The sequence below is a fragment of the Clostridium sp. CX1 genome, from assembly GCF_025398335.1.
GTDB lineage: Bacteria > Bacillota > Clostridia > Clostridiales > Clostridiaceae > Clostridium_AM > Clostridium_AM tanneri.
In genome coordinates, this window is record NZ_JAODOO010000003.1 from 230,686 (window position 1) to 288,356 (window position 57,671).

Annotated in this window: 44 protein-coding genes, 1 other RNA gene, 1 pseudogene and 2 riboswitches (1 of these 48 running past the window's edge); of the genes and pseudogenes, 38 read left to right on the top strand and 8 right to left on the bottom strand. The window is 33.2% G+C overall.

Going from position 1 to position 57,671, the window contains the following annotated elements:
- Positions 1–35: 35 nt before the first annotated feature.
- From tpiA to ssrA, 9 genes and pseudogenes are all read left to right on the top strand, one after another.
- Positions 36–782: a triose-phosphate isomerase gene (gene tpiA / locus N4T77_RS04745; RefSeq protein ID WP_261670593.1), complete on the top strand. Its 747-nt coding sequence runs from the start codon at positions 36–38 to the stop codon at positions 780–782.
- A gap of 84 nt (positions 783–866) precedes the next feature.
- Entirely contained in the window at positions 867–2,396 is a 1,530-nt protein-coding gene (gene gpmI, locus N4T77_RS04750) for a 2,3-bisphosphoglycerate-independent phosphoglycerate mutase (protein WP_261670594.1), read from the top strand.
- Positions 2,397–2,522: 126 nt separating this feature from the next.
- Entirely contained in the window at positions 2,523–3,818 is a 1,296-nt protein-coding gene (gene eno, locus N4T77_RS04755; RefSeq protein ID WP_261670595.1) for a phosphopyruvate hydratase, read from the top strand.
- Positions 3,819–3,948: 130 nt separating this feature from the next.
- Positions 3,949–4,182, top strand: a complete 234-nt coding sequence (secG, locus tag N4T77_RS04760) for a preprotein translocase subunit SecG (RefSeq protein WP_261670596.1) — start codon at positions 3,949–3,951, stop codon at positions 4,180–4,182.
- Between the two features lie 340 nt (positions 4,183–4,522).
- Positions 4,523–6,655 (top strand): annotated as a pseudogene (gene rnr / locus N4T77_RS04765) (ribonuclease R); the annotation flags it as partial.
- Between the two features lie 513 nt (positions 6,656–7,168).
- A complete protein-coding gene (locus N4T77_RS04770) occupies positions 7,169–8,140 on the top strand; it encodes an ROK family protein (RefSeq protein ID WP_261670597.1) in 972 nt (323 codons plus the stop codon).
- A gap of 69 nt (positions 8,141–8,209) precedes the next feature.
- Complete coding sequence (smpB, locus tag N4T77_RS04775) at positions 8,210–8,677, top strand: SsrA-binding protein SmpB (RefSeq protein WP_261670598.1); 468 nt, start codon at positions 8,210–8,212, stop codon at positions 8,675–8,677.
- Positions 8,678–8,897: 220 nt separating this feature from the next.
- On the top strand, positions 8,898–10,292 hold the full coding sequence (locus N4T77_RS04780; protein WP_261670599.1) for a hypothetical protein: 1,395 nt from the start codon (positions 8,898–8,900) through the stop codon (positions 10,290–10,292).
- Between the two features lie 256 nt (positions 10,293–10,548).
- Positions 10,549–10,879: a transfer-messenger RNA gene (gene ssrA / locus N4T77_RS04785) on the top strand.
- 311 nt (positions 10,880–11,190) lie between these two features.
- Here the strand turns inward: ssrA and N4T77_RS04790 are convergent.
- A complete protein-coding gene (locus tag N4T77_RS04790) occupies positions 11,191–11,601 on the bottom strand; it encodes a hypothetical protein (RefSeq protein ID WP_261670600.1) in 411 nt (136 codons plus the stop codon).
- Between the two features lie 196 nt (positions 11,602–11,797).
- Between N4T77_RS04790 and N4T77_RS04795 the strand changes: the two genes are divergently transcribed.
- The 16 genes from N4T77_RS04795 (at position 11,798) to idi (ending at position 34,035) form a co-directional block, all read left to right on the top strand.
- Positions 11,798–12,802, top strand: a complete 1,005-nt coding sequence (locus tag N4T77_RS04795; RefSeq protein WP_261670601.1) for a DUF2220 domain-containing protein — start codon at positions 11,798–11,800, stop codon at positions 12,800–12,802.
- 12 nt (positions 12,803–12,814) lie between these two features.
- Positions 12,815–14,440 carry a hypothetical protein gene (locus N4T77_RS04800; protein ID WP_261670602.1) on the top strand — a complete coding sequence of 542 codons (1,626 nt, stop codon included), beginning with the start codon at positions 12,815–12,817 and terminating at the stop codon, positions 14,438–14,440.
- Positions 14,440–15,147 carry a DUF6063 family protein gene (locus N4T77_RS04805; RefSeq protein ID WP_261670603.1) on the top strand — a complete coding sequence of 236 codons (708 nt, stop codon included), beginning with the start codon at positions 14,440–14,442 and terminating at the stop codon, positions 15,145–15,147. The genes N4T77_RS04800 and N4T77_RS04805 overlap by 1 nt, the downstream gene beginning before the upstream one ends.
- Positions 15,140–19,525 carry a hypothetical protein gene (locus N4T77_RS04810; protein ID WP_261670604.1) on the top strand — a complete coding sequence of 1,462 codons (4,386 nt, stop codon included), beginning with the start codon at positions 15,140–15,142 and terminating at the stop codon, positions 19,523–19,525. Before N4T77_RS04805 ends, N4T77_RS04810 begins: the two co-directional genes overlap by 8 nt.
- A gap of 119 nt (positions 19,526–19,644) precedes the next feature.
- Complete coding sequence (locus tag N4T77_RS04815; RefSeq protein WP_261670605.1) at positions 19,645–20,400, top strand: AIM24 family protein; 756 nt, start codon at positions 19,645–19,647, stop codon at positions 20,398–20,400.
- 292 nt (positions 20,401–20,692) lie between these two features.
- Positions 20,693–22,081, top strand: coding sequence for a L,D-transpeptidase family protein (locus N4T77_RS04820; RefSeq protein WP_261670606.1), 1,389 nt, complete (start codon positions 20,693–20,695; stop codon positions 22,079–22,081).
- A 95-nt stretch (positions 22,082–22,176) separates the two neighbouring features.
- Positions 22,177–22,349, top strand: a riboswitch (cobalamin riboswitch).
- 109 nt (positions 22,350–22,458) lie between these two features.
- Positions 22,459–23,319 (top strand): radical SAM protein, encoded by an 861-nt coding sequence (locus tag N4T77_RS04825; RefSeq protein WP_261670607.1) that lies wholly within the window; start codon positions 22,459–22,461, stop codon positions 23,317–23,319.
- A 113-nt stretch (positions 23,320–23,432) separates the two neighbouring features.
- Positions 23,433–24,197, top strand: a complete 765-nt coding sequence (locus N4T77_RS04830) for a MurR/RpiR family transcriptional regulator (RefSeq protein ID WP_261670608.1) — start codon at positions 23,433–23,435, stop codon at positions 24,195–24,197.
- A 156-nt stretch (positions 24,198–24,353) separates the two neighbouring features.
- On the top strand, positions 24,354–25,943 hold the full coding sequence (locus tag N4T77_RS04835) for a PTS transporter subunit EIIC (protein WP_261670609.1): 1,590 nt from the start codon (positions 24,354–24,356) through the stop codon (positions 25,941–25,943).
- A 67-nt stretch (positions 25,944–26,010) separates the two neighbouring features.
- On the top strand, positions 26,011–27,336 hold the full coding sequence (locus N4T77_RS04840) for a 6-phospho-alpha-glucosidase (RefSeq protein WP_261670610.1): 1,326 nt from the start codon (positions 26,011–26,013) through the stop codon (positions 27,334–27,336).
- A 9-nt stretch (positions 27,337–27,345) separates the two neighbouring features.
- Positions 27,346–27,831 (top strand): PTS glucose transporter subunit IIA, encoded by a 486-nt coding sequence (locus N4T77_RS04845; protein ID WP_261670611.1) that lies wholly within the window; start codon positions 27,346–27,348, stop codon positions 27,829–27,831.
- Between the two features lie 57 nt (positions 27,832–27,888).
- Positions 27,889–28,509 carry a bifunctional 2-keto-4-hydroxyglutarate aldolase/2-keto-3-deoxy-6-phosphogluconate aldolase gene (locus N4T77_RS04850; protein ID WP_261670612.1) on the top strand — a complete coding sequence of 207 codons (621 nt, stop codon included), beginning with the start codon at positions 27,889–27,891 and terminating at the stop codon, positions 28,507–28,509.
- Complete coding sequence (locus N4T77_RS04855; RefSeq protein WP_261670613.1) at positions 28,509–29,510, top strand: sugar kinase; 1,002 nt, start codon at positions 28,509–28,511, stop codon at positions 29,508–29,510. Before N4T77_RS04850 ends, N4T77_RS04855 begins: the two co-directional genes overlap by 1 nt.
- A 9-nt stretch (positions 29,511–29,519) precedes the next feature.
- Complete coding sequence (gene ilvD, locus N4T77_RS04860; RefSeq protein ID WP_261670614.1) at positions 29,520–31,235, top strand: dihydroxy-acid dehydratase; 1,716 nt, start codon at positions 29,520–29,522, stop codon at positions 31,233–31,235.
- Positions 31,236–31,417: 182 nt separating this feature from the next.
- Positions 31,418–33,451 carry a Na+/H+ antiporter gene (locus N4T77_RS04865; protein WP_261670615.1) on the top strand — a complete coding sequence of 678 codons (2,034 nt, stop codon included), beginning with the start codon at positions 31,418–31,420 and terminating at the stop codon, positions 33,449–33,451.
- Between the two features lie 59 nt (positions 33,452–33,510).
- Positions 33,511–34,035 (top strand): isopentenyl-diphosphate Delta-isomerase, encoded by a 525-nt coding sequence (gene idi, locus N4T77_RS04870; RefSeq protein ID WP_261670616.1) that lies wholly within the window; start codon positions 33,511–33,513, stop codon positions 34,033–34,035.
- Here idi and N4T77_RS04875 read toward each other — a convergent pair.
- From N4T77_RS04875 to N4T77_RS04890, 4 genes are all read right to left on the bottom strand, one after another.
- Positions 34,017–35,651: a M20/M25/M40 family metallo-hydrolase gene (locus N4T77_RS04875; protein ID WP_261670617.1), complete on the bottom strand. Its 1,635-nt coding sequence runs from the start codon at positions 35,649–35,651 to the stop codon at positions 34,017–34,019. The two genes, idi and N4T77_RS04875, sit on opposite strands and share 19 nt — an antisense overlap.
- A gap of 34 nt (positions 35,652–35,685) precedes the next feature.
- On the bottom strand, positions 35,686–36,120 hold the full coding sequence (locus tag N4T77_RS04880) for a YsnF/AvaK domain-containing protein (protein ID WP_261670618.1): 435 nt from the start codon (positions 36,118–36,120) through the stop codon (positions 35,686–35,688).
- Between the two features lie 72 nt (positions 36,121–36,192).
- Positions 36,193–36,654 (bottom strand): YsnF/AvaK domain-containing protein, encoded by a 462-nt coding sequence (locus tag N4T77_RS04885; RefSeq protein ID WP_261670619.1) that lies wholly within the window; start codon positions 36,652–36,654, stop codon positions 36,193–36,195.
- 146 nt (positions 36,655–36,800) lie between these two features.
- A complete protein-coding gene (locus N4T77_RS04890; protein WP_261670620.1) occupies positions 36,801–37,703 on the bottom strand; it encodes a LysR family transcriptional regulator in 903 nt (300 codons plus the stop codon).
- A 265-nt stretch (positions 37,704–37,968) separates the two neighbouring features.
- On the opposite strand from N4T77_RS04890, the gene N4T77_RS04895 reads away from it, so the two are divergent.
- From N4T77_RS04895 to N4T77_RS04930, 8 genes are all read left to right on the top strand, one after another.
- Positions 37,969–38,787, top strand: a complete 819-nt coding sequence (locus tag N4T77_RS04895; RefSeq protein WP_261670621.1) for a nitroreductase family protein — start codon at positions 37,969–37,971, stop codon at positions 38,785–38,787.
- 265 nt (positions 38,788–39,052) lie between these two features.
- Complete coding sequence (locus N4T77_RS04900; protein ID WP_261670622.1) at positions 39,053–39,745, top strand: response regulator transcription factor; 693 nt, start codon at positions 39,053–39,055, stop codon at positions 39,743–39,745.
- A 6-nt stretch (positions 39,746–39,751) separates the two neighbouring features.
- On the top strand, positions 39,752–40,720 hold the full coding sequence (locus N4T77_RS04905; protein WP_261670623.1) for a sensor histidine kinase: 969 nt from the start codon (positions 39,752–39,754) through the stop codon (positions 40,718–40,720).
- Between the two features lie 142 nt (positions 40,721–40,862).
- Positions 40,863–41,711, top strand: coding sequence for an undecaprenyl-diphosphate phosphatase (locus N4T77_RS04910; protein ID WP_261670624.1), 849 nt, complete (start codon positions 40,863–40,865; stop codon positions 41,709–41,711).
- A 13-nt stretch (positions 41,712–41,724) separates the two neighbouring features.
- Complete coding sequence (locus N4T77_RS04915) at positions 41,725–42,471, top strand: ABC transporter ATP-binding protein (RefSeq protein WP_261670625.1); 747 nt, start codon at positions 41,725–41,727, stop codon at positions 42,469–42,471.
- Positions 42,471–44,327, top strand: a complete 1,857-nt coding sequence (locus tag N4T77_RS04920; RefSeq protein WP_261670626.1) for an FtsX-like permease family protein — start codon at positions 42,471–42,473, stop codon at positions 44,325–44,327. Before N4T77_RS04915 ends, N4T77_RS04920 begins: the two co-directional genes overlap by 1 nt.
- Before the next feature lie 78 nt (positions 44,328–44,405).
- Positions 44,406–45,449, top strand: coding sequence for a hypothetical protein (locus N4T77_RS04925; protein ID WP_261670627.1), 1,044 nt, complete (start codon positions 44,406–44,408; stop codon positions 45,447–45,449).
- A gap of 216 nt (positions 45,450–45,665) precedes the next feature.
- Positions 45,666–48,788 carry a DEAD/DEAH box helicase gene (locus N4T77_RS04930; protein WP_261670628.1) on the top strand — a complete coding sequence of 1,041 codons (3,123 nt, stop codon included), beginning with the start codon at positions 45,666–45,668 and terminating at the stop codon, positions 48,786–48,788.
- An 87-nt stretch (positions 48,789–48,875) separates the two neighbouring features.
- Here the strand turns inward: N4T77_RS04930 and N4T77_RS04935 are convergent, their stop codons facing one another.
- Positions 48,876–49,709: a sulfurtransferase gene (locus tag N4T77_RS04935; protein ID WP_261670629.1), complete on the bottom strand. Its 834-nt coding sequence runs from the start codon at positions 49,707–49,709 to the stop codon at positions 48,876–48,878.
- Positions 49,710–49,818: 109 nt separating this feature from the next.
- A riboswitch (purine riboswitch) is annotated at positions 49,819–49,920 on the top strand.
- A 198-nt stretch (positions 49,921–50,118) separates the two neighbouring features.
- Between N4T77_RS04935 and N4T77_RS04940 the strand changes: the two genes are divergently transcribed.
- The 3 genes from N4T77_RS04940 (at position 50,119) to N4T77_RS04950 (ending at position 53,419) form a co-directional block, all read left to right on the top strand.
- Positions 50,119–51,462 (top strand): nucleobase:cation symporter-2 family protein, encoded by a 1,344-nt coding sequence (locus N4T77_RS04940; protein WP_261670630.1) that lies wholly within the window; start codon positions 50,119–50,121, stop codon positions 51,460–51,462.
- Positions 51,446–52,018, top strand: a complete 573-nt coding sequence (locus N4T77_RS04945) for a xanthine phosphoribosyltransferase (protein ID WP_261670631.1) — start codon at positions 51,446–51,448, stop codon at positions 52,016–52,018. Before N4T77_RS04940 ends, N4T77_RS04945 begins: the two co-directional genes overlap by 17 nt.
- A gap of 156 nt (positions 52,019–52,174) precedes the next feature.
- Positions 52,175–53,419: a GGDEF domain-containing protein gene (locus tag N4T77_RS04950; protein ID WP_261670632.1), complete on the top strand. Its 1,245-nt coding sequence runs from the start codon at positions 52,175–52,177 to the stop codon at positions 53,417–53,419.
- 51 nt (positions 53,420–53,470) lie between these two features.
- Here N4T77_RS04950 and N4T77_RS04955 read toward each other — a convergent pair whose 3' ends face one another.
- Positions 53,471–54,679 carry a DEAD/DEAH box helicase gene (locus N4T77_RS04955; RefSeq protein ID WP_261670633.1) on the bottom strand — a complete coding sequence of 403 codons (1,209 nt, stop codon included), beginning with the start codon at positions 54,677–54,679 and terminating at the stop codon, positions 53,471–53,473.
- Between the two features lie 166 nt (positions 54,680–54,845).
- On the opposite strand from N4T77_RS04955, the gene N4T77_RS04960 reads away from it, so the two are divergent.
- Entirely contained in the window at positions 54,846–55,826 is a 981-nt protein-coding gene (locus N4T77_RS04960) for a type I phosphomannose isomerase catalytic subunit (protein ID WP_261670634.1), read from the top strand.
- 110 nt (positions 55,827–55,936) lie between these two features.
- Here the strand turns inward: N4T77_RS04960 and N4T77_RS04965 are convergent, their stop codons facing one another.
- Positions 55,937–57,214 carry an FAD-dependent oxidoreductase gene (locus N4T77_RS04965; protein ID WP_261670635.1) on the bottom strand — a complete coding sequence of 426 codons (1,278 nt, stop codon included), beginning with the start codon at positions 57,212–57,214 and terminating at the stop codon, positions 55,937–55,939.
- 247 nt (positions 57,215–57,461) lie between these two features.
- Here N4T77_RS04965 and N4T77_RS04970 point away from each other — a divergent pair, with 247 nt between their 5' ends.
- Positions 57,462–57,671: the start of a DEAD/DEAH box helicase gene (locus tag N4T77_RS04970; protein WP_261670636.1), read on the top strand. The gene runs 1,236 nt beyond the window's last position; the window shows 210 of its 1,446 coding nt (coding positions 1–210); the start codon lies at positions 57,462–57,464; the stop codon falls past the right edge of the window.

The following is a 57,671-nucleotide window of genomic DNA, read 5'->3' on the forward strand; positions in this document are numbered from 1 at the left end:
CTCTAAAATAAATAAAGGGATCGAGGTAGATAATAATGAGAAAATCTATAATAGCTGGAAACTGGAAAATGAACAATACTATAGAAGAAGGATTAAAGTTAGTTGAGGGATTAATACCTGCAGTAAAGGATGCAAAAGGTGATGTAGTAGTTTGTCCACCATTTATTGCATTAGATGCAGTTTTAAAAGCGGTAAAGGGAACTAACATAAAAGTTGGAGCACAAAATATGCATTTTGAAGAAAGTGGAGCATATACTGGAGAGGTAGCACCAGCAATGCTTGCACAAATGGGAGTGGAATATGTAATAATTGGACATAGTGAGAGAAGACAATATTTCAATGAGACAGATGAAACTGTAAACAAAAAGACTAAGAAGGCATTAGAGCATAACTTAGTACCTATAGTTTGCTGCGGTGAGTCCTTAGAAGAAAGAGAAGCAAATGTAACTGAAGAAGTTTTAGGAAGACAAATAAAACTAGATTTAGCAGGACTTAAAACTGAGCAAGTTGAAAAAGTAGTTATAGCTTATGAGCCAATTTGGGCTATAGGAACAGGAAAAACAGCTACAGATGAACAAGCAAACGAAACTATAGCATATATAAGAAGTGTAATAACTTCAATGTACGGAAAAGACGCAGCTGACAAAGTAAGAATTCAATACGGCGGTTCTGTAAAGCCATCTACAATAAAAGCTCAAATGGCTCAATCAGACATAGATGGAGCATTAGTGGGCGGAGCTAGTTTAAAGGCAGAAGATTTCGCAGCAATAGTTAACTATTAATTCAGTGAACAGTTGAAAGTTAAGAATTGATAGGTGCCTAAACTATTAGCTTTTAACTTTCAACTTACAAATTTGGAGGTAGAAATGAGTAAGAAACCAGTAGCATTAATCATACTTGACGGATTCGGAATTTCAGACAAAGTAGAAGGAAACGCAGTTAAGGCAGCATATAAGCCAAATTATGATAGATATTTGGCCAACTACCCTAATACAGAAATAGGGGCTAGCGGCATGAGTGTTGGACTACCTGAAGGACAAATGGGTAACTCAGAAGTTGGACACTTAAATATAGGTGCAGGAAGAGTAGTATATCAAATGTTGACTAGGATAACTAAGTCAATAAAGGATGGAGACTTTTTTGAAAATGAAGCTCTAAATAAGGCTATAAAAAACGCTAAAGAAAACAATTCAACACTTCATATAATGGGACTTTTATCCCCAGGAGGAGTCCATTCACACACAGATCATCTTAAAGGCATTCTAAAATTAGCAAAAGGAAAAGGTGTTCAAAAGGTATATCTTCACGGATTTCTTGATGGAAGAGATGTTCCTCCAGCTTCAGCTAAAGAGTATATATCAGATATAGAAAGTTTTATGAAAGAGCTTGGAACTGGAGAAATAGCAACAGTATCAGGAAGATACTATGCTATGGATAGAGACAAGAGATGGGAAAGAGTTCAGCTTGCATACAATGCAATGGTTCTTGGTAAAGGTGAGGAAGCAGCAAGTGCTATAGAAGCTGTTGATAAATCATATAATGATAACAAAACAGACGAATTTGTACTTCCATCAATAATAGTGGAAGGCGGAAAGCCAAAGGCCACTATAAAGAATAAGGACTCTGTAATATTCTTTAACTTTAGACCAGACAGAGCTAGGGAAATAACAAGAGCTATAAATGATAAGGTATTTGATGGTTTTGAGAGAGAAACTCTAGATCTTACCTTTATATCCTTAACTGAGTATGATGTAACTTTAGAAGGTGTAGATGTAGCCTTTGGAAATGAAAGTTACGCAAATACTTTAGGAGAGTATGTAAGTAAACTAGGAAAAAATCAATTGAGAATAGCTGAAACAGAGAAATATGCTCATGTAACTTTCTTCTTTAATGGAGGAGTTGAAGAGCCAAATACAAATGAAGATAGAGCTCTTATACCATCCCCAAAGGTTGCTACTTACGATATGAAGCCTGAAATGAGTGCCTATGAGCTTACAGAGGAATTATTAAGTAGACTTGATGAAGATAAATACGACATGATTATATGTAACTATGCAAATCCAGATATGGTAGGACATACAGGGGTAATTGAAGCAGCTAAAAAAGCTGTAGAAGCTGTAGATGTATGTTTAGGAAAAGTAGTGGATAAAATATTAGAGAAGGGCGGAACTGCATTTATAACTGCAGATCATGGTAATGCAGAGCAAATGATAGATTACTCTACAGGTAAGCCAATGACAGCTCATACAACAGATCCAGTTCCATTCCTATATGTAGCAGCAGAAGCTAAACCATTAAGAGATGGCGGTATACTAGCAGATATAGCCCCAACAATGCTTCAAGTTATGGGATTAGATAAGCCTACAGAAATGACTGGGAAAAGCCTTATAAAATAATCTTAAATTGGGAATAGGAACTTTCCTGCTCCCAATTTAAAAATTTTTACCTCAAATTGACGAAAAATTTATAATATTAGCGTAAATTTTCATTTATGCTGATAAAAAACAGGAGGAATGTATAACATGAAAAATTATGTAGAAATTGTTGACGTATTAGCTAGACAAATTCTTGACTCAAGAGCATTTCCAACAGTAGAGGTTGAAGTTGTTTTAGAAGATGGGACTATAGGAATGGCAGCAGTACCATCAGGAGCATCTACTGGAATGTTTGAAGCAGTAGAGTTAAGAGATGATGATAAGACTAAATACAACGGAAAAGGTGTACTAAAAGCTGTAGATAACGTAAATAACTACATAGCTGAAGAACTTATAGGAATGAATGTATTTGATCAAGTTGCAATAGACAAAACTATGATAGAACTTGATGGAACAGATAACAAAGGGAAGTTTGGAGCTAATGCTATGCTTGGAGTGTCCTTAGCTTGTGCTCGTGCAGCTGCTAATTATTTAGGACTTCCTTTATACCAATATATTGGAGGAGTAAATGCAAAGGTTCTTCCAGTACCGATGATGAATATAATTAATGGTGGAAAGCATGCTGATAATAATGTAGATCTACAAGAATTTATGATAATGCCTGCAGGTGCACCAAGCTTTAGTGAAGCTTTGAGAATGTGTGCAGAAGTTTATCATGCATTAAAATCCCTATTAAAGTCAAAGGGATATGACACTGGTGTTGGTGATGAAGGAGGATTTGCTCCAAACTTAAAGTCAAATGAAGAAGCAATTCAAGTTATAGTTGAAGCAATAGAAAAAGCTGGCTATACTCCAGGAAAAGAAATATTCATAGCTCTAGACCCAGCTTCATCAGAAATATTTGAAGGTGGAAAATATAATTTAGCTGGTGAAGGTAAAGTTTTAACTCCTGAAGAAATGGCCAATTACTATGTAGATTTAGTAAATAAGTATCCAATAATCTCAATAGAAGATGGTATGGCAGAAGAGGACTGGGAAGGCTGGAAGATAATAACCGAAAAATTAGGTGATAAGGTTCAGTTAGTAGGAGATGACCTATTTGTAACTAACACAAGTAGATTAAAAACCGGTATAGAAAAGGGAGTTGCAAATTCTATACTTATAAAATTAAACCAAATAGGAACACTTACAGAAACATTAAATGCTATAGAAATGGCAGAAAGAGCAGGCTATACTGCTGTTGTTTCTCACAGATCTGGTGAAACTGAAGACACAACTATAGCTGATCTAGTTGTTGCAGTAAACGCAGGACAAATAAAGACTGGTGCTCCAGCAAGATCAGAAAGAGTTGCTAAGTACAACCAACTTCTTAGAATAGAAGAAGAATTAGATGAGATGGGTGAATACAGAGGTTTAAAAGCCTTCTATAATATTAAAAGATAGTTAGTGTAAATTAAGCACTGCAGCTTTACATACAGTAAGGCTGCAGTATTTTAGTATGTTAATTATGTCATTGTAATGACCCGGTTAATATGTTAAAATGAAATTTGTGAAAGTGCCAGGAGGTGAATGCATGCGTACTGTTTTAATGGTTATTCAGACTATAGTAGCTATTATATTAATAGCGGTTGTATTAGCACAACCAAGCAAGACTAATGGATTAAGTGGATTAGTCTCCGGAGGAACAAGTGAATCCTTCTATTCAAAAAATAAGTCAAGAACTTCAGAGGCAATGCTATCAAGGGTTACAGTTATATGTGGAATAATATTCGCTATTTTATGCATGGTGCAGAATATAATACAATAGGTTGATTTACATAAATAGAGCGGTCTTGTACCGCTCTATTTATTTTATAAAATTAATAATTGAGTTTAAATACATCTGTTTCAAATAATATATACCGATTTGACTGATGGATAATTTTGCTATATTATTAAGATTACAATATAAAAACAATTACCTTTCAAAAATACCATATAAGGCTATAAAAATATTCTAATATGAATATTTTTAAGGTAATAGTACAAAGATAATAATAAATAATTCTACAGGTAAAAGCGTAAGAATTTACATATATTTAAATAGACGTATTTGGAATGTGTAGGAAGGATGAATTATAACATTAAAATACTACGAGGTGAGAAATATGAATATTAGAGAAACCCTTATAAGCTTTATGAGAGAACAAGCATATAAACCAATGGATTTAAGAGAATTAGAAAGAGTTTTTAGTATAAGAAAAGCAGACAGAAAAGATTTTGAGAAGATATTGAATGACATGGAAAAGGACGGAGAAATAGTAAAAACCCGTACTGAACATTACGGAGTTCCAGAAAGAATGGGTCTTGCTGTTGGAAAGCTTCAAGGTCATCAAAAGGGTTTTGGCTTTGTAATACCGCATGACCAGACACCAGATGTGTTTGTACCATCCTCATACATGAATGGAGCAATGAATGGTGACAAAGTAGTGGTTAAAGTAACAAGAGAAGAAAATAGAGGAAAGAAAAGAGAAGGAGAAATAATAAGAATACTGGAGAGGTCCAATAAAACTGTTATAGGTACCTATGAAGACAGTAAAAACTTTGGCTTTGTAGTACCGGAAGAAAAAAGAATATATCAAGACATATTTATACCTAAGGAATCTAGAAAAGGAGCTAAAACTGGAGAAATTGTTATAGCAGAAATAACTTCTTGGCCGGACAAAAGAAGAAATCCTGAGGGAAAAGTGGTAGAGATATTAGGTAAGAAAGGCGAAAAAGGAATAGATATACTTACTATAATTAAGAAATACGGTCTGCCTGAAGAGTTTCCGCCAAAGGTAGACTCCTTTGCAGACGGAATACCAGAAGAAATACCAGAAGAAGAGTACTCAAGAAGAAAAGATTTAAGAGACTTAACCATAGTTACAATAGATGGAGAGGATGCAAAGGATTTAGACGATGCTATATCCATAGAAAAATTAGAAAATGGAAACTACTATCTAGGGGTACATATAGCAGATGTATCTCACTATGTAAGAGAAAAAAATCCATTAGACAAAGAGGCGTTAAACAGAGGAACATCTGTATATTTAATAGACAGAGTTATACCAATGCTTCCTAAGAAACTTTCAAATGGTATATGCAGCTTAAATCCACAGATTGATAGGCTTACACTAAGCTGTTTTATGGAAATTGATAAGTCTGGTAAAGTAGTTGATCATGAAATAATGGAAAGTATCATAAAAACTAATGAGAGAATGACTTATACTAATGTTACAAAGATACTTAGAGACAAAGATCCAGAGGTCATGGAAAGATATGATTATCTAGTTGATACCTTTAAGCTTATGGAAGAACTTTGTGGTGTATTAAACAAAAGAAGGCTTAACCGTGGTGCTATAGATTTTGACTTTGAAGAATGCAAAATAATTCTTGATGAATTAGGAAAACCTATAGAAATAAAGCCTTATGAGAGAGCAATAGCCAATAGAATAATTGAGGAATTTATGCTGGTATGTAATGAAACTATAGCTGAGCATATGTTCTGGGCTAATATGCCATTTGTATATAGAATACACGAAGATCCAGATGAAGAAAAACTTCAACACTTTGGAGAATTTATTCATAATTTGGGATATGTAATAAAGTGGGGACAGGAACTACATCCTAAAGCACTGCAGGACGTAATTGAAAAGATCAAGGGTAAGAAGGAAGAAACAGTTGTTAGTACACTTTTACTTCGCTCCATGAAGCAAGCTAGATATTCACCAGAGTGCGTAGGACACTTTGGATTAGCGGCAAAATACTACTGCCACTTTACATCACCTATCAGAAGATACCCAGACCTTATTATTCACAGAATAATAAAGGAATTTATAAATGGTAAAATAGATGATAAGAGAACAAAAAAATTAACAGCAGAAGTAGAAGCTGCATCAAAGCAATCTTCAGATATGGAAAGATTGGCTCAAGATGCGGAAAGAGAAGTAGATGATTTAAAGAAAGCTGAATATATGAGTGAAAAAATTGGAGAAGAGTATGATGGTATAATATCTTCCGTTACTAACTTTGGAATGTTTGTAGAACTCCCAAATACTATAGAAGGTCTTGTGCATATGAGTACTATGGATGATGACTATTATGTTTATGATGAAAGGCATCTAAGTCTCATAGGAGAAAGAACTAAGAATATATACAGACTAGGCGATGATGTAAGAATTAGAGTTTTAAAGGTTGATATGTTCTCTCATGAGATTTACTTTGAATTAGTAAAAGGAGATGAGGAAGATATGGCTGAAAGTGGAGAAAAAAGAGATTTTACAACAGATGGAATAGGTAATGGTGACTTAAACAGTGAAAATGCCAGAATAGAAGAAGCTTATGGAGAGCTGCCACAACCAACAATGGCTTCAGAGGAAGTAAGCATACCTAGAAATCTTGAGGAAAACTCTAGCGAATTATCTATAGCACCAGTTGAAGATTACACTACCGATGGGATTGGAAATAGGGATTTAAACAGAAATGATTTAAAGATGAAAAGTGACTCTAAAACTTCAGAGATAGTTCTTGCAGAGAATTTTCAAAGAAAGCTTAGATAGGGTTAGAGGAATAGAAATCAATTAATGATAAACAAAAAAGATGAGGATGCAAGCTTTGCAATCTCGTCTTTTTAATTTTTTAAGATGTTCTTGAAATACTTACAGCTTAGTTAATAAAAATTCAGCTGCTTTAGAAGATATAAATGAGTATTTGTGGTAGCTATGGTATATAGTGTATAATTAAATAGAGTATTATGCAAAGGAGGAGTTACCATGGAAGGTAAGTTTGTAGTAGGAATCGACCTAGGTGGAACTAAGATAAGTGGAGCTGTTGCAAGCTTTAATGGAGATATATTTTCTAAGTACACTCTTGCTACGAAAGCAGAAGAGGGGGAAATGGCAGTACTACAAAGAATAATATCTGTAATAGAAAAAGTAATACTAGATTCTAAAGTAGATATAGATAAAATAGCAGCTATAGGTATAGGTTCTCCAGGACCTCTAGACGCAAAGGAGGGAAAAATCATAACTACTCCTAATCTTCCTTTTAAGAATTTCAATGTGGTTAACCCTTTAAGGGATAAGTTTAACATTCCTGTCTACCTAGATAATGATGCCAATGCGGCGGCAATAGGTGAATATGTATTTGGAGCAGGTAAAGGAACAAATAACATGGTATTTATAACAGTTTCTACTGGAATAGGTGGAGGAGCTGTATTAAACGGAAAAATCTATAGAGGGAATACTTCAAACGCTTTAGAAATAGGACATACAACCTTAGAAAAGGAGGGGCCTCTTTGTAACTGCGGCAACTATGGCTGTGCAGAAGCATTAGCATCAGGTACTGCAATAGGAAGAGCAGCAAGAGAAGAGGTTGCAAAGGGAGTAGATACGTCTTTAGTAGCATATGAAGATATAACAGCCTATGAGGTATTTAAAGAAGCAGAAAAAGGTGACAAAATAGCTAAAAAAGTTCTTGATAAAGCATTAAACTATCTTGGGATATGTGTAGCTAATGTAATTGCTTCCTTTGATCCAGAGATGGTGATAATCGGAGGGGGAGTTTCAAAGGGTGGAAACATAGTATTTGAAAGAGTAAAAGAAGTAGTTAACGAGAGATGTTTTAAAGCTATGGCGGAAAGTACTAAGATAGTACCAGCAGCCTTAGGAATAGATGCAGGTGTTATAGGTGCTGTTGCCCTTGCTATAATGGAAAGTAACTATTTCTCCCAGAGCAGCTCTTAGAAATATTGACTTTTGGATATATCTGTAATATAATAAAATATCTTATATAAAGAAAAAGTAGGTGTTGATATGAAGAAACAGACTGGAAATAAAACACTAGCTGAAAATAGAAAAGCAAGACATGATTATTTTATAGAAGAAAGTATGGAGGCAGGCATAGAGCTTGTAGGAACAGAGGTAAAGTCTATTAGAGCTGGTAAGGCAAATTTAAGAGACAGCTATGCAGATATTTTAAATGGAGAGATATTTATTCGTAATATGCACGTTAGTCCTTATGAGCAAGGTAATATATTTAATAGAGATCCTTTGAGAGACAGAAAGCTGCTGCTTCACAAGAGCGAAATATCTAGATTATTAGGATATACAACTCAAAAGGGATATACACTTATACCGCTATCACTTTATCTTAAAAATGGTAGAGTAAAAGTAAATTTAGCGGTGGCTAGAGGTAAAAAGGATTACGATAAGAGAGACGCAATGCTTGAAAAAGCAGCAAAAAGAGATATTGATAGACAAATGAAAGAAAGATTAAGATAAGGCTGTAACTTTGCAGCCTTTTTTGTTTTTTAGTGACTTTCAATCATGCTGTGAAGATAGATGCAGAATGAAATTATATTTAATTTGATAAGGTGAAAGCAATTTTTCTAATAAAACATGCTTTTATGGAATAACTATTATTAAACAACCAATAAACTATCACCATAGCCACCTATGCTGCATAATCTATTATCATAATAATTTTATAGGGAGGCAAAAAATGAGCATTACATTAACTTCTCTACATTACATTTATTTAATTTTTATATTAATAATTATTGCAGCTATGGTTAGAAAAAAAGATATAACCCTCATATGTATAGTAGGTATATTCTTGCTTGGTCTCATAGGGACAGGCTCCATATATAAGTCTACCATGGGAGTATTTAACAGCTTTGTTTATGCAACAAAAGAACTAATGCCTACCATATTTATCATTTCTATCATAACTGCTATGAGTAACGTTTTAATAGCAGCAGGAATCAATGAAGAACTAATATCTCCTTTTAAACCGATTATTAAGAACTATTGGATTGCATACTGGGTTATAGGTATAGTAATGATGATACTATCCTGGTTTTTCTGGCCATCGCCAGCGGTAGCACTTATAGGTGCGTTATTTCTACCTATAGCTAAAAAGGCAGGACTTCCAGCTATAGGGGTGGCTATATCTATGAACTTGTTCGGACATGGTATAGCATTGTCCAGTGATTATATAATACAAGCAGCACCTAAGCTTACAGCAGATGCAGCAGGAATAGAAGTAGCCAGTGTTATTTCTGCCAGTGTACCTCTAACAATAACTATGGGTTTAGTAACTACAGCAGCAGCATTTTACTTACTTAGGAAAGATATTAAGAATGGAAAGCTTACCGTAGACTATAATGGAGAAGAGGAAATTGCGGCGGAAAAGGCTCCTGTTTTAATCCCATCAAGTAAAGCTAGAAAGTTTTTGGGCGTACTTACTCTAGGATTATTTGCAGTAGATATATTTATAATGTATATTGCCAAGCTACAGGGGGGAGATGCAACAGCTTTAATAGGAGGAACTGCAGTGTTTATACTAAGCTTAATATCTGTAATTTCCTATAAAAAAGAGTCATTAGAAAAGATAACTAGTGATCTTATTAAGGGATTACAATTTGGATTTAAGATATTTGGAGTAGTTATTCCTATAGCAGCTTTCTTTTACCTTGGAGATTCAGCATTCACAGAGATATTCGGAAAGATACTTCCATCTGGTTCCCATGGTATAGTTAACGACCTTGGAGTAGCTCTCGCTAATTCAGTACCGCTAAATTCAGTTGTAGCATCTGGAACACTTACTGCAGTAGGAGCCATTACCGGTTTAGATGGTTCTGGTTTCTCGGGAATATCTCTAGTAGGTTCTATAGCAAACCTATTTTCAACAGCCTTAGGTGGCGGCGTAGAAACATTGACTGCACTAGGACAGATAGCTGGAATATGGGTTGGTGGAGGAACTATAATTCCTTGGGCAGTAATACCTGTAGCAGCTATATGCGGAGTTGATGCCTTTGAATTAGCTAAGAGGAACATTAAACCAGTTGTCATTGGCTTAGTTGTTACTACTATAGTAGCAATGTTTCTAATCTAAAATAAAGACCTTGTTCTATATTTAAGAGCAAGGTCATGACTTTTAGGAAATAAGTTACTCAGTTGGAGTTAATAATACTATTGATAACTCGCAACTTATGGTGTATTATAATAACTGTCAGGTGGTTAAAAGTCCTTGACGATGAGAGTTTTAAATGGTACAATTTAATAACAAAATTTAATATAAAAATGCGTTTATATATTTTAGGAGATACACTTACTAACCGAAGTGTTATATTCAATAACATGGGGGTGTACTTGGTTTCGACGGGGGTTTGTTGTATCTAGGAAGCGAGTCGAGGGAACCTGTGGGCCCGCGTTAAAAAACTATGGGATTAAAGATAAACGCAAACGATAATTTTGCATTAGCAGCTTAGTCTGCTACGTTCTACCTTTGAGTACCGCGGCTTAGGATAGGGCGTCGACAGCGGTGAAACGAGTCTAGGAAAGCTTTGACCTAGAAACGGGATTTATGAAGCTACTGAAACCAGAAGCCTGTCCTTGGGCGGCTGGCAGAGGGAATGTTAAAATAAGGACTGCACTCGGAGATGCCTAGGTATTACTGCTTTCGGACAGGGGTTCGATTCATAAGAGTCGCCTTATGAAGTAATTCATAAGTGAAAATCTGGCTTTATCGGTGAAACCGTAACGTGTGACGACGACGGCAATACCGAGTGGTATGTGAGGAAACTCAACAGCCATGTATCGACTCATAGGCTTCTAAATCCTTATGGGTATGAAGTACTAGGATAGAGGTTGATTAAAAATTTATGACCTCTATAATACGCCAGGGGCCTTGGGAATAAGGTCAAGATATAGTCAGTGCCATTGGAGACAATGGAAAGGCATGTCCCCTCACCTCCACCATACATATAAAATAAGCTCGGCATAGGCCGGGCTTATTTTATTGCTATAAATTCTTCATAAAACTTTTCCTTTAAGGCTAGCAATTCCGATGAATACCGTCCATTACGAGGTGTAACATCCTTGTATTCATTGATGATCATTTGAGCTCTTTTCTTTTTTGTCTTAATTACAAGGTAAGATTCAATTTCTTTAAGCAATTCAATAGCATCATTATATTTTAAGTAATAGGTATAGGAGTTTTTATGTCTTTCGGTATTATAGTTTTTCTTGTTTATAATGGTACCTTTTCCTACAGTTGATTTTATCCATTCTAATAATTCCATAGTTGTTGAACTTATGCTTATCATAGGGGAAGGGTATTGATTTTTGTGAAGGCTAATAAGCATAATGCTTCCCTCTCCATCTATTATTCCTGCAATGTATGCTTTTTCTTCTGCGGTCATGATATCACCACCCTTAGTAAATATGGTTATATTTTATGGATAATGGTAAAATAATAATCAGGGAATAAGTAAAACCTAGAAAACATAGTCAATTAATTAGTAGTTATGTAACATATAGCTAATAGCATTAATACTTCTCATTAATAAATCCATTCGCTTTATTTATAGCAATTCTGACGTTAACTTGAGGTGGAATATGAATTTAAATAACTATAACAAAAAAGTAATAGAATTAGACCAACTAGAAAAAATGTATAAAACAGAAACCTATAATGACTTATGTAAATTAATAACTAACCTAATAAAAGATGAAAAACTTTCTCCAGTAAAAAGCAGTGGGGGAAATGGCAAAAGACCGACACTATACAAAAAGTACAGAATATTGCAAAAAGGTGAAGATAATAGTGAGTTTCTCGAAGAAATAAATTACAAGCTCTCACCTAAGTTAAGTATCGGGTATTACAAGAGTCATATAGACAAGTATAAAGAACATAGAGAGTATATTCTTAAACTAAGTGATTTTATTACAAATAAGCAGCAGTTATTAAAAGAGCCTGTTTCCATGAATGAAAGGTCTTTTCAGATATGGGGAAGAGAAAAGTTCTTACAAAAAGAAGGCGGAAAAACCATCGTAAAAAACTTAGGATTGGAACTAGAAGAATTAAATTATTATGACACCTCTGAACCTCTAGCCTATTATTCAAAATCCACGAAAGCGCCACAGAAAGTTTTAATAATAGAAAATAAGGATACTTACTACACGATGAGAAGACACTTGATAAGTGGAGGAGAAAGTATATTAGAGGAAGATATAAGCACTTTAATATATGGAGGTGGAAAAAATGTCAGCAAGGCCTTTAAGGATTATAAAATATCCGTGGAAGACTACGTTTCTGATAGCGGAAATACCATATTATATTTTGGTGACTTGGATTATGAAGGAATAGTTATATACGAAGGGCTGTACGAATTATTTAGTAAGGAATATAACATAGCACCATTTATAAAGGGATATAAGAAAATGATTGATAAGGCAAAAGCTGACAAGATCTGTTTGCCAAAAACTAAAGAAGGACAGAATAGAAATATTAGCCAAGTATTTTTAAGAGAATTTGATAGGGAATATAGAGATGAAATAGAAAAGATATTAAAAGATGATTTATATATACCGCAGGAAATAGTTAATATTACAGATTTGTAGTTGGAGGATAAAATGGATTTAATCTTTTTAGATGTACAGCATATTAGAATGAAAAAAATCGGTGCCTATGCCTTGCTTTTTAGGAATAGTATAGCTAAAGGCACCTGGAAAAGGTATGGTTTTGAAGAAGGCTATGAACAAGATAACCTAATATTTTCGGTATTACTTTACATAATGGAGCAATCTCTAAAGGAAGAGCTATGTACTATTGATCATATAGCTGTTTTTATTGATGAGGTTAATAATCTTCACTTTAAAAAGGGAATTTCCTATGAGGAGTGCAGGGAGCTAAGTGAGTTTATAGTTAACACAATCTTGTGTGATGAAGGAAATGCTATGTACTTCAAAGCTTATAATTTTAAAGAGGGACAATATAAGGATATAAATATAAGTTTTATCAGAAACAAAATGGAATATATTGAAGGGGTGAGAAGGGTTTCCTATTCATTGACTGATGATGGCTATTCTCTTCTTTTATCTACTTTGGAAATAGAGGAGAATTTAAAAATTACCATCCATGAAATTGTATTTAAAATGCATCTAGAAAAAGCCTCCTATGATAAGGCAGTAGATGATATTAAAAATATATTCAACATGCTCAGAATAAGGGTGCAAAGTATGGAAGATGCCATAAGAAAGATAAGGGAAAATCCCCTTGCCTATTCAACAGAAGAATATAAGGCTATGATGTCAGGAAACTTAGAACTTTTAAGTAGTACTAAAAAGCAGTTCATTATACATAGAGAGACGGTAAATGAGAAAATTAATGAGTTTATTGAACATGATATACATATTAAAGAGCTAACTAAAGAGGAAGAAGAAAATCTTAATAATTTAAAAATAATTGAAAAATACCTAAGTAGAACCATTGACGAAGATCAAAGAGTTTTAAAAAAGCACTTTGATTTGAAGGAGGTTTATGGTAAAGAACTGGAGAACATTTCAAAAATGTCATTAATCGAAAGATTTAATTTTAGAACAGAGGTCTATGATAAAATACTAGACAACCCAAATAAATTAGAGGATATTGATATATTTTTAAGGCCATTATTTAGAATGCAGCAGAGAAAGTTCTATAACATTAACAAAGCTTTAGAATATCAAAAGGTAATTAGAAAAGTTGAAATAGAAGAAGATGAGGAACTCTCCTTTGATGAAAAGGCACTTACTGAAGCTGAAAATAAGAAAAAGTTAGAAAGGCTAGAAAAGTATAAAGGGGTAATAGAGGTAGTTTTGGAACTGGCAATTACCCGAGGGAAAATTACTTTAGGTGAAATTAACTCTTTAATAAAGGAAAGCCAAGTATTAATGAATACTTTGATACCAACAGTAGAAATATTTAGAGAAGTAATTATTGAACTGCTTAAAAACAGAACTATAGATATAGCTGAAATAAGAGAAGAAAGAAAAAATTCTGTTGAATCTGGAGAAATAGAATTTCAACTTAACAAAAGTATATTAGAAATCATTGATGCAAACAGCAGTTTTAAAAAAATAGCAAAGATAACCGTTGAAAAAGCATTGGACAACGAAGATGTCAAGTTAGAAGGTTTGCTAAATGAAAATGGAGATATAAAGAATTTCATATGCTCGGATATCTCTATTGAGATTAAAAAGTCAGGAGGATTAACTTTGTAATGGCATATACTACTGAAGAAATCAGGATTAGCAATAAGATATTTTATTATTTACTAAAGAATGGTGAACTAAAAGAAGGTGAGGAAGAGCTCTATAAAGGCTATTCGGAAAATCAAAATATAACTGAGCTTGTAAAGGAACTTGGAGAAGCTTCAGAATGTTATGTTAAAAAATACGGTGGAATTGTGTATTTAATACCAAAGGAAGATAACGATTTCATAGGGTATTCAAAAGGTGAACTTAAAAGAGCATTGTGTAAATCTGGGGCAAATGATAAGGATTATTATCTATCTCAATTTGTAATATTGACCCTCTTGGTAGAGTTTTATGGATCTCAAAGTATTACCAGCAAGTCCAGAGAGTATATTAAGGTTGGAGAGTTTCTGAATATTATTACTGATAGATTAAAGGCTGGCATTGACAGGTCATTAGATAATGGAGATAGGGGAATTGCCTTTGAAAATATACTTGAGCGGTTTGAAGCCTTAAAGAGCAGTGATAATAAAAGCACCTCCAAGACCACTAAAGAAGGTTTTATAAATACGATTTTAGATTTTTTAGATACCCAAGGTTTAATTTATTATATTAAAGGTGATGATATGATTAAAACCACTAAAAAGCTGGATAATTTTATGGATTGGAACCTTTTAAATAAAAATAATTACAATAGGGTTCTAAAAGCCTTAGGAGAAGAGATAAATGAGTAAGATAAACAAAATCAGATTTGTAAACTTAAGCTATAATTATAATACTATGAAAATAGATGATGAGACCTTTTATTTAGATGGCGAAAATACTATGCTTAATTTAAGAAACGGAGGAGGAAAATCTGTACTTGTACAGATGGTTACGGCACCTTTTGTTAATAGAAGATACAGAAATACAACAAATAGAGCCTTTGAAGGTTATTTTACCTCTCCTACGCCTACATACATATTGGTAGAATGGAAACTTGATGATGGAGCAGGTTATTTACTCACAGGTATGATGGTGAGAAAAAAAGAAGCTGCTTCTGATGAAAATTCTAAGGAGAAACTTGACATTATAAACTTTATCCATGAGTACAAGGTAAAAAATCACTATGATATTGACAGCATACCTATAATTGAAGAGAAAAGTGATAGAAGAGTAGTAAAGAGCTTTACCAACTGTAAAAGTTTGTTTGAGAATTTAAAAAAGGATAAAAACCTAAAGTTTAATTATTATGATATGAATAATTCTATAACCACAAAAAATTACTTTAGCAAATTAGAAGAATATAAGATAAATCATAGGGAATGGGAAACTATAATTAAACAAATAAATATTAAAGAATCTGGCCTGTCAGAACTTTTTACTAAGGCAAAGGACAGCAGCGGATTAGTTAAAGAATGGTTTTTGCCAGCTATTGAAAATAAACTAAGAACTGATGAAGATAGAATTGGTAACTATAGACAGCTGCTAGATAGATACATTAAGCAGTATAAACAAAATAAAGCAAATATAGATAAGAAAGCAAAGTTAGAACTCTTTAGTGAATTATCTAAGGATATATTTTCATGTTGTGATGAATTCATAGGAACCACTCTAAAGAGAGAAGAGATTAAAAATTATATAGCAAATGTAATGGAATATTTAAGAGAAAGTTTTAAAGATAAAGAAAAGGAAGATGAAGCATTAGAAGTACTAGCTAAAGAGCTTAATGATAAAATTCAAGAGCTTCAGTATGAAGAGGAATCTATAAAAATTTATAAAAAACAAGATGAAATACATAATCTAGAAGCTTCTATCAAAAATCAAGAAGAGTTAGTCAATGAAAGTGAACATAGAAAGAATTGTTTAGTAAAAAAACAAAATATTTTAGAATGTGCAAAGATACATAGGAGTTACCAAAACACTTCAAAAGAACTTCAGGAACAAGAAACTAAATTATATGTTTTAAATAAGAAAAATAAGGACAATGCCCCTCGTATTAATAATTTAGGTTTTACAATAAAAGAAATTATAGAAAAAGAGTTAGAAGCTGCAAAAACAGAAAAATTACATAAAATTAAACTGAAAGAAAGCTTAGCAAGGGAAAAGGATACTATTATTGATAAACTGAAGGTTAATCGAAGGGAACTAAACAATCTTAATGACAGAAAAGGAAGTCTATCATCTGAAATAGGATTCTTTGATAAGTTAGAAGAAAGCTTTAATAGCAGTTATGATTTAAATTTATTTAGAAATATTGAAGGATATTTCGATGAGGACAAATTACTGGTTATTGGTAAGCAAATTAATGACGAAGAGTTTGTTCTAAATAAAGAAAAAAAGATCATTACTGAAAAAATATTGGATAACGAAGGAAAACTAAAAAGTAATGAGAGTAAAAGAATTAAAAATGTAAAGGAAATATCTAATGTTGAAAATAAATTAGGTAATAAAAAGTTAGAGCTTGAAAAAGTCGAGGAAGAATTAGAGAGAAGAAAAGAAATAATTAAGTTTATTGATTTTGAAGCAGGCAAGGCTTTTGACAATGACAGCATAATTAATGCTTTCGATAGAAAGATAGATCTATTAAAAGAGGATGAATTAAAGTTTAAAAAACTATTTGATAGCATAAGCAGCGAACTAATAAAGCTTAAAACTGGAAAGGTTTTAGAGCTATCTAAGGACATCGAGGAAAAACTTAGGGAGAAGGATATCAGTATAACTTATGGAATGGAATGGCTAAAGAAAAATGGATATCCATTGGAGAAGAACGAAGAGCTTATAGAGAATAATCCCTTTATTCCCTATTCCTTGATAATGGATGATAAGGAAATTGAGCTTTTAGAAAAAGAATGTTTAGATATATTTACCTCTTTGCCAATATCAATAATTAATAGAAAAGATATTGAAAAGAGTTTTGGAAGCATAAGCGAAGGTATTGTTAACCTAGATGGAGTAAACTTCTTTATATCCTTTAATGATAAGCTGCTAAATGAAAGAGAGCTTTTAAAACTAATAAATAGTAGAGAAGCAGAAATAAAAGCTTTGGAAACAAAGATAAACGACAAGCGACAAAATATTGGCTTTTATGAAGAAAAAAGAAATCTGATTAAGTATTCACCTTTAACACTTGAACTATACGAGGGATTAAAAAAAGAAATTAAATTGTTAGGAGATCAACTTCTAAGTTTAAGGCGAGTAGAACTTGATTTAGAGAAAAATATATTAAATATTAAAGGTGAGATAAAAAGTTATGAACAAAGAGGAAAGCTTTTAGAGAGGGGTATTGAAAAAAATAGTAATAAAGCAAAAGCTTTTAAAGAACTCATAGAAGCCTATGAAAAATATAAGAAAAATAAGAATTCCCTTAAAAGAGTTATGGAAGAATTGAGCGTATTGCAAAATCAAATTGATACAGCAGAAGGTCGAAGGGACGACATAGAAAAAGAAATAACTGAGTGCAATAGTGCAATTAATAGTTATGAGAATATGGAAGGGAAACATTCAAGAGAACTTTCAAATTTTAGCATTTATAAATCGGGAACTATAGTTGAAAAGGATAAAGAAGACTTAATATCTGAATATAATGCTCTGACAAAGGATATTACAAGTACAGAACAGGAATTAAAAGATAAAATAAAGGAGCTTTCTGATAAGTTTAGAGAGGTTGAAAAAGAGCTTAACTTAAAAGTTAATAAATATGAGATAAAAGAAGCTGAGTATATTAATGAAATTTACGATATACAGAAGGAGCTGCAATTAAAAGACGAACTTCACAAAGAGAATATAAGCTATGATAATTTAAAGGATAAATACAACAGGTTTATTAATGCTGCTGCTGTTGCAAAAAGCAAGTTAGATGACTTGTATATTAGCTTGAAAGATAAATTTAGTATAGAAGAACCAAAAGCTAAGAGTTTATTAATAGATAAGGATTTTAGACTGGAAATAGAAAAATTAAAATTGGAAATTAATGAAGCTAATAAGAAAAGGTCAGGGGTTAATAAATTAAAGTTAAAGATTGAAAATAATTTAAGTAGTTTAAATGAGTTTAACGATCTAAATATTTTAGCTAAGGTGGAGGTAGATATAGATTTAAAAGACTTAGATACTGCAGTTGGAAAGCTTAAAAGAGATTTAAATATTATAAGAGAGCAGGAGCTTCAGAAGGAAAAAAAGCTTACTGATTTAGTGGTTGATCTTGAAATAAAGGATGAATTTAAATATGAAAGCCTATTTAAAGAGCCAATCCAAACACTGAAAGACCTAAAAGGAAGGCCAAAAGAGTTTAAGGAGCAGTTAAGTCTTATTGTAAATTCCTATGAAAGTCTTATAGAAAAATTAATGGCAGATATTGAACTTATAGAAAAAGAAGAAGGAAAAATATTAGAGAGCTTGCTAGAATATATAAAAGATGTCCATGAAAATATTGAAAAAATAGATGATAACTCATCAATAACCATTGGAAGTAAGAGACTTAAGATGCTGAATATAAGTGTATCTGATTGGGAAGAAAACAAGGAAGTTTATAAGGTTAGACTAAAAGATTATATTGAACAAGTGAGAAATCAAAGTATAAATGCCTTAGAGCAAAATGAGGATATAGAAGATATTATTAGTAATAATATCAATATAAATAAGTTATATGATGAAGTGGTTGGAATAGGAACAGTAAATATTAAATTATACAAAATAGAAGAGGATAAGCAAAAACAAATCAGCTGGGATGAGGTTTCAAAAAACTCAGGTGGAGAGGGTTTCCTTTCAGCTTTTATAATATTATCAAGTCTATTATCTTATATGAGAAAAGATGAAAGTGATGTATTTAGCAGAAAAGAAAGTGGAAAGGTACTTATAATGGATAATCCTTTTGCTCAAACAAGTTCAGCTCACCTTTTAAAACCACTAATAGATATTGCCAAAAAGAGCAATACTCAGCTTATATGTTTAACAGGACTTGGTGGAGATTCTATATATAATAGATTTGACAATATTTATGTTTTAAATCTTATATCATCTAAGCTTAAAAGTGGAGTTAAGTATTTGAGAAGTGAACATATAAAAGGAGAAGAAGAAAGAGAAGTAATTGTTGCATCAAGATTTAAAATAGAGGAACAAATTAAGTTGTTTTAGGAGGCTTTCTTATTGATTGGATTTTCATAATACTTATCATATAATTACCTTACTATAAGTGCATAAAATTGTATTATGGTAATAAATAATAGTAACTTATAAGAGGAGGAGAAATTAAAATGGTAACATGTAAAAATCTCTATGAAAATAAAAACATAGAAATAGTAGAGACTAGAGGAAATGTAAAGGTTCTCGAGTATAAGAAAGATTTAAGTGTAAGTGCTACAAATGCTGTGGCTGCATATTTTGCTTCAGAAATGAATGTTAGAAAGAGACAGGTTTTGATTGAATTAAAAGATAGTGCTTATACAATTAGTGCAGGAGCAATGCAGTGGACTTCAGGGGCTGTTAGTATGGCTGCAGATGTTAAGGGGATTGGTGACTTATTTGGTAAAGCTTTATCTTCTAAGGTAACAAAAGAATCTGCAATCAAGCCTAAATATCAAGGAAATGGTTTATTAATGTTAGAGCCTACATATAAACACATTTTACTTGAAGAGGTTTCAGAATGGGGTGGAATAGTACTAGATGATGGACTTTTTCTTGCCTGTGAATCCAAGGTTCAACAAAAGGTAGTAGCTAGAACTAATCTTTCTTCGGCAATGATGGGAAAGGAAGGATTATTCAATTTATCTCTTAGAGGTGAAGGAATCGCTGTATTAGAGAGTCCTGTACCTAGAGATGAACTTATAGAATTCGTACTTGAAAATGATGAAGTTAGAATTGATGGAAATTATGCCATTGCATGGTCTGATTCGCTAGATTTTAGAGTTGAAAAGTCCAGTAAAAGTTTGATTGGTTCTGCGGTTTCAGGTGAAGGTTTAGTTAATGTGTACCGTGGAACTGGAAGAATACTTATGGCACCTATAGAGTAAGATATGTTGCAGGGGAAGGCATGTAAAATTTAATTGGTCTAAAAAAATATAAATACTACTAAATAAGGTAGCTCAGCTGAGCTACCTTATTTAGTTTGGTAAATTAACAATTCAGTAGACGCCCTTATATTTACTATCATCACGAAAAATATATTTCTCTACTAAAAATTAATAATAATTGTCTTAAGTATAAATATCACAACATAAAATAAAATGTATGTGTTATTAACACAAAATTCATTAATCTTAAAAACAAATATCCATTTAAATCTTTATTTTAATTATAAAGGGGATGAGTATCACGGAAACGGAAAAAGGAAATAGAATAATCATGGGTATCATGATTATTCTTTGGGTTTTACTTATCACGTATATGGGGACGGTGGCATATTTTACAAATCGCTTTTACTTTGGCTCTGAAATTAATGGAATCAATGTTTCTGGTAAAACTGTAGAGGAGACAAAGGAACAAATGGCTTCTAAACTACAGTCATATAGATTAAATCTAAAGGAGAGAGGTGGTAAAGAGGAAGAAATTAGAGGACCTGATATTAATTTAAAGTATAATCCGAGTAGGAGTTATAAAGAGTTCAAAGATAAACAAAATCCTTACAGGTGGGTTTTAGCACCTTTTGATAAAGAAGAATCCAAAATGGCAGAGGAACTTTCTTATGATAACAGACTATTAAAAGAAAAAATAGACAAGCTTCCTTGCTTTAACAGCAGCAATGTAGTTGAGCCTAAAAACCCTAGCTTCAAGTATGAAGATAAGGGTTATGTCATTATAAGTGAAGTGAATGGAAATAAGGTGGATAAGGATATTTTATACAGACAAATAGTAAAAGCGATATCTAAGGAGGAAACTTCGATAGATTTGGAAACAACAGATTGTTATGTTCGCCCTAAGTATACTTCTAAATCCCCTGAAATTATAAAAGTGAAAGATATTCTTAATAAGTACGTATCTTCAAAAATTACCTATGTTTTTGGAGAATCTAAAGAAACTATAGCTGGTTCAGAAATAAACAAGTGGCTTAAGATTAATGAAAACCTTGAAATTACTGTTGATGAGGAAAAAGTGAGAACCAGCTTAGAAGAGATTTTTAGTGCTTACAACACAGTTGGTAAGTTGAGGAACTTTGTTACATCTTCAGGAAAAACAATAGATATTGATGGTGGCGATTATGGTTGGTCGATTAATATTGCCAAGGAAATACAGGATTTAAATACAATCATCAAAGAAGGACAAACTATAACAAAAGAACCAACATATAGCCAAACTGCTTTATCTCATAATAAAAATGGTATTGGTAATACCTATGTAGAAATAGATATGACAAACCAACATTTATGGTTTTATAAAAATGGCTCCCTAGTGGTACAAGGAGATATTGTTACAGGCAATATAAGCAGTAACCACGGAACACCTAAGGGCATTTATAGACTAAAATATAAACAAGCAGATACTGTATTAAGGGGTCAGGACTATAGTTCACCTGTTAGTTTTTGGATGCCCTTTAATGGAGGTATAGGAATTCATGACGCAAACTGGAGAGGTGCTTTTGGAGGAAATATTTACAGAACAAATGGCTCTCACGGTTGTGTAAACTGCCCTTATTATCTAGCAAGGGAAATATTCTACAATATACAGGCAGGTAGTCCAGTTATTTGTTATTATTAGCTTAGAAAAAATTTATAATTAAAAATGATGTAGTTGTAAAGTTAGGAATTATTAGTTATAATAATTTTATAAAGGAATATCCTTTTATTGACATAATAATATAGGTAGAAAAAGGTGCCTGTAAGGGAGAATAGGGAATGAGGTTGAAGCCTCAGCGGTCCCACCACTGTAAGCGGTAGAACTTTTATAATCCACTGGTTAACACTGGGAAGGAAAAAGTATCGTTAAGCCGTGAGCCAGGAGACCTGCCTTTTTCATTATTGTATCTTAGGGAAGAGGTACTGTAGTAAGAATGATGGTAAAATTCTTGAATACGAATATTCGTGTTCAAGAATTTTTTGCTTTTTGTAATAAAAATTTTTGATGGGGTGATAGTTATGGAAATAGTTAAAAAGTTAGTAAGCAAGGATAACTCTGTAAAATACTTATTGAAGATGGAGGATGGTAATACTATTGAAACTTTATACATGTACGACAGCCAGTTAAAACTTACCTACCACAGCACAGTGTGTGTATCCTCTCAGGTAGGATGCAGCCAGGGATGTTTTTTCTGCGCAACAGGAAAACAAGGATTTGTGAGAAACCTTACCTCTCTTGAAATAATTGAACAGGTAGACACTTGTGTTAGCTACTGTAGAGAAATGAATTTAATCCCAATAGATGCAGTTGTTTTTGCAGGAATGGGAGAACCTCTTATGAATTATGAAAATGTTAAAGGGGCAATAGTAAATATATATGAAAAGTATAAAATAGGTAATTTTGAAATTGCTACAGTAGGCTTGACACCAACAATAGATAAACTAATAAGTGATTTTAAAGGCAGTCCAATTAACATAAGACTTAATCTGTCTCTTCACGCATCATCAAATGAAAGCCGTAAGCCTATAATGCCAGTTACATCAAAATATTCAATAGAGTCAATAATTGATGCAGCTGTTAAATATGCAGAAACCTTTAAAAGGAAGACAAGATTAAGATATATGATTTTTAAGGGGATAAACGACACAGAGCTTGATTTACAAAGATTAGAGGCTTTGTTAAAGGGGAAACCACTGAAGCTAATTATTTCAGCCTATAATGACAATAATATAAAGGGGTTAACTGCCCCTAAACAAAGTGAAGTAATAGATTTTTACAATAAACTTAAAGATAAGATAGATTGTGGTATATTCCATAATTTCGGTGCGGACATTAAAGGTGGATGTGGACAGCTTAGACAGGAAAATATAGAAGACTAAGTCAACTTATATCATACTATGATATAATGTAAGTTCCAATGTAGTATACATCACAATATTATTGTGCAAATTATTCATTAAAATCTATATGTTAACTAGAGGGTGGTTGAAGAATGAAGGTTGACTTAAGTAAAATTGTTAATAATAAAAAGATAACAGCTTTAGAAGAGCAGGTACTAGAATACATAATTAATAATATTGATTCTGTTATGGATATTGGTGTAAGAGGTGTTGCAGCTGAAAACTACACCTCTACATCTACAATCATGAGGCTTTCAAAAAAATTAGGTTTTACCGGATTTATCGATATGATTTATAATATAGCCCCTCTAGTAGACAGCAGCAATACAGGAGTTACAGAAAAATCAGAGGCATTAATAGGTACAGACATTAATTTTTTATCTAAGTATATAGAAGAAAATCACATAACAAGATTCGTAGAATTGCTATCAAAAGGAACAGGGAAGTATATTTTTATTTATGCAAGAGGATCTTCTAAAATAGCTGGAGAATATTTTAATAAAAAGCTGCTAGGCATAGGAATAAAAAGTATACTAATAGATTCTATAGGAAGCTTTGAAAGCAATCTAGAAGATATGGAAATGCTAATAGTAATATCAAAATCTGGGGAAACTAAAGAGGTATTAGATAAGGTTCAAGTAGCAAAAAAGAAAAATAAATTAGTTGTTTCTTTTACAAAGGAAGTTGAAAATAGCATTTCAGTTCTTTCTGACATTTCCTTTAAGATATTTGATATGCACAAGCTAGATGACGGTAATTTATTGCCTAACTCATTTTTTGCAAATATGATTATGTTCATGGAGTACTTAATTTATAGATACTATGAAGAAACAAAAAAGGAAGATAGAAGTAAATAAATAGTCTGATTTGAGGAACCTGTTATCTTTTATGCTAACAGGTTTCTTCATGTTCAAAATCCATTTCGAAAATATGAAAACGTATATATAATAAAGCTGTAAAAAGAATTAAGTAATCAAAGCTGTAAAAAATAAAGTAATTAAGAGGTGAAAATTATGAAGGATAAGATTATGAATGCCATGCAAAGATTCTCAAAAGCTATGTTTATTCCAGTATTAATACTTCCTATAGTAGGTATACTGATAGCATTTGGAAATATATTAACAAATGCTAAGCTAGCTCAATATGCACCATTTCTAAAAAATAACTTAATATTTGGATTTGGTAAGATACTTTCTGGATCATTAGTGCCTATACTGGCTAACCTTGGAATAATATTCTGCGTAGGTTTAGCAGTAGGACTTGCAAAAGAGAAAAAGGCAGAAGCTGGTTTTACATCGGTTTTAGTTTATTTTATATTCAATAATGCTATGAATATCTTCCTTAGTTTATCAGGTAAATTAGTTCCAGTTGATAAATTAAGAGGATCTGGTCAGGCAATGGTACTTGGAACACAAGTTCTAGACATGGGAGTTTTCTTAGGAATAATTTTAGGTATAGTTGTAGCTTATTTTCATAACAAGTACTGTAAAAAAGAATTTAACGGGGCTTTCCAGATATATGGAGGTTCAAGACTAGTATTTTTAATACTAATTCCGGTAGTTGTTATATTAGCGGTTATACTTTCTTATGTTTGGCCAACAGTACAGCTCGGAATATCAAGCTTAGGATATTATATACAAAAGTCTGGTAACTTCGGAATATTCATGTATGGAATGTTAGAAAGACTTTTAATTCCAACAGGATTACATCACTTAGTTTATACCCCGTTTCTATATACTCAGCTTGGAGGAATAGAAACTATAGGAGGAAAGGTTATAGAAGGAGCAAGAAACATTTACTTTGCACAAATTGCAGATCCTTCAATCAAGGTGTTATCTAGCACAGTTATATGGGATGCTAGAGGATTATCAAAAATGTTTGGTCTAGTAGGAGCGTGTTTAGCACTTTATCATACGGCAGATGCTGACAAGAAAAAGAAAGCTAAAGCGATACTTATTCCAGCAGCAGTAACATCAATAATAGCAGGAGTAACAGAACCTATTGAGTTCTCATTCCTGTTTACAGCACCAATATTGTTTGGAGTACACGCAGTATTAAGCGGACTTGGAATGGTTGCCTTAAATATATTAAATGTAAGAGCAATAGGGCCTAACGGACTTATAGACTTCCTATTATATAACCTGCCATTAGGTATAGCAAAAACAGGTTGGCCTATGTTTATTCTAGTAGGTATTGCACAGTTTGCAGTTTACTACCTAATATTTAGATTCTTAATAGTTAAACTTAATTTAAAGACTACTGGAAGAGAAGACAGTACTGAAGAAGTTAAACTTTACAGCAAAAATGATTATAAAAATAAAGCAGTAGCGGAAAAAGAAACAGAAACAAAAGCTTCAGGAAATGAAGCACTTGTAATAATAGAAGCATTAGGTGGAAAAGAAAATATCAAAAAGGTAGATAACTGTTATACAAGATTAAGATTGATTCTTGAAGATACATCAAAGGTTGACGAAAGTACATTAAAAGGAACAGGTGCAGCAGGAGTAATTAAAAAAGGTGAAAATGTTCAAGTAATTTACGGATTACAGGTAACTAGAATTAGATCTATGGTAGATGAAGCTTTAGGAATTGTAGGAGAATAGTTTTAATTTAGATAAAGTATTAGGGTAGTTGGGGAATAAAATAAATTAGAGGAAAGAGGTAATATATATGAAAAAACATTCTATTGTTATTGCAGGAGGAGGAAGTACTTTCACTCCAGGAATAGTTATGATGCTATTAGATAATGTACACCGTTTTCCCATTAGAAAATTAAAATTATATGATAATGATGGTGAGCGTCAAAGTGTTATTGGCGAAGCCTTAGAGATAGTATTAAAAGAAAATGCGCCGGACATTGAATTTTCTTATACTACAGATCCAGAAGAGGCATTTACCGATGTGGATTTCTGTATGGCTCATATTCGTGTAGGAAAATATGAAATGCGTGAAAAGGATGAAAAGATTCCTCTAAAGTATGGATTAGTTGGTCAGGAAACTTGCGGACCAGGAGGAATTGCTTACGGAATGAGAAGTATAGGGGGTATGTTAGAGTTAATAGACTTAATGGAAAAGTATTCACCAAACTGTTGGATGCTTAACTACTCTAACCCAGCTTCTATTGTTGCAGAAGCTTGCCGTAGACTAAAGCCAAATTCAAAGGTTTTAAATATCTGTGACATGCCAGTAGGAACACTTCGTCGTATGGCTGGTATTGTAGATATGGAACCAAGTGATTTAGAAGTTAGATACTTTGGATTAAATCACTTTGGTTGGTGGACTAGCGTTAAGGACAAACAAGGAAATGATTTAACAGATAAAATCAAAGAATATGTTGCAGAAAATGGATACCTAACAGTAAAGGAAGTAGAAACTCAACACACTGATCCGAGCTGGCAGGAAACGCATAAAAAGGCAAAGGATTTATTAGCAGTAGATCCAAGATTCTTACCTAACACTTATTTAAAATACTACCTATATCCAGATTATGTTGTAGAGCATTCTAATGGAGAATATTCTAGAGCAAACGAAGTAATGGATGGACGAGAGAAAAATGTATTTGAAGCAGCAAGGGCTATTGTAAAGAATAAAACAGCAAAAGGCGGAGAATTTCACATTGATGCTCATGCAACCTTTATCGTAGATTTAGCTAGAGCAATTGCTTACAATACTCACGAAAGAATGTTATGTATAGTAGAAAATAAGGGAGCAATTGCTAACTTTGATCCAACTGCTATGGTTGAAGTACCATGTATTGTTGGAAGCGATGGGCCAGAACCTTTAGCACAAGGAGAGATTCCACAATTCCAAAAGGGGTTAATGGAACAGCAAGTGTCCGTAGAAAAGTTAGTTGTTGAGGCGTGGATAGAAAAGAGCTATCAAAAACTATGGCAGGCACTTACTTTATCTAAAACTGTACCAAGTGCTAGGGTTGCTAAATTAGTATTAGATGATCTTATAGAAGCTAATAAAGGCTATTGGCCAGAATTAAAGTAGAGGTTTAATATGTTTAAGAATTTATTTAAGAAAAATAAGAATAAGATATTTTATGCCTTTGCAGATGGTATAAGTGTTGATTTAACAAAGGTTAATGACGAGGTGTTCTCACAAAAGATGATGGGAGAGGGAATTGCTATTAAACCTAGTAGTGGTGAGATATATTCTCCTTGTGATGGAACTATTGCTGCAGTTATGAAAGAAAGTAAACATGCAGTTGGCATAAGAACGGAAGATGGGGTAGAGCTTCTTATACATGTAGGAATTGATACCGTAACTTTAAAGGGTAAAGGCTTTGAACTACATTGTGAAGAGGGAAAAACCGTGAAAAAAGGTGATCTTCTTTTAAGTTTCGATAGAGAACTTATTAAAGAAAATGGATTAGAGGATACTACTATGCTAGTAATATCAGAACTTAATAACCACAAAATTGTAACTTTTAACACTGATGTGATTATGAAGGCTAAAGAAGGTATCTTGCTAGAGTATAAATAGATTATTAATAAAGCAAGCTTCACTATTAAGTGGAGCTTGCTTTTATAGGAGGATATTATGACTATATTAGATAAGATAATTAAAAATAAAATAGTAGCTGTTATAAGAGGGAACAACAAAGAAGAAGCAGAGGGGATAATTAAGGCTGCCATCCATGGTGGCATAAAGATTGTAGAAGTTACTTACACAAATAAGGATGCATCAGAGATTATTAAAGGCTTAGTGAATAAATATGCTGATGTAGTCATAGGTGCAGGAAGTGTTTTAAATGTAGATACTGCAAGGGAAGCAATAGAAGCAGGAGCACAGTTTATAGTAGGACCTAACTTCCACAGTTCTATTAATAAATATTGTCAGGATAAAAGAATAGACTACGTACCAGGGTGTTTCACACCAACGGAAGTAGTAAATGCCTTAAGTGAAGGCGTAGAACTTATAAAACTATTCCCAGGAGAAGTATTAGGTCCTAAATATATTAAGGCTATAAAAGCACCTATTAAGAATGTAAGAGTAATGGTAACTGGCGGAGTTAACCTAGAAAATATTGAAGAGTGGTTAAACAGTGGAGCCGATGCATTAGGAATAGGAAGTATACTTACTTCCGGCACAAATAATGAACATGAAAAAATCGCAGGTAAGGCAAGAAGTTTCATGGGGAAAGTTGCAGGTGACAGGTAATGGGAAGGTTTCTTTCAATAGGTGAAATACTTGTAAGGTTTACTCCAAAGGCTTTTGATGTTTATGGTAACAATAATGAGTTTGAATATTTTTTTGGGGGGTCAGAGGCTAATATAGCTTCTACACTTTCTTATTGGGACATTGAAAGTTCAATATTATCTGCTCTTCCAGATAACACACTATCAAAAAATATAAAAAGATATTTTAGAGGGATGGGAGTAGATGTAAGCAATATAGTAACAAAGGGAGAAAAGATAGGTTTATATTTTCTAGAAAGAAGTTCAGGAGTCAGAAACAGCAGCGTTATATATGATAGAAAACACAGCAGCTTTTCAGAACTTAAAATTGAAGACATTGATATTTCTAAGGTTTTAGAAGAAGTAACTTGGCTTCATTTTAGTGGAATTACCCTAGCAGTAGGAGAAAACTCTAGAAATTTAGTTAGAGAAATAGTTAAAGAGGCTAAAAGGAGAAATATATTTATAAGTATAGATTTAAACTTCAGAAGTAAGATGTGCAGTGCCATAGATGCTAAAAAATATATGACAGAGTTTGCACTTTATGCTGATGTGTGCTTTGGTATAGAGCCTATAATGGTTAATGAAAAGGACACAGAGATGTTTAATAGAGAGAATTCTACTAAAGAAGATATATTTGCAAGAATGAAGGAATTAAAAAGTGAATTTCAATTTAAATATATATTTCATACAGAGCGTAGAAATGATGAGGAAGATAACAATAGCTATTATGCCTATGGTTTAGGAGAAAACCTTCAAGAGTCAATAAAAGCAACTACTAGAATGATTGAGAGAGTGGGAAGTGGAGATGCCTTTGTAGCTGGAGTAATCTATTCATTAATGAAAGAGAAAACTTTAAAGGAAGCCTTAGATTTTGGGGTAGCATCGGCTACTTTAAAGTGCACAATAAAAGGGGACAGTATGGCAGTGGAACCTAGTGATGTAGAAAAAATAATATGCTCTAAAAATATTATAGATAGGTAGGAGAGAAAAATGTTATATTCTCAAAAGGTAAGAAAAATAGCTCCTGAAATGGATTCATTAAAAAGAGGTATGGGTTGGAATACTAAGGATCTACAAAAAATGCAAGTAATAGTTGAGAGTACTTATGGTAAAAGTCATCCAGGAAGTGCACATTTAGATGTAATAGTTAATGAAGCCATGGATGAATTAGACAGCCTAGGGGCAAAACCAGCAGATTATTATGCAACAGATATCTGTGATGGTCAAGCTCAAGGTCATGATGGAATGAATTATTCCCTTGTATCTAGAGAGATAATTGCTAATATGATAGAAATACATGCAAATGCCACAGGCTTTGATGGAGGGGTATTTATAGCAAGTTGTGATAAAGGCATGCCGGGAAACTTAGTTGCTATGTGCAGAGTTAACATACCTTCTGTAGTTGTTCCTGGCGGAATTATGAATGCTGGGCCTAATCTTTTAACATTAAATCAAATAGGAACCTACAGTGCAATGCATAAAAGAGGAGAAATAACTAAGGAGCAATATGAGTCTTATAAAGAAAATGCGTGTCCAAGCTGTGGAGCGTGTTCGTTTATGGGAACAGCGGCTACCATGCAAGTAGTTAGCGAAGCCTTAGGCTTAGCACTTCCCGGTTCAGCGCTACTTCCAGCTACTTCAGATATATTAAAGGTTTATGCTAGAAAGTCTTCAAAGGCCCTTATAAATCTAATAGAAAAGGGAATTAAGGTATCAGATATAGTAAATAAAAAATCTATTGAAAATGCAATAATGGTCCATGCAGCTATCGGAGGATCAACTAATGCATTACTTCACATACCAGCGATTGCAAAGGAATTAGGGATAGAAATTAATCCAGAAGACTTTGATAGAATTCATAGAGAAATTCCTTTTATATTAAATGTAAGACCTAGCGGACAGTGGCCAGCTAACTATGTATTTTATGCAGGTGGAGTGCCAGCTATAATGAATAAAATAAAGAAATATCTTCATTTAGATGTACTTACAGTAACAGGAAAGACCTTAGGAGAAGATCTAGAAGCATTTGATGCCAAAGAAACTTATGGAGAATACTTAAAATCAGCACCTAAGATGGACTACAGTGAAGTTATATACGATGCAGAAAACCCAATCAATAAAAGTGGAGCTGTATCAGTATTAAAAGGTAATATAGCTCCAGAAGGCTGTGTAGTAAAACACTCAAGTCTTCCTGCTGGAATGAAAGATATAAAACTTAAAGTTAGAGCCTTTGATTCAGAGGAAGAAGCTTTTGAAGCGGTGATAAATGGAAGTATTAAACCAGGAGATGCTATAATCATAAGATATGAAGGACCTAGGGGCTCAGGTATGCCTGAAATGTTCTATACAACAGAGGCAATAGCATCAGATGAAAAGTTAAATTCTACAGTAGCCTTAATAACTGACGGAAGATTCTCAGGAGCAACTAGAGGACCAGCAATAGGACATGTATCACCAGAAGCAAGCAGTGGTGGTCCAATAGCCTTTGTGAAGGATGGAGATATAATTCATATAAATATAGAAGATAGAGGTATAAATATTGTAGGAATAAATGGAGAAGAAAAAGATCTAGAAGAAGTTGCCTTTATATTAAATGAAAGAAAAAAAGATTGGAAACCAAAGGCGCCTAAATATACAAAGGGAGTACTTGGACTGTATACAAGTATGGCAACCTCAGGTATGGAAGGTGGAGTTATAAAAATATAGCTAGAAAAAAGCTCAGCAGATGCCGGGCTTTTTTCATTTAGGAGATTTTTTCTAGAACCTTAACTATTTATAATAAAAATCTTAATTAAGATCGATAATAATAAGAAGATATAAGGAATATTCATTATGTTATAATATTATTATAAGACAAAATACTACAAAAAAGGGGAGGGAGAACTTAAATGCACTTATTAATGACAGTATTATTGCTGCTGCTTTGTTTACTAATTTCCAATGTAATTAGTCACTACACCCCATTTATTCCCACAGCCTTAACTCAAATAGCTCTTGGGGTAATAATTGCCCTTGTATTCAAGAATATTTCATTTCCAATAGAAACAGAATGGTTCTTGTTACTATTTGTAGCACCTCTTCTATACAATGATGGGAGACATTTTCCTCGTGAAGAGTTGTGGAAGATGAGGTTTCCCATATTTGGAAACGCCCTTGTCCTTGTTCTTTTAACAACCCTTGGAGGAGGGTATTTTATTCATTGGATGGTACCAGATATTCCTCTTGCTGCAGCCTTTGCTTTAGCAGCTATTTTATCACCAACGGACCCTGTAGCTGTTAATGGAATTGCAAAAAGAATTCATATTCCTGAAAGAGTATTAAACCTCGTTAGGGGAGAATCTTTAATAAATGATGCATCCGGTTTAGTTGCCTTTAATTATGCAGTAGCGGCAGTAGTAACAGGTTACTTTTCTCTACAAAAAGCAATATTTGACTTTTCTTATATGTTTCTCCTTGGAGCAGTTTTAGGATTAATACTTGGTTTGGTTGTAACATTCGTACGGTTTGCCTTGCGTAAAGAAGGAATAAATGATGTAGTATTTCATTCGTTGTTACAAGTGTTAACTCCATTTATCATCTTTATTATTACAGAGGAACTTTTACATGCCTCTGGAGTTATTGCAGTGGTAGTAGCTGGTATTGTTCACTCATTGATAAGAGAACAAACAGAAACTATTATAGCAGAAGAGCAAGTACTTACGGAAAATATATGGTCAATTGTTTTATTTGTTTTAAATGGTATTGTATTTCTACTACTAGGACTAAACATTCCTTCATCAATGAGTGAAACGGTAGCTAATCCTAATATGGACAATTGGTTAGTTATTGGCTATGTTATTGCAATAGGATTTGTTATTTTAGGCATTCGCTTCATTTGGTCCTATGCTTTTTTCTATTATGAATATGCTCTGAAAAAAACAAAGGATGCTGAAAAGCCAAACCTGAAAACAGCATTGGTAATTAGTTTAACAGGAGTTCGTGGTACAGTTACCATGGCAGGTGTGCTGTCAATTCCTCTATTTTTGGCCAGTGGAGAGCCATTTCCAGAACACTCATTGATACTCTTTTTAGCAGCTGGTGTAATTTTATTTACATTAATAGTTGCCACAATATTTCTGCCTATCTTAAGTAAAGGTGAAACAATAGAGGGAGAAGTATTAAGTCAAATTGATTTAGGGGAGGCAAAGAGAAAGCTTTTACTAGTAGCCATTAAAAAAATTAAGTTAGAAATAAAGGAAGAAAATGAATCTGTAGCTTATGAATTAATTGATGAATATAAGATTGCATTTCAAAAGCTCCAATCAGAACAGAGTATCACAGAAGAAGGAGCACAGCTTTACCAGCAAAGAATGAGAGAAATAAGATTAATGGCATTAAGAGCTGAAAGAAAATATATACATGAAGTAATGGACAAAAAAGGAATGGATGAAACAGTTTTTGAAACCTTTGAAAAATCTCTTGATTATAGGGAAGAAGCTTTATCAAACAACGTCCGTTCTGAAATAATGTATCTTATAAGAAAGATGATAAGAACTTGGAAGCGTTTTAATAGTCGTTACTATAAAGATGAAGAAACTAGATTAGCTAAGTTACGTTTAGGGAAGGATATTCAATTAAAGGCTTTTGAAGCAGCTCTTAAATACTTGGAAGAGTATAAAAGAGAGCAGGAAAAATCAGATATTGTTTATGCAGTGATTTTGGATTATAGGAGAATGATTAATCGATTGAAGCGCCGAAATACAGCATATAACGAAAAAAGCGAGGAACAAAAGGAAGAATTACGAATTAAAATTATGGACATGGAGCGTTCAGAAATTCATCGAATGTATGAAGCAGGAGAAATTAACAGGGAAGATGCAAAGGAATTAAGAAGATATGTTAACTATATTGAAAGTGTTATTTTACATAAACCTGTTGAATAAATTAATATGGTTATTATAAAATATAGAGACGCACTAATATAATTTAAGGAGAAGGTTAAATGGAGGAATATATTATAGCAGTTGATGAAAATGATAAAGAGTTAGGTCCTATAGAAAAGATGGAAGCTCATGAAAAAGGGGTACTACATAGAGCCTTTTCCATATTCATCTTTAATTCCAAGGATCAATTACTATTACAAAAAAGATATAGTGGAAAATATCATTCGGGGGGACTTTGGACCAATACTTGCTGCAGTCACCCCCGATACAAGGAAAAGCTAGAAGAAGCAATATACAGAAGGCTTAAGGAGGAAATGGGATTTACCTGTGAACTTACCAAGCTATTTAGCTTTTGTTACAAGGTAAATTTTGAAAATAGCCTTACTGAAAACGAATATGATCATGTTTTTATTGGAACCTATGACGGTGAAATAGTTCCAAATGAAAATGAGGTTGAAGATTATAAATGGATTGATATTGATGAAGTTAAGCGTGATATCAAAAACAATGGTCATTTATATACCTTCTGGTTTAAATCTGTGCTTGATAAGGTTATCGAATCATATTACTTAAGTAAAGAATAAATAATATCCTCATAAATATCAGGAACAACATTAAAAGAATAGGATATATTTAACCTTTCTGTGTACTTATGAAAGTCTTTTCCGAAGCCACCTATAACCGCTCCTGGAATGTCTAGTTTTTTTAGATTTTCCAGTGGGAGGCTATAATTGATTTTAGAAGAAAGCATATTTGAAGACAACACATTTATTTCAGAGGAATTGGCATCAGAAAGTCCTGTATAGCTTAAATCACTTATGCCCATAAAGTAGTTATCTTTTTTAATTACCACATTGTGCTTATTTGATGCCTCGTTTATGGCCTTATCTACTGCATCTAGGAATTCAACATGGGCAGCAGCTTCTCCATTAATATGCCTATCTGGATAATAAGGTGGTGCAAAGCCAATGACTATCATAGGAACTTTATTAGGATACTTATCATAGGTTTCCTTTATTATTTTAATTGCAATAGTCTGATTGTCTAATTTTTCATCCATCCAATTACTTATTAAGTTATCTAGGTGTGTATTAAATTCATCACCATAGGATGACTTTACTTCATTAAGCAGCTCCTCATAGGTCATAACGCAAGGCTTAATATTAAGAGAGGAACCTTTTATATTAGCCATCTTTTCATACAACTCTTTACTTTTGTTAATACTATTAAGTGCACTTTCAAAGGCATAATTACAAATTCTTTTTAACTTCTCCATAAGCTGTTCCGGAGACATATTAAGAGTTAAAAGATTGTAGTAAGAAGCAGCATATAGAGGTATTTGAACAGAGTATAATTCCTTTAAATCAGTTTGCTTTAAGCAAAGAGGCGGTGGCGCAGTCTCACCGAAGGATGAATCGCAAAACTCTGTGTTATACTCAAAGAGCCTGTTTACTTCAGAAGCAAGAAGATTGGCACTTACAGAGTTAAAAGGCTCACAGACATGAGACTCCTTACCTGCAAAGAAAAATAGAGGCATTACCTTTCCTACAGAACCAAGATAAACATATCTGTCTTTATCATGAGGAACCTTAGGCAGGCAGCACTCAGACACAAGAGCACCTACATAGTTAAATCCAAGCTCATCTTTAAGTTTAGTAAGGTAAGGAACGGCTCCAAGCATCCCTTCTGAATTGCTTTCTTCTCCTGGAACTGCTAAGAAAATTATATTTCCCTTGAAATCCGACCTTTCTGAAAAAGTTCTTAGAAGCTCAATATTAAGGGCAATTCCAAACTTCATGTCAGCAGTTCCTCTTCCAAATATATAGTCACCGGAGTTAAGATCTTCAAGAGCTTCGTCATAAAGACCAAGCTCAGATATCCTGTCCACTAATTTGGTAGGATTGAAAGCAAGTTCTTTTAGATGACCAAAATCATCAACAGCTACAACATCTAGGTGTCCATTTAGTATTAGCGTTTTATCAGAGCTATTCTGTGAACGTACAATGGCAGAGACAAAATATCTATTTAGTGGGTCATTCTCTATTTTATTAAGGTTTAGGTCTTGTGGGTTTTTTATAAAGTAAGGAATTTCACTTAAAATACCATATATCTTTTGAGCTGTGAAATTTTCACTAGAAGTTCCGGAGATTCCGGGAACTTCTACAAGTTCAAGTAATGTTTTCATTAGTCTATCTTTCATTTTCATTAAAATCACCTTCCATGTAAATAATATTTTATTCTTCTTTAACTCTTGGAGAGCCAGAGATTTTAACCTTAGCCTTTTCCTTCTTCAATGTCTCTTCAATATGTTTTATCTCTTTTACCTGTTCTTTATATATGGATACATCCTCTAGAGCAACCTTATGTTTTGTAAACTGAACCTGTTCTTCGCTAATAGGTATACGTATAATTTCTTTAGGAATATCTTTGTCTTTTGGCGTAGATGAATCAAGGAACCTCCTTTCAATTACTAGTTCTTCCCGTATAACAGGTATAGTAAAAGTTTTTTCCTCAGTAAAGGTTTCTCTATAGACCTTTACTTCTCCTGTTTGAATCCACTTTTTTGCTATATCAAGTTCTTCTTCTTTTATTTGAAGAGTAACCTTCTTATCATAATTATCGGTTTCTTTCATATTCTCAACCTTTTTGGTATCCATTTCACAGTCCATATCTTTGCCTCCATTCTTAGAAAAAACACCTCAAGAATCATTTAAGGGATTCAGAGGTGTTTCTTATTTTAGTTATTGCATATCTGTTTTATTATCTGTGCCGTTGTCAACTACGTTAGCATCACCTGTGGTATTTACACGAGCTTCTTCACGCTTAAGAGTTTCGTCTATATGTTCTGTATCCTCTATAACATGTTTATGAGCAGAAACTTCTCCTGTTACTACTGTACGTTTATTTACATCCACTTTCTCTTCACTGACAGGAATACGGATAGTTTCTTCATTGGTGATAGGTGAATCACTTACTTCGTTATTCAAGTTTGTTCTCTCTATAACTACTTCTTCACGAGTTACAGGAACATCAACACTCTTTTGCTCCTCTACAATTTCCTTACTAAGCTCTACTTCACCTTTTTGCACTCTGTTCTTAGTAATATCAAGCTCTTCTTTGCGGAGGCGAAGCTTTGCATTATCCTCATTACTTTCTTTTTTAGTATCATCGTTATTTCCAAACATTCCATCAAATATTCCCATATGTTAATACCTCCATTACTCAGTAATTTCTATTCATTCATAGAATACCCTTTAAATAAATATATTATCCTATTGAAAAAATTCAAAATGAAGGCAATTTTAAAGAAAATATAGTTAAGTTCTTATAGCCTAAAACCTAATTCCTCTTAAATTTTCAAACTAAGTGAGTTAGCAGGAGCTGATGATATAACGTAATCTCTAAACTTTTTTGCTATAGGAGACATATAGGAGTTTTTAAGCCAGCCTATATAAATAACCTTGCGTCCAATGTTTTCCTTTATTTTTATAATAGATAGTGCACTTGTATTAATGAGAGGAGTATTAGGAACTATGGTAATGCCAGCACCAGCAGCCACTAGTCCTCCCAGCATACTAGCTTCGTTAGGTTGTATAGATATCTTAGGCGCGCGATCTATAAATTCGGAGCAGGAAAGCATCTTGTCTTTATCTCCTTCATGAAATACAATAAAGGATTCATTTTTTAAATCTTTTAAAGAAACCTCCACTTCTTTTGAGAGGTGATGATTCTTGGGCACAATAAGCACATATTCCTCTTCCTTTACTGGTATAGATTCAATTTCACTATGTGTATGAATGTCATCCAGGTTGTCATAAAAGCCTAAGTCTATTTTACCGTCTCTTAAATCATTTAATATTTCTGGGACAGATTCATGACTAAATTGAAATTTGGTATGAGGACAGCAGCTTAAAAAGTCACTAATTATAAAGGGCATAAAGTAAGTACCAATACAATAGGTAGAGGCAATAGAAATAATTCCTTTATCAGGATCTACCATATCCTGTAATTCTCGAATACCTTTTTCGATTTCCAATAAGGCTAGATTGCTATGCTTTAAGAAGGCTTCACCAAAGGAAGTAAGTTTAACATTACGTCCAGTTCTTTCAAATAAAGGTACATTTAGTTCAGCCTCTAGTTTAGAAATTGCTTTGCTTAAAGCTGGTTGAGTTACTGATAATAAAGTTGCAGCAGTGGTGAAGTTTTCAGTCTCAGCTATTTTTTTGAAATACTCTAATTGTTGTAAATTCATTTTAGAACTCCTTATTATTTATATAAGAAAAATATTGCTAATCTATAACTTTTGGTTATGGATATGTGAATATTATTAATTGGACAATAGCGATTATTTGATGATATAATCCTTAATGTGCTAAAGGATTTATATAAACTTATTATAAATTTTATTTATGCATAAGTCAAAGTTATAGAAGCTCAATTGTATATTAAAATTTTAAAAAACAATGTAATATAAATAAATTAATTTTTAATATTAAAAAATGTGGGAGTGGATTGTTATGATGAAGGTAAATACTGAAAAATGTATAGGCTGTGGACTATGTGTTAAGGACTGTTTTCCAAAGGATATAGAAATAATTGATGGAAAAGCTAAGATTAATAATGAAACCTGTATTAAATGTGGACACTGTATTGCTGTATGTCCTAAGGATGCAGTATCAACAGATGAGTACAACATGGAAGAAGTAAAGAACTATAATAAAGAAGAGTTTTCAGTGGAGGCAGATAATTTATTAAACTTTATTAAGTTTAGAAGAACTGTAAGACAATTTAAGGATAAAAAAGTAGAAGATGAAAAGCTTGCTAAAATTATAGAAGCAGGTAGATTTACTCAGACTGGAAGTAATATGCAAGACGTATCTTATGTAGTAGTAAGAGAAGGCATGGAAGAACTTAAAGCTTTAACTTTCGAAAGTCTTAAGGGCTTAGGAGAATATATGCTGGCTAATTTAACTCCAGAAACTATGAGATTCAAAAGATATGCTGAGATGTGGGTAAACATGGGTGAGGAGTACAAGAAAAACCCTGAAAGTGATAGATTATTCTTCAATGCTCCAGCAGTAATAGTAGTTACAGCTGACTCAGAGGTAAATGGAGCACTAGCTTCTTCGAATATGGAACTTATGACTGACGCTTTAGGTCTTGGAACTTTCTTCAGTGGCTTCTTTGTAAGAGCAGCACAGGATAACAAAAAAATTATGGACTTCCTTGGAGTTAAGGAAGGTAAGAAAATCGTAACTTGTATGGTAATAGGATATCCTGATGTGAAGTATTCAAGAACTGTACCTAGAAAGGAAGCAGAGGTATCTTGGAAATAAAGATAGTATACCTTTTAATTATTAAGATATAAATATGTGTAGCAGCCTAATCTGCCCATTAGGACGGCTACGGCTCTTTACAATACAATACTTATTGAGACCCAGTACTTTTAGAGGTACTGGGTTTTGTGTTATATATTTTTCATTAAATTTGTGCAAAGCAGCATAAAATAAATATATAATTTCTACATCATTGCTAAAAACATAGTATAATTAAAAAACAGGTAATATTTTGGAATTATTAGTAAACAGGAGAGTAGGTAACATGAACTATAAAGTATATATTATAGAAGATGATTTATCCATAAGTGCTTTGCTGCAGGAATATATAGTGAAATACGGTTTTCAGGCTAAGGCAGCAGAAGACTTTCAGGAAATCCTTAATGACTTTAATGAATATAATCCAGATTTAGTATTGCTAGATGTTAACTTGCCTAAGTATGATGGTTTCTACTGGTGCAGAAAGATTAGACAGCAGTCAAAGATTCCTATAATATTTATCTCTGCAAGAGATAGTGGCATGGATCAGATAATGGCTCTAGAAAGTGGAGCAGACGATTATATTACAAAGCCTTTCTACTATGACGTGGTTATAGCAAAAATAAAAAGCCACATAAGAAGAACTTATGGTGAATATGCGCCTAAGGTAGAGGAAAAAATGGTAGAAGTTGATGGTCTTAAGCTCTATCCAGAAAGATCAGAACTAGAATTTAAAGGGGAAAGAGTAATTATAACTAAAAGAGAGGGTGTACTTTTAGAATATCTAATGAAAAAGTATCCTAAGGTAGTCAGCAGAAACTTTCTTTTAGAAAAGATATGGGATGATTTAGATTTTGTAGAGGAGAATACCTTAAGCGTAAACATCAGTAGGATAAGAAAAAGACTTCAGGAGTTAGGCATAGATAAGGCAATAGAAACTATAAGAGGAGCAGGTTATAGATTAAATAAAACCTGGTGATTGATTATGAAATTATTTTTAAAGGATAACAAAGGTTATATTTTTACATACCTATTAGGATTAGCTCTCACCATTATATACTCTAGCCTTAAGGGATTTATAGAAGCAGGTGAGATTATATACATATTTATTTTTAATACCGTTATTCTGTTTAGCTTTTTAGCTTTTAGGTATTATAAAAATAGACAATTGTATAGACTTTTAGGCCATGGAGTGAGCTCTTTAAATGATGCTTTTACAGAACTTGGAGGCTCAGAATTAAGTGAAAATGTATCTGAGATATTAAAGAAGCTACACAATTTATACAAAGCTGAAATAGAAAAGGGAAATAAGCTTCATAGAGATCATCTTAGATTTATTAATCAATGGATACATCAAATGAAGACACCTCTGTCTGTAATCCAGCTTCAGCTTCAACAGTATGAAGGTGAAGAGGAATTTGAGGAAATGCAGGAGGAGGTCATCAGGTTAAATGCAGAGTTAAATATGGCGATGTATTTTGCAAGATTAAGTTCCTTTCAAAAGGATCTATTAGTAGAAAGAGTTAACTTGAAAAGGCAGGTTTTGGATACCGTCAATGAGGAAAAGAAAAGCTTTATAAAAAATGGAATAATTCCTAGAGTTGAGATAGATGAAGATATGCAAGTTTATACTGATGGAAAGTGGTTAAAGTTTGTATTGAAGCAGCTCATAGTTAATGGAATAAAATATTCAAAGGGTAAAGGAAAAGAATTAATTATAAAAGCTGAGGGAAGCAGGTTAACTGTTATTGACTATGGAATTGGAATCCCTAAGAAGGATATCAAAAGAGTATTTGATCCATTCTTCACTGGAGAAAACGGACGAAAGTATGGAGAGTCTACGGGGATGGGTCTATACATAACGAAAAAGGTATGCAAGAGTTTAGGACATGAGGTAGAGATAGAGTCTTTAGTTGATGAAGGAACAACAGTTACAATAAAGTTCAAGAACTAAGAGCTGCTGAAAAGATTAAAAAACATCTATTTTTCAATCTTACACAACTGTCACATAACTGTAAGATTAACCGATACTACATTCTTTATTATTAGTATAAACTATAGTCAGTGATAAAGTTTGTAAGGAGAAGTGATAGGATATGGATTTAATTTTTATATTAAAAGCAGTTTTAATTGCTGTAGTAGAGGGAATAACGGAATTTATTCCTGTATCTTCTACAGGACATATGATATTAGTTGGATGGGCTATTGGCTTTAAAGGGGAATTTGCAAAGATGTTTGAAGTTGTAATTCAACTTGGAGCAATAATGGCAGTTGTTGTTTTGTACTGGGGGAAAATAGAAGAAAGCATAAGAGACTTTTTAAAGTTTATAATTACTAGAGGAAGAGAAGGAAAGACTGGCTTTAGGTTTGGAATAAACGTTATTACAGCTTCAATTCCAATGGCAGTTGTAGGAGTGTTATTCTACGATAAGATAAAATCAAAGTTTGTACCAGAAGCAGTTATATTAGGATTTATTGTTGGAGGATTTTTATTAATAATAATTGAAAAAGTATATAGAAATAAGGCTCACAGAGTAGAAAGCTTAGATAACATAACAGTTATGCAGGCCTTTAAGGTTGGAGTATTACAGCTTTTAGCTGTATGGCCGGGAATGTCAAGAAGCGCTTCTACAATTATGGGGGGATGGGTTGCTGGTTTATCAACAGCAGCAGCAGCGGAATTTTCCTTCTTTATAGCTATCCCAGCTATGGTAGGGTCTTCAGCAAAGGATCTTTTCGAATTTGATTTTTCTATAATGACAGGGACTTTATGGGTTTCACTAGTAGTAGGTTTTATTGTGGCTTTTATAGTAGCCTTAATAGTTATTAAGAAGTTTATTAATTATCTAAAAAAGAAACCAATGAAGGTCTTTGCAGTGTATAGAATTGCAGCAGGTACTTTGCTAGGGATATTAGTACTAACAAATATTATTACTTTAACATAGCAGGGGGAAAAGTATGGAGATTTTGCAAGTTACAAACCTAAGTAAGGTATATGGAAGTAAGGTAGTATTTAGTGCCTTAGACAACATAAGTTTTACCATAGAAGAAGGAGAATTTGTAGGAATAATGGGACCTTCCGGAAGTGGCAAGACAACGCTGTTAAATATGATTTCGACAATAGATAAACCTACTTCAGGAGAACTAAAAATAAAAGATAGAAATCCTTTAAAGCTTAAAGGAGATGAGCTTGCTTTATTTAGAAGGAGAGAATTAGGCTTTGTTTTTCAGGACTTTAATTTGTTGGATACTTTAACAGTTGGTGAAAATATTGTGCTTCCACTTACTCTAGATGGAGTGTCTGTTAAGGAGCAGGATAAAGCTTTAGATAGAATAGCAAGGATACTTGGTATAGAAGAGCTTTTAAACAAAAGAACCTTTGAGATATCAGGAGGACAGGCGCAGAGAACAGCAATTGCAAGAGCATTAATTCACAGGCCTGCCTTACTTCTGGCTGATGAACCAACAGGCAATCTAGACTCAAAGTCAGCGAAGACTGTAATGGAATTGCTAAAAGAGATAAATGAAAGGGAAAAGGTAACTACAATGATGGTAACCCATGACCCTTTATCTGCAAGCTATTGCAGCAGAATCTTATTTATCAAGGATGGAGCCATATATAACGAGATTTATAGAGGTGACAGCAGACAGCAGTTTTATCAGGAAATTATTGATTTACTTGCACTACTGGGAGGAAGTAACTAATGAATTTAAGAGAATTTGCTGCTAAAAATGTGCTTAGAAATATAAGCGGATATTTTGCTTACTTTTTAAGCAGCACCATATCAGCAGCCTTACTATTTTCCTTCACCATGATTATATTTCATCCAGGTTTTCAAGCAGATCTGCTGCCACTGTATTTACAAAAGGCTCTTAATATGACCACAATTATTGCCTATCTATTTTTATCCTTCTTTGTATTTTATTCAGTAAGTGTATTTTTAAAAAGTAGGCATAAAGAATTCGGAATACTTTATATTACAGGTTCGTCTAAAAAGCAGATACAAAGGATGATAACTACTGAAAACATACTAATTAGTTCAGTAGCTGGAGTGTTAGGCATAATGCTAGGCTTAGTTTTCTCAAAAATACTTTTAGCAGTTAGTGGAAAGCTGTTAGGATATAATGCATTAGGCTTTTACTTTCCAACCAAAGCTGCAGTTATTACTTTCACTGCTTTTCTAATAATAGGTATAGTAATTTCGCTGCTTTGTTCCTTCATTATAAAGGAAGATAGGGTTTTAACCTTACTTAAAGGATCTAAAAAGCCAAAACCAGAGCCAAAGACATCTATTTTTCTTGTAGTTATATGCATAGTATTGTTAGCTACAGGTTATTACTTGTCCATTACAGCCAATATAAAGACAATAGCTAATAGAATAATACCAGTAACAACAATGGTTATTGCAGCCACATATTTATTATTTTCTCAATTAAGTATATTTATAATTAAGTTAATTAAAAAAAATAAGAAGGTATACAGGAATAAAACTAAAATGCTCTGGGTATCAAATTTATTGTACAGAGTAAAAGACAATACGAGAATATTTTTCCTCATTACTATAACCTCAGCAGTGGCTCTTTCAGCTGTAGGATCAGTATATGCTTATTGGAGAGATAAGGAAGAGCAGATAAACAGAAGTTTTCCTCAGGCTTTTTTCTTAGCTAATAGGGATAACAATAAAAGTAGAGCAGACTTTATAGAGAATGCCTTGAAAAGAGAGAGAATAGATTACACTAAGACTAAGGGCGAAATGAAATTTATTATTCCAGATGGATATAAAGAAGAAGTTGCCATAATTAAAGAAACTGCCTACAAAGAATTAGCAGCCATGATATCTCTAGGCACAATTCCCTTTAATGAGGATGAGAGTATAATAGTTTCTACCTTAGCTCAGAAGGAGAAAAAGTCTATTATATTAAATAACATAGAATTAAAGCTTACTGGAAAGAATGACAGAAGAATACTACCTGCCTTTTATGGAGAGGTATATGTGGTTAAAGATAATGTATATGAAAATATAAAAGGAGCTAAAAACTATTTTTGGGTCTTTAACGTTGAGAATTATAAGAGCACATTAAAGATATGCAAGGATTATCATAATAATTTTGGAGAAGACAAAATAGGCAGCTACTATAATAATTTTCTTAAGGCTAATATATTAGAAGGAACTAAGATAGCCTATGGGATAATTTTATTCAGTTCAATATTTATAGGACTTATATTTCTAATAACAACGGCAAGCTTCTTGTATAACAAGTGTTATATGGATATTCTAGAGGATAAAAAGAAGTATAAGCAGCTCTATAAAATAGGGCTAACCTATAAGGAGATAAAGAGGATATTAACTATCGAAATAGGGGTATTGTTTTTATTTCCTTATATAATTGCTGTGATACACTCCTTTTTTGCACTCTCTTCCCTAAAATATGCCTTTGAACTAGAGATAACTACAGCGGCTTTTCTAGTTATGGGAGGCATGATGGTAGTTCAGGTTATCTATTTTCTAGTTATAAGAAAAAGCTACTTAGTAGAGATTAAAAGGGCATTGTCATCGTAAAGATTTAATATTAACCATGAACATAGTAGAAAGCTCTGCATATAATAAATTGATGTAATGTTTAATTGGAGGAAAATCATGTACCGAGACTATGAAATGGAAGATTATATGCCTTTTCAGTATCCTATGATGTGCCCAATGATGATGTATAGAATGGAAGAGGAAGAAACGGAAAGAAAAATGAAGCAGCCACAACAACAGCCGCAAAATTATGCTCAGCCTATTAAAGCACAGCCTCAAAAATATGCTCAGCCAAAACCACAACCTCAGCCACAAAAAACGCCACAATATATACCATCGCCAGTACAGCCAGTAAAAGTACAGCCACAGATACAGCCGCAAAACATGGAATTAAATATACAGGCTCATATGGAGCCACAAAACATGGGGTTAAATATACAGCCGCAGATGCAACCACAAAGTATGGGATTAAATATACAGCCACAGATGGAACCACAAAATCTAGGATTAAATATACAACCGCAGATGCAGCCACAAAGTATGGGATTAAATATACAACCACAAATGGAGCCACAAAACTTAGGATTAAACATACAGCCACAGATGCAGCCACAAAACATGGAATTGAATATACAACCAAAGATGGAGCCGAAAAGCATGGAATTAAATATACAGCCAAAGATGGACGCGCAAAGCATGGAGTTAAATATACAGCCAAAGATGGAATCACAAAGTATGCCATTAAATATACAGCCAAAAATGGAATCACAAGATATGGAGCTTAATATACAACCTAAGGTTGGCTCAGTGGTAATGGATCCAATAAAGGTGCAGTTTAAAATAGAGCCAGTAGTAGAAAATACAAATATACAGTTAAAAATTCATCCGATAGTACAGCCTGTAGAGCAGCCTATAATGATAAAACCTCAAGTTATGCAGCCTATGATGCCATGTCCACCAATGCCAAAACAGCCGTACCCTATGATGAAACCTATGTGTCATATGGTAAAAAGACCATGCCCTATGATGATGAAAGCCCCATGTCACATGATGGGTCACCCAGCTATGAAGCCTGCCATGTCATATCCAATGATGAAGAAGTCATGCCACTGCATGAAGGAGTCTTGGGATGATATCACTGATGATACCACAACGGATTAGCAGTCTGCTTACCAAGCAGTTATATAATAGAGAAGCTTTTATAACCATATAAAAATAAGCTCGGCAAAGGTCGGGCTTATTTTTTATTAACTTTCAAGACTTCCGATAAGTACTTTAGTAAAAAATAAAAAATAAAAACCATAAAAACATAGTATAATTATATTATTAGAGTTAACTATAGTACTTAAAATAAAACAACAAGGTAAGGGGGAGAAAATGAATATAAAAAAGTTAGAAGAAATAATTTTCAAACCAGCCTCCAATTTAATGAAAAAAACTGGAGAAGAGGTCTTTAAGAGAGGACTAGTTTCCGGTATAAGAGGAAGAAAGATAGAAAACTTCTACCATATTTATGGAGATGTACTAAACGCGGTAACCCATAATGAATTTAAGACTTATATAAAAATAAATTTATCAGATAAAAAAGTAGAGGCTGTAAGCTGTGGTTGCAGTGACTTTAAAGAGTTATCTAAAACCAGGAAATTATTTATGTGTCAGCATTTAACCGGCACTGGATATAAGTTTTTAAGCCAGCTTTACAAGAAAAAAGAAAATCAGAAGGAATTGCCTAGAAAGGAAATTGAGAAGGATAAGGTAGCTGTTGGAATAAAGGTAACTCATAAGTTGTGGAAGGGTGTAACCACCTATGAGCTGGAGTTTCGTCTAGGCTTCGAACATAAGTATTTAATTGATGACTTAAGAAGCTTTATTTCAGCATTAGACAAAGGGAAAAAAATATATTTCAATAATCAGTTTGCCTACAATCCCATAAATCATGAAATTCGCCTCAGTGATATGAAAATTATAGATTTCATAAGGGAAAAAGTCCATACAAACAAGAATATTTCAAGCACAGGTAGGAATTTAATAATAGACCCTAAGGAATTAAGAAAGTTTCTAAGCTGTATTCTTGAAGATAAAATTATATTTAAATATAAGGGTATAGAATATAAAACCTTTGTTTTTAAAGAAGATTTACCACTTAGCTTCACTCTTAAAGAAAAAGAGGACCATCTTATATTAACAACTCATAAAAAACTTCCTATTATTTTAAATGAAAATAGGGACGTATATCTTTTTAATGAAGAACTCTATCTTCCTTCAAAAAATCAAATTAGAAAATATAATCTCTTATATGAAGGGTTTCAAAAAAATGGTAGAGTACAGTTTGTTAAAACTATACAAAATTATAATAAGCTTATTTCCTTACTAAACAGTATTTCGAAAAATGTTACTATTTCAGAAGAGGTAAAGAGGTTTTCCTCTAATTCCTTAAGCTTTGAATTCCATATCTATAAGGAAGAAGAATACATATACTGTGACGTATATGCAACTTATTATAATGAAAAAATTAATATATTAGATGAAAATAGCAGCAAGATGCAGCTTATAAGAGACTTTAGCAGAGAAGAGAAGGTTCTTATGAAGCTAGAATATTACAGGTTTATCAGAAGGGAGAACAAGCTGCTATTTGTTGGCGGAGATGAAGAACTTTTTAATCTTCTAAATAATAGAGAAAATATTATACACTCCCTAGGTTCAGTTACCTTTGGAAAGGGACTAGAGAATATTAAAATATATGACTCCAGGTCTATTGAGATAGACTTATACGAGGAAAATGGCTATTTTAACTTTAATTACAATATTGGAGATATAGATGCTGGGGAATTAAATAATATAATTGAAAGTTATAAAGCAGATAACAGGTTTTACAAAATCAAGGATAACGGGTTCCTGGATTTTCAAGATGAAGGTGTAATAACTTTTCTTAATTTAATTCAGGTATTAAATGAGGATGCTAGGATAGAAGACAAATGGATACAAATAGAGAAGAATAAAGCCTTGTATATAACAAAAGCTTTAAAAAACAGGGATTATAAGTTAGGAGAAGGTGTAAATTTATTAAAAGATATAGAAAATAAACTAACTGAATTGAATAGTAAAGAACTACTTCTGCCAAGAGACTTAAAGGCGAAGCTTAGAGAATATCAAGTAGGCGGATTTAAGTGGTTTAAAAGCTTGAGTGAGGTTGGTTTTGGTGGCATATTGGCAGATGAAATGGGACTTGGTAAAACCGTTCAAACAATAGCCTTTCTTCTATCTGAAGAGGATAAAAAATCCTTAATAATTACACCTACCTCCTTAATATATAACTGGAAGGATGAATTCAAAAAGTTTTCTCCAACTTTAAGAATAGGAGTTGCTCATGGTAGTTCCAGCGAACATGAAAAGATAATAAGTAACCTGGAGGATTATGATGTTATTTTAACTACCTATGGGACGTTAAGAAATAATATTAAAAAATATAATGAAATTTTATTTGACTACTGCATCATAGACGAGGCTCAAAATATAAAAAATTCTGAGGCTCAGACCTCAAAGATTGTTAAGGAAATTAAGGCTAAGACAAGATTTGCACTTACAGGAACACCTATGGAAAATAATTTAATGGAGCTTTGGTCAATATTTGATTTTGTAATGCCAGGATATTTGTACTCTAAGGAAAACTTTTATAAAAAATTTATTTACGACACAGAATTTGATTTAGAAAATCTCAAATTATTAATAAAACCCTTTATTTTAAGAAGAACTAAAAAAGAAGTTATAGAAGAGCTTCCAGATAAAATTGAAAAGAAGATGACTGTACAAATGACTACAGCTCAAAGGGCGGTATACAGCTCTTATATAAAAGATGTGAGAGCAAAGATGAAAAATAATTTTCAGGGGAAAATTGAAGTCTTTTCCTATTTAACAAAGCTGAGACAGATTTGTCTAGATCCCTCTATAATATTAGAGGAATATAAGGGTGGCAGCGGAAAAGTTAGGGCAGCAATGACACTGCTGGAAGAAAACATACACTCTGGAGGTAAAACCTTGTTGTTTTCTCAATTTACCTCCGCATTAAAGAAAATAGGCGAATCCTTAGAGGATAGGAAAATTGAATATTTCTATCTAGATGGATCTACTCCTTCTAAAGAAAGAGTTAGACTGGTAAATGAATTTAATAATGGTGAAGAGGTAAAGGTGTTTTTAATTTCCCTAAAAGCAGGAGGAACGGGACTTAACCTTACTTCGGCAAACTTGGTTATTCACTTTGACCCTTGGTGGAATCCAGCAGTAGAAAATCAGGCAACAGATAGAGCTCATAGAATTGGTCAGAGGAATGTAGTAGAAGTAGTTAAGCTAGTTGCCAAAGGTACCATAGAGGAAAAAATACTTACGCTTCAGGAACATAAAAAGGAACTAATTGATAACATTATTACAGGTGAGCTTAAGGATAGCAGCATGATAAATAAGCTGTCAAGAGAAGAACTTGTTCAGCTATTCAATAGAGATTAGTTACTCTATTTTCAGAGCAAATCTTTCTCAAGAGATAATGGTGTCCGTACCTGGGGTACATTTGCACCCCAGGAGTGGGCGCCTTTTCTATTCTTCTCCCTTGCTAACAGGGCTGTCATCGTAGCTAACCCAATCACTCCAGCTGCCTACATAAAGCTTTGGCTTAAAACCTAACTCATCCAATATTATAAAGTTACCACAAGCATCAATTCCTGAACCACATTGAAGAACTATATCCTTATAATTGTTCAAAGGCTTAAAGTATTCTTTAAGTTCATCCTCTGATTTAAACTTTCCCTTTTCATCAAGTACGTTTTTCCAATCGAAGTTTTTTGCCCCAGGTATATGTCCTGCTTTTTTATCAAGGGGCTCAACCTCTCCACGATATCTTTCCGGAGCTCTGGAATCTACTATAATAAAGTCTTTATTGGCCATTTTGCCTTTAATTTCAAATATGTCTGTTTTAATATCTTCCCTTAAGTTTATGTTGAAATTGCCTTTCTCAGCCATAGGAACTTCTTTATAAAGAGGATAGCCTTCCTCTATCCAGCTATTTATGCCTCCATTCAACACATAAACTTTATCATGGCCAAGATACTTCATCATCCACCAAAATCTCTCTGCTCCTGCAAGCTTTGCCTCATCATAAATTGCAACAGTCTTATCATTACTTATGCCTATGCTTTCAAGCTTATCTTTTAGCATTTTAAGGTCCGGAAGAGGACTTCTTCCTCCATGTTCCCTTTCTTCGTCAGCTAAATCCTTTTTAACATCCAGGAAAAAAGCATTTTTAATGTGCCCTTCTTCATAAAGCTTTTTGCCATAGTCTTTATCAAATAAATCAGCTCTGCAATCTACTATAACTAAATCTTTATCCTCAGCATGTTCATAAAGCCACTTTGATGTAATAAAATTACTCATATACAACACCCCTTTTTTACTTCTTAATATTAATTATATTATAAAATTTCCTAGTTAAAATAAAAGTTTTTAAAAGATTTGTTTTTTTATAGGGGAGTGTGATATAATACTCCATATCATACAAAAAGCTCGTATATCATCGGTAATATGGACCGAAAGTTTCTACCTGCTAGCCGTAAATTAGCAGACTACGAGGTATTGTTTTAGGATAAGCATCGCTCCTAGGGTATATCTAAGATTTAGGCATACCTTAGGGGGGAGACGGATTTTAATCTGATTATCTGGAACTCAACACCTCAATTTTTATTGGGGTGTTTTTTTATTTGGCATTTCTAATATGCCTTAGTATCTCTTACGACGCTCTATGTATGATAGACAAATACTTTAGATCATAGAGGGAGATGGAAAGATGAAGAAGAAGGAAAATCACATTGAATTAATCTATGGAGTTGAAGACAAGCCTAAGATGTTAACACAAATTTTATTAGGCTTTCAACATATCTTTGCAGCCTTTGGTGGAATTATTGTTGTACCAATAGTTATTTCAGCGGCATTAGGTCTGGATGCAAAAACTTCAACAGCATTAATAAGTAGCAGTATTTTAATGGCAGGGGTTGCTACCTTTATTCAATCTAGAGGTATTGGACCAGTAGGTGCTAGAGTTGCCTGTGTTATGGGAACAGACTTTACCTTCGTAGCACCAGCAATTGTAGTTGGATCAAAATTTGGACTGGCAGGAATCTTTGGAGCAACAATTTTAGGCTCTTTTATAGTTATTATTTTAAGTTTTTTTGTTAAGCCTCTTATGAAATTATTCCCGCCAATTGTAACAGGAACGGTAGTATCTTTAATTGGTTTAACATTACTGCCGGTATCAATAGATTGGGCTGCTGGCGGTGTAGGAAGTAGCGATTATGGTAGTTTAAAAAATATTTCTATAGCTTTATTAATAATGATAATTACATTGTTACTAAATCACTATGGAAAAGGATTGATAAGCAGTGCCTCGATTTTAATAGGAATGGCTCTAGGATATGTTATCTGTATACCACTAGGTATGATAAACTTTTCATCTGTTAGTGAGGCAAGCTGGTTATCCTTACCTAAGATTTTTGGACATGGAATAAACTTTAACTTAAATGTTGTGTTACCTTTTATTCCAGCTTATTTTGTTACAATAATAGGAACAGTAGGATGTTTAAAAGCTATTAATGAGGTTTCAGAAATAAAATCAGAGGAAAAGGGTATAGGTGCAGGGGTTTTATCAGATGGAGTAGGAAGTATGCTAGCAGGATTCTTTGGAGCATTACCTAATACATCCTTTAGTCAAAACATCGGATTAATTCCGCTAACAAAGGTAGCAAGCCGTTATGTAACAATGATGGCTGGAATATTATTAGTTCTTCTAGGATTATTCCCTAAGTTTGCAGCATTAATAAATATAATGCCTCAACCTGTACTTGGTGGAGTTGGAATTGTTATGTTTGGAACAGTGGCAGCAGCAGGGATTGAAACTCTAAGTCGTGTAAAGATAAATAATCGTAACCTATTAATTATAGCTACATCTATTGGATTAGGGCTGGGAGTTACCTTTCGTCCAGATTTTATCTCACAACTTCCAGAAGGCTTAAAGATGATTTTCTCATCGGGGATTTCAACAGGAACAATAGCAGCACTAGTATTAAATTTAATATTAAAAGAAGAAAGCACAAAATCTTGTGAAATAGGTGATATAAATGAAAGCATTGCATAAAAGAATAAAAGAAGAAGGACAAGCATTATCCGAAAATGTATTGAAGGTGGACTCTTTTCTAAACCATCAAGTAGACCCAGAGCTTATGTATCAAATGGGAACTTATTTTAAAGATTATTTCAAGAACCATGGAATCACAAAGGTATTTACTATCGAAAGCTCAGGAATTGCTCCAGCAGTTATGACTGCTATGCAAATGAATTTACCGATGGTAACCTTAAAGAAAAAGACATCAAAAATCTTAAATGAAGATGTGTATCAGACTACCGTTCATTCCTTTACAAAGTCAGTAGATTATGAACTGACACTATCAAAAAAGTATATTAAAGCAGATGACTCAATACTAATTATTGATGACTTTCTAGCCAATGGAGAAGCTGCATTAGGAGCTGCCCGTTTAGTGGAGGCGGCAGGAGCTAAGGTTGCTGGAATTGGTATAGTAATTGAAAAATCCTTTCAACCTGGCCGTAAAGCTTTAGACAATAAAGGATATGATGTGTATTCATTAGCTAGAATTGCTAAGCTTGAAGAAGGAATAGTTGAATTTGTAGAATAATAGAAAAGATAGTGCCGTCTCTGGAGCAGAGTATGCTTCCGAGGCGGTTTTTATTTATAGATTAATCACCTATTAATGGTACCAATAATATAATGAAATATAGTAGAAAATTTTTTAGAGTAGATATGTAAAAAATAAAAGGAGTAGAGAGGAGTTATGAAAAGAAAGCATGGCATGTCAATTAGGTTAAGAATTATCACCATGTCCATAGCTATAATGGTTATAATAGCATCCATGTTTGTTTTTTTTCTATATATTTCAGCAGATGATATATTAAGACTAATTCCTAATAATGAAGTTTTATCTAAGCTATTAATTTCAGTTGCGTTATCCGTTGTCCTTTGTATAGTGGTATCGATCATAATAATAATTATAGGTTCAAATTATTTTGCAAGACCTATTTCAAGGCTAGCAAAGGAAGTAATAAAAAATAAGGACAAAGCAGGCAGGTTATATTTAGAGAAGAGTGGAATATCCGAAATAGATGAACTAACCACTGCACTAGAAGATATAAGTGGGGAGGTTTACGATTTGGCAGCTAGGTTGACAGAAATATTTAATCTAGTCGATGAAAGGATAGGCTGCTTTGAATATAATTTAAACACAGGAAAGACCTATCTAACAGATAACATTTTTAATATGCTTAATATTGAACATATTAACGGAGATAACTATATATCTAATGATGAATGGTTTGATATCTTAGGAGAAAAAATCTTTAAATCCATATTGCAGGAAAACAACCTTACCGTTGAGTATAAATTTAGTAATTCAGAGAACAGCATATGGATAAAAGTTAAATCAATAAAAAATAGAGAAAATCTTCTAGGCATTATTACCAATATAACCGATGAAGTAGAAGAGAGGAAAAAGCTTGAGTACGATAGAGATTACGACATTCTTACAGGTTTATATAATAGACGTGCTTTTAGAAGAATTGTAAGTGATATCATTGAGAAAGACCCTAAAAGCTTTGGGGCAATGATTTTTATGGATTTAGATAATCTTAAATATATAAATGATACCTATGGTCATGAAATAGGCGATAACTATATACAGTGCACAGCAAAGAATATATCAGTCTTTAAAGAAATTGGAGCAGTGATTTCAAGAATATCAGGAGATGAATTTGCAATATATATTCATGGCTTTACAGGTAAAGAAAGTGCCTTTGCACAAATAAAAGAAATTTTTTATAGAGAAAGTGAAAGATTTCAGCTTCCAGGAGGACTAGAGAAAGAAATAAAATGCTCTAGCGGCATAGCCTATTATCCTATAGATGGAGGCAATTACGATGAACTTATAAAACATGCAGATTTTGCAATGTATCAAGTAAAACATTCTGTAAAGGGAGGAATAAAGGAATTTGATAGAGATTCCTACCAAAGGGTTAAAATATGATTTTAGAGTGCAAAAACATTGTATTTGCACTCTAAAGTAATTGTAAGTTTGTTATTTAAACTTTTTTTTCTTTACGTCAGAATTTTTGTTAACATCTTTTTTAACAGCAGGCTTAGCTTTTCTAGGATCAACGAAAGTCCCTTTATAGATATCCTTATGCTGAATTTCTATATCAAGCTCCCTTTCATATTTCTTTATTAAAGAAAGTTCTTTCTCTGTGACAACAGAAACAGCACAGCCATACTTTCCGGCTCTTCCTGTTCTTCCAACTCTGTGTAAGTATTCCTTTGGGTCCTCTGGTAAATCTAAATTAAATATGTAGTTTACGTCTTTTATATCTAAACCTCTAGCAGCTATATCAGAAGCAACTAGAATTTGGATTTTTCCGCTTATGAACCCTTCCATAGCCTTCTTACGGTCTTCCTTTGATGCATTACCGAATATTCCATGAGCTGCAATATTGTGATGCTGAAGCTTCAGGGTAGTAAGCTGAGTCTCTTCACTTTTATTAATAAATACAATAGCTCTTTCTGGGCTTATAGCAGCTACTAGCTTTCTTAAAACTTCAATTTTATCCCTCTGTTCTGCAGCCAAGTATATGTGTGAGATGTTTGGATTTACAGAAGTTTTATCTGCAACCTTTATAACTTCAGCATCCTTCATCAAAGCCTTTGCTTCCTTAAGAGTTTCTTCCTTTATAGTAGCAGAGAATACCATAAGCTGTCTGTCTCTCATAGTAGTTTTAATTACATCTTTAACCTTAGATAGATTGTTTCTATCTAACAATCTGTCTCCTTCATCTATCACTATGGTTTTAACAGTGTGAGCACTTATCTTCTTCATTTTTATAAGTTCAAATATTCTTCCTGTTGAACCTACAATTATATGAGGCTTTTCCTTTAATTTTTCCACTTGTCTCTTAACATTAACCTCTCCTATTATAGCAGTTGAAGTCACTGGTATGCCGGAGTTATCAGCTAAAAGCTTTATTTGTCTATCTATTTGCATAACTAATTCATGGGTAGGTGCCAGTACTATTGCCTGCATTTCTCTTTTGCTGCTGTCTACCTTTTGAAATATAGGCAGCAGATAGGCTAGGGTTTTTCCGCTTCCTGTTTGAGATTCACCTATTATATCCTTGTTTTCTAGTGCTAAAGGTATTACCTTAGCTTGAATATCTGTAGGTTCCGTTATTTCTTCTTTTTTTAGTCCTTCTATTAAATTGGCATTAAGTCCTAATATGTCAAAGGATGTTGTCATATAGTTGTCTCCCCTTTAAGTTTAATTTTGGTAAAAACTTATCTCATTTTATACTTAGTATTTGTGTTTGTCAATGTTGTTATAAGCTTTCATAGGGAATTTGAAGAAAAGATTAAAAATATATATAATAGAGTATAGATATATAAATTAAAATTGGAGGACTGCTATGTATCCTATAAAATTTGAAAACTTATACTTTGGGAAAATATGGGGAGGAAGAGATTTATCATTATTCAGAGATAATCTTCCAGAAGGAAATATAGGAGAGAGCTGGGACGTTGCCTGTCACAAAAATGGAACAAGTGTTGTTGCAAATGGGGAACTTAAAGGAAAAAGATTAGACATTTTAATAAAAGAAAAGGGCAGTGAACTAATTGGAACAAAAATCTCTAAGGACTGGTTTCCTCTTTTAATAAAGCTTATAAATGCAAAGGAGAGTCTATCTGTCCAAGTACATCCTGACGATAAATATGGACGAGAAGTAGAAGGAGATATGGGAAAGACTGAAGTATGGTATGTAGTAGAAGCCTTTCAAGGGGCAAATATCGTAGTTGGAACAAAGGAAGGATGTACAAGGGATCAGTTTAAAGATGCTATAGAAACTGGAAACTTGGAGCCTTACATGAACAAAGTTTATGTAAAAAAGGGAGAGGTATACTTTGTTAAAAGTGGACTAATACATGCCATAGGTGAAGGAGTTATTATTGCGGAAATTCAACAAAATAGCGACATTACCTATAGAGTCTATGACTATGGAAGGGATAGAGAACTTCACATAGAAAAAGCTTTAGACGTAGTTGATTTAAGGCTAAGAGGAGAAAAAAGTACGGGAATCAAAATAGAAAATGAAGGCTTTGACAAAACCTACCTATGTTTATGTAAGGATTTTTGTATAGAACTGTATGACCTAAGAACTGAAGTAGAAGAAGCAAGTAATGAAGAAAGATTTTTTGTTTTCACTGTGGTAGATGGGAGTGGAGAAATAGCCTATGAGGGTGGACTTGAAAAACTTAAAAAAGGAGATAGTATTTTAATTCCTGCAGCTCTTGGCAAGTATACTTTAAGAGGAACTATGAAAGTATTAAAAAGCTATGTTCCAGATGTAGAAAAAGTGGAGAAAGAAATAATAAGTTTCATAAAAAAATAATAATACTATAAAAGTCATAAAGTTAACTTGAGCATAGTTATTATAGCAAAGGCTGATTGATATAAAAATTGAAGGCTGCACCAAAGCATGGTACAGTCTTCAATTTTGTTCTATACTAACTTTTTATCAAAAATATCAGACAGGCCTAGTCTATGGATTTTATCCTTAATCTCCCCATTATCCGTTGAGTATAAGCCAATCTTCTTCATTCTGTTAAAATACTCTGCTCCAGAAAAAGTATGTCTTATCCTATTGCCATTTTCAGTAGTCAGCCTGTAATTAGAATAAGAAATAATATCACCAATGACAGTTTCATTAGGTAAAACCAGCAAAGGCATCTTTGCAGCAAATCTTACTGCATTGTGACCTGCCAAGGAGCCTGTGCAAATAGCTTCGGTATGACCTATGAAGAAGCCAGACTTTTCACCGGCACAGAATAGGTTATCCACTCCAATTACCTTTAAGTCATTGGTTCTAGGAGCAGCAGCTAAATACCTTATGGAGTTACCCTTTCCGCCAGCATAAGGGTCCATAAATCGGACTTTTTCTAGACCAGGGATTTTTCTAAGCTTATCAATAGGATAGAAAGGACTCATAAGCTTAATGTGGCCAGTATCAAGTAATACTAAGTTTTCTGCAAATTGTTGTAGCGCATACTGCTGACATACCTTAATATTTAGTTTATCTGAGTTAACATCTTCAGGTGGAATTTTTAGCACCACAGAACCTTTTTCATCTAACTCTTTAATTAACTCATCAGATAAACTGTCCTTTGGTACTTCACAGGAACCACTAAAGGCACCAGGAGTTCCATCAACCCTCTCTGAATACAAGTCTGCTGCACCAGCCTTAGCACTTATGCTAACTCTTGAGCCAAAGGTAGGACATCTTAAAACACACATTACACAGCCATTTCCGTATTTAGAGCAGTTATCCATAGCACCAGTAGAACCGGTAGTGTCTATAAATACATCTCCCTCTATAAGGCTGCCATCTTGAAGCTTTATGGCTTTAATCCTCCTATTGTCCATTTCCACTGTAGCTGCTCTGGCAATTAAGTTAACTTCGATACCTAAATCTGATAAGTACTTTCGCACATCTGGCTCAACCTTACTTACATCATAAAGAGATGCATGGTTATGCTCAGGAAAGTCTATGTTTTTATGCCGAGCATTGGCATCCATAATCCGAATCAAGTCTCCTGCACCTAGGTTTATTAATTCCTCTGCAGCAGTATATCTTCCATTGTTTCTAAATATCCCTCCTACATTTCCAAGCCCTAATAATAAATCGGTTTTTTCATATAAGGCTACCTCAGCTCCTGCTTTTTTAGCTGTAATTGCAGCGGCACAGCCAGACCAACCCCCACCTACAATTATCACTTTCATAAATAACACCAGCCTTTCATTTTGAATGCTACTATCAGCATATTTAGAAATTGTAATTTTGTGACTGGTTTTAAAAATAATTATTGAAACTTTAGTGTTAATTAATTAGCTTCGCCTTTAATTTTGTACTATTTATATTATCTTTTGGGAAATATAATAATTAGATATATTAATGAAAAGAATGCTTTTATTAGAGAAAATTGTTATAATTTAAGTTCATAAGAAAATATAAGAAGGAGAAACAAGTATGACAAATTTAGAATTTAAAAGTTTCAATATAGATGAAGAAATCCTAAAGGCTATAGACCTTCTAGGTTATAAAAAACCTTCAGAAGTTCAGGAGCAGGTTATACCTTTAGCTCTTGAGGACAGAGATATCATAGTAAAATCCCAAACTGGAAGCGGAAAAACTGCAGCCTTTGCCATTCCTCTATGCACAAAAATAGACATAGAAGAA

Bases quoted from the DNA above. Each gene is read 5' to 3' on its own strand.
- tpiA (WP_261670593.1), top strand. From the start codon at position 36: ATGAGAAAATCTATAATAGCTGGAAACTGGAAAATGAACAATACTATA.
- gpmI (WP_261670594.1), top strand. From the start codon at position 867: ATGAGTAAGAAACCAGTAGCATTAATCATACTTGACGGATTCGGAATT.
- eno (WP_261670595.1), top strand. From the start codon at position 2,523: ATGAAAAATTATGTAGAAATTGTTGACGTATTAGCTAGACAAATTCTT.
- secG (WP_261670596.1), top strand. From the start codon at position 3,949: ATGCGTACTGTTTTAATGGTTATTCAGACTATAGTAGCTATTATATTA.
- N4T77_RS04770 (WP_261670597.1), top strand. From the start codon at position 7,169: ATGGAAGGTAAGTTTGTAGTAGGAATCGACCTAGGTGGAACTAAGATA.
- smpB (WP_261670598.1), top strand. From the start codon at position 8,210: ATGAAGAAACAGACTGGAAATAAAACACTAGCTGAAAATAGAAAAGCA.
- N4T77_RS04780 (WP_261670599.1), top strand. From the start codon at position 8,898: ATGAGCATTACATTAACTTCTCTACATTACATTTATTTAATTTTTATA.
- N4T77_RS04790 (WP_261670600.1), bottom strand. From the start codon at position 11,601: ATGACCGCAGAAGAAAAAGCATACATTGCAGGAATAATAGATGGAGAG.
- N4T77_RS04795 (WP_261670601.1), top strand. From the start codon at position 11,798: ATGAATTTAAATAACTATAACAAAAAAGTAATAGAATTAGACCAACTA.
- N4T77_RS04800 (WP_261670602.1), top strand. From the start codon at position 12,815: ATGGATTTAATCTTTTTAGATGTACAGCATATTAGAATGAAAAAAATC.
- N4T77_RS04805 (WP_261670603.1), top strand. From the start codon at position 14,440: ATGGCATATACTACTGAAGAAATCAGGATTAGCAATAAGATATTTTAT.
- N4T77_RS04810 (WP_261670604.1), top strand. From the start codon at position 15,140: ATGAGTAAGATAAACAAAATCAGATTTGTAAACTTAAGCTATAATTAT.
- N4T77_RS04815 (WP_261670605.1), top strand. From the start codon at position 19,645: ATGGTAACATGTAAAAATCTCTATGAAAATAAAAACATAGAAATAGTA.
- N4T77_RS04820 (WP_261670606.1), top strand. From the start codon at position 20,693: ATGAGTATCACGGAAACGGAAAAAGGAAATAGAATAATCATGGGTATC.
- N4T77_RS04825 (WP_261670607.1), top strand. From the start codon at position 22,459: ATGGAAATAGTTAAAAAGTTAGTAAGCAAGGATAACTCTGTAAAATAC.
- N4T77_RS04830 (WP_261670608.1), top strand. From the start codon at position 23,433: ATGAAGGTTGACTTAAGTAAAATTGTTAATAATAAAAAGATAACAGCT.
- N4T77_RS04835 (WP_261670609.1), top strand. From the start codon at position 24,354: ATGAAGGATAAGATTATGAATGCCATGCAAAGATTCTCAAAAGCTATG.
- N4T77_RS04840 (WP_261670610.1), top strand. From the start codon at position 26,011: ATGAAAAAACATTCTATTGTTATTGCAGGAGGAGGAAGTACTTTCACT.
- N4T77_RS04845 (WP_261670611.1), top strand. From the start codon at position 27,346: ATGTTTAAGAATTTATTTAAGAAAAATAAGAATAAGATATTTTATGCC.
- N4T77_RS04850 (WP_261670612.1), top strand. From the start codon at position 27,889: ATGACTATATTAGATAAGATAATTAAAAATAAAATAGTAGCTGTTATA.
- N4T77_RS04855 (WP_261670613.1), top strand. From the start codon at position 28,509: ATGGGAAGGTTTCTTTCAATAGGTGAAATACTTGTAAGGTTTACTCCA.
- ilvD (WP_261670614.1), top strand. From the start codon at position 29,520: ATGTTATATTCTCAAAAGGTAAGAAAAATAGCTCCTGAAATGGATTCA.
- N4T77_RS04865 (WP_261670615.1), top strand. From the start codon at position 31,418: ATGCACTTATTAATGACAGTATTATTGCTGCTGCTTTGTTTACTAATT.
- idi (WP_261670616.1), top strand. From the start codon at position 33,511: ATGGAGGAATATATTATAGCAGTTGATGAAAATGATAAAGAGTTAGGT.
- N4T77_RS04875 (WP_261670617.1), bottom strand. From the start codon at position 35,651: ATGAAAGATAGACTAATGAAAACATTACTTGAACTTGTAGAAGTTCCC.
- N4T77_RS04880 (WP_261670618.1), bottom strand. From the start codon at position 36,120: ATGGACTGTGAAATGGATACCAAAAAGGTTGAGAATATGAAAGAAACC.
- N4T77_RS04885 (WP_261670619.1), bottom strand. From the start codon at position 36,654: ATGGGAATATTTGATGGAATGTTTGGAAATAACGATGATACTAAAAAA.
- N4T77_RS04890 (WP_261670620.1), bottom strand. From the start codon at position 37,703: ATGAATTTACAACAATTAGAGTATTTCAAAAAAATAGCTGAGACTGAA.
- N4T77_RS04895 (WP_261670621.1), top strand. From the start codon at position 37,969: ATGATGAAGGTAAATACTGAAAAATGTATAGGCTGTGGACTATGTGTT.
- N4T77_RS04900 (WP_261670622.1), top strand. From the start codon at position 39,053: ATGAACTATAAAGTATATATTATAGAAGATGATTTATCCATAAGTGCT.
- N4T77_RS04905 (WP_261670623.1), top strand. From the start codon at position 39,752: ATGAAATTATTTTTAAAGGATAACAAAGGTTATATTTTTACATACCTA.
- N4T77_RS04910 (WP_261670624.1), top strand. From the start codon at position 40,863: ATGGATTTAATTTTTATATTAAAAGCAGTTTTAATTGCTGTAGTAGAG.
- N4T77_RS04915 (WP_261670625.1), top strand. From the start codon at position 41,725: ATGGAGATTTTGCAAGTTACAAACCTAAGTAAGGTATATGGAAGTAAG.
- N4T77_RS04920 (WP_261670626.1), top strand. From the start codon at position 42,471: ATGAATTTAAGAGAATTTGCTGCTAAAAATGTGCTTAGAAATATAAGC.
- N4T77_RS04925 (WP_261670627.1), top strand. From the start codon at position 44,406: ATGTACCGAGACTATGAAATGGAAGATTATATGCCTTTTCAGTATCCT.
- N4T77_RS04930 (WP_261670628.1), top strand. From the start codon at position 45,666: ATGAATATAAAAAAGTTAGAAGAAATAATTTTCAAACCAGCCTCCAAT.
- N4T77_RS04935 (WP_261670629.1), bottom strand. From the start codon at position 49,709: ATGAGTAATTTTATTACATCAAAGTGGCTTTATGAACATGCTGAGGAT.
- N4T77_RS04940 (WP_261670630.1), top strand. From the start codon at position 50,119: ATGAAGAAGAAGGAAAATCACATTGAATTAATCTATGGAGTTGAAGAC.
- N4T77_RS04945 (WP_261670631.1), top strand. From the start codon at position 51,446: ATGAAAGCATTGCATAAAAGAATAAAAGAAGAAGGACAAGCATTATCC.
- N4T77_RS04950 (WP_261670632.1), top strand. From the start codon at position 52,175: ATGAAAAGAAAGCATGGCATGTCAATTAGGTTAAGAATTATCACCATG.
- N4T77_RS04955 (WP_261670633.1), bottom strand. From the start codon at position 54,679: ATGACAACATCCTTTGACATATTAGGACTTAATGCCAATTTAATAGAA.
- N4T77_RS04960 (WP_261670634.1), top strand. From the start codon at position 54,846: ATGTATCCTATAAAATTTGAAAACTTATACTTTGGGAAAATATGGGGA.
- N4T77_RS04965 (WP_261670635.1), bottom strand. From the start codon at position 57,214: ATGAAAGTGATAATTGTAGGTGGGGGTTGGTCTGGCTGTGCCGCTGCA.